At 66.2% G+C, this 57,213-nt stretch carries 47 protein-coding genes and 3 tRNA genes (1 of these 50 only partly in view); 30 read left to right on the forward strand and 20 right to left on the reverse strand.

The annotated features are described in order from the left end of the window. The 3 genes from A3CW_RS0130505 to phaR form a co-directional block, all read left to right on the forward strand. Positions 1-552: acetyl-CoA C-acyltransferase (locus tag A3CW_RS0130505; RefSeq protein ID WP_028206946.1), on the forward strand; the 552-nt coding region annotated here is incomplete at its 5' end. A gap of 97 nt (positions 553-649) precedes the next feature. Beyond that, complete coding sequence (locus A3CW_RS0130510; protein ID WP_028206947.1) at positions 650-1,390, forward strand: 3-ketoacyl-ACP reductase; 741 nt, start codon at positions 650-652, stop codon at positions 1,388-1,390. Between the two features lie 151 nt (positions 1,391-1,541). After that, a complete protein-coding gene (gene phaR, locus A3CW_RS48065) occupies positions 1,542-2,147 on the forward strand; it encodes a polyhydroxyalkanoate synthesis repressor PhaR (protein ID WP_035514475.1) in 606 nt (201 codons plus the stop codon). A 141-nt stretch (positions 2,148-2,288) separates the two neighbouring features. On the opposite strand, the gene A3CW_RS0130520 is transcribed toward phaR, so the two are convergent. Then, positions 2,289-2,588, reverse strand: a complete 300-nt coding sequence (locus A3CW_RS0130520) for a helix-turn-helix domain-containing protein (RefSeq protein WP_028206948.1) — start codon at positions 2,586-2,588, stop codon at positions 2,289-2,291. A gap of 318 nt (positions 2,589-2,906) precedes the next feature. Here A3CW_RS0130520 and rimO point away from each other — a divergent pair, with 318 nt between their 5' ends. The 5 genes from rimO (at position 2,907) to A3CW_RS0130545 (ending at position 8,397) form a co-directional block, all read left to right on the forward strand. Beyond that, complete coding sequence (rimO, locus tag A3CW_RS0130525; RefSeq protein WP_051481817.1) at positions 2,907-4,244, forward strand: 30S ribosomal protein S12 methylthiotransferase RimO; 1,338 nt, start codon at positions 2,907-2,909, stop codon at positions 4,242-4,244. Between the two features lie 5 nt (positions 4,245-4,249). Then, positions 4,250-5,200 (forward strand): sugar kinase, encoded by a 951-nt coding sequence (locus A3CW_RS0130530; protein ID WP_028206950.1) that lies wholly within the window; start codon positions 4,250-4,252, stop codon positions 5,198-5,200. A gap of 37 nt (positions 5,201-5,237) precedes the next feature. Continuing rightward, entirely contained in the window at positions 5,238-6,422 is a 1,185-nt protein-coding gene (gene bktB / locus A3CW_RS0130535; RefSeq protein WP_028206951.1) for a beta-ketothiolase BktB, read from the forward strand. A gap of 60 nt (positions 6,423-6,482) precedes the next feature. Next, positions 6,483-7,088 carry a hypothetical protein gene (locus tag A3CW_RS0130540; protein ID WP_051481818.1) on the forward strand — a complete coding sequence of 202 codons (606 nt, stop codon included), beginning with the start codon at positions 6,483-6,485 and terminating at the stop codon, positions 7,086-7,088. Between the two features lie 103 nt (positions 7,089-7,191). Next, positions 7,192-8,397, forward strand: a complete 1,206-nt coding sequence (locus A3CW_RS0130545; RefSeq protein ID WP_028206953.1) for a cystathionine beta-lyase — start codon at positions 7,192-7,194, stop codon at positions 8,395-8,397. Between the two features lie 85 nt (positions 8,398-8,482). Here A3CW_RS0130545 and serB read toward each other — a convergent pair whose 3' ends face one another. Next, on the reverse strand, positions 8,483-9,322 hold the full coding sequence (serB, locus tag A3CW_RS0130550; protein ID WP_028206954.1) for a phosphoserine phosphatase SerB: 840 nt from the start codon (positions 9,320-9,322) through the stop codon (positions 8,483-8,485). Positions 9,323-9,686: 364 nt separating this feature from the next. On the opposite strand from serB, the gene ligD reads away from it, so the two are divergent. Continuing rightward, positions 9,687-10,739 (forward strand): non-homologous end-joining DNA ligase, encoded by a 1,053-nt coding sequence (ligD, locus tag A3CW_RS48070; protein WP_051481819.1) that lies wholly within the window; start codon positions 9,687-9,689, stop codon positions 10,737-10,739. 303 nt (positions 10,740-11,042) lie between these two features. Continuing rightward, positions 11,043-11,612: a DUF6013 family protein gene (locus A3CW_RS0130560; RefSeq protein ID WP_028206955.1), complete on the forward strand. Its 570-nt coding sequence runs from the start codon at positions 11,043-11,045 to the stop codon at positions 11,610-11,612. A gap of 67 nt (positions 11,613-11,679) precedes the next feature. Here the strand turns inward: A3CW_RS0130560 and A3CW_RS0130565 are convergent, their stop codons facing one another. Beyond that, the gene (locus tag A3CW_RS0130565; RefSeq protein ID WP_028206956.1) at positions 11,680-12,492 is read right to left on the reverse strand and encodes an ABC transporter permease; all 813 of its coding nucleotides are present in this window, start codon (positions 12,490-12,492) and stop codon (positions 11,680-11,682) included. Continuing rightward, on the reverse strand, positions 12,489-13,235 hold the full coding sequence (locus A3CW_RS0130570) for an ABC transporter ATP-binding protein (protein WP_051481820.1): 747 nt from the start codon (positions 13,233-13,235) through the stop codon (positions 12,489-12,491). Before A3CW_RS0130570 ends, A3CW_RS0130565 begins: the two co-directional genes overlap by 4 nt. A 130-nt stretch (positions 13,236-13,365) precedes the next feature. Here A3CW_RS0130570 and A3CW_RS48075 point away from each other — a divergent pair, with 130 nt between their 5' ends. Continuing rightward, positions 13,366-15,912 carry an AsmA family protein gene (locus A3CW_RS48075; RefSeq protein WP_051481821.1) on the forward strand — a complete coding sequence of 849 codons (2,547 nt, stop codon included), beginning with the start codon at positions 13,366-13,368 and terminating at the stop codon, positions 15,910-15,912. Positions 15,913-15,994: 82 nt separating this feature from the next. Here A3CW_RS48075 and A3CW_RS0130580 read toward each other — a convergent pair whose 3' ends face one another. After that, positions 15,995-16,495, reverse strand: a complete 501-nt coding sequence (locus A3CW_RS0130580) for a hypothetical protein (RefSeq protein WP_028206958.1) — start codon at positions 16,493-16,495, stop codon at positions 15,995-15,997. A 514-nt stretch (positions 16,496-17,009) separates the two neighbouring features. Here A3CW_RS0130580 and A3CW_RS0130585 point away from each other — a divergent pair. The 3 genes from A3CW_RS0130585 to A3CW_RS0130595 all read left to right on the forward strand — a co-directional run bounded on the left by A3CW_RS0130585 (position 17,010) and on the right by A3CW_RS0130595 (position 21,319). Beyond that, a complete protein-coding gene (locus tag A3CW_RS0130585; RefSeq protein ID WP_028206959.1) occupies positions 17,010-18,662 on the forward strand; it encodes a sensor histidine kinase in 1,653 nt (550 codons plus the stop codon). Positions 18,663-18,737: 75 nt separating this feature from the next. After that, positions 18,738-19,238 (forward strand): response regulator, encoded by a 501-nt coding sequence (locus A3CW_RS0130590; RefSeq protein ID WP_028206960.1) that lies wholly within the window; start codon positions 18,738-18,740, stop codon positions 19,236-19,238. 83 nt (positions 19,239-19,321) lie between these two features. Then, the gene (locus tag A3CW_RS0130595; RefSeq protein ID WP_028206961.1) at positions 19,322-21,319 is read left to right on the forward strand and encodes a hybrid sensor histidine kinase/response regulator; all 1,998 of its coding nucleotides are present in this window, start codon (positions 19,322-19,324) and stop codon (positions 21,317-21,319) included. 77 nt (positions 21,320-21,396) lie between these two features. Here the strand turns inward: A3CW_RS0130595 and mscL are convergent, their stop codons facing one another. The 4 genes from mscL to mfd form a co-directional block, all read right to left on the reverse strand. Next, the gene (mscL, locus tag A3CW_RS0130600; protein WP_028206962.1) at positions 21,397-21,843 is read right to left on the reverse strand and encodes a large conductance mechanosensitive channel protein MscL; all 447 of its coding nucleotides are present in this window, start codon (positions 21,841-21,843) and stop codon (positions 21,397-21,399) included. Positions 21,844-22,020: 177 nt separating this feature from the next. Next, positions 22,021-23,031, reverse strand: a complete 1,011-nt coding sequence (locus tag A3CW_RS0130605) for a threonine/serine dehydratase (protein WP_028206963.1) — start codon at positions 23,029-23,031, stop codon at positions 22,021-22,023. A 21-nt stretch (positions 23,032-23,052) separates the two neighbouring features. After that, on the reverse strand, positions 23,053-24,276 hold the full coding sequence (argE, locus tag A3CW_RS0130610) for an acetylornithine deacetylase (protein ID WP_028206964.1): 1,224 nt from the start codon (positions 24,274-24,276) through the stop codon (positions 23,053-23,055). A 184-nt stretch (positions 24,277-24,460) separates the two neighbouring features. Beyond that, the gene (gene mfd / locus A3CW_RS0130615) at positions 24,461-27,934 is read right to left on the reverse strand and encodes a transcription-repair coupling factor (protein ID WP_028206965.1); all 3,474 of its coding nucleotides are present in this window, start codon (positions 27,932-27,934) and stop codon (positions 24,461-24,463) included. Positions 27,935-28,170: 236 nt separating this feature from the next. Here mfd and ispD point away from each other — a divergent pair, with 236 nt between their 5' ends. From ispD to A3CW_RS0130630, 3 genes are all read left to right on the forward strand, one after another. After that, a complete protein-coding gene (ispD, locus tag A3CW_RS0130620) occupies positions 28,171-28,890 on the forward strand; it encodes a 2-C-methyl-D-erythritol 4-phosphate cytidylyltransferase (RefSeq protein WP_028206966.1) in 720 nt (239 codons plus the stop codon). A gap of 34 nt (positions 28,891-28,924) precedes the next feature. Further along, positions 28,925-29,404 carry a 2-C-methyl-D-erythritol 2,4-cyclodiphosphate synthase gene (gene ispF / locus A3CW_RS0130625; protein ID WP_028206967.1) on the forward strand — a complete coding sequence of 160 codons (480 nt, stop codon included), beginning with the start codon at positions 28,925-28,927 and terminating at the stop codon, positions 29,402-29,404. 171 nt (positions 29,405-29,575) lie between these two features. Then, on the forward strand, positions 29,576-30,721 hold the full coding sequence (locus A3CW_RS0130630) for an acyltransferase family protein (protein ID WP_028206968.1): 1,146 nt from the start codon (positions 29,576-29,578) through the stop codon (positions 30,719-30,721). An 18-nt stretch (positions 30,722-30,739) separates the two neighbouring features. On the opposite strand, the gene A3CW_RS0130635 is transcribed toward A3CW_RS0130630, so the two are convergent. From A3CW_RS0130635 to ompR, 3 genes are all read right to left on the reverse strand, one after another. Continuing rightward, positions 30,740-31,288, reverse strand: coding sequence for a peroxiredoxin (locus A3CW_RS0130635; RefSeq protein WP_028206969.1), 549 nt, complete (start codon positions 31,286-31,288; stop codon positions 30,740-30,742). Positions 31,289-31,448: 160 nt separating this feature from the next. Continuing rightward, on the reverse strand, positions 31,449-32,798 hold the full coding sequence (locus tag A3CW_RS0130640; protein ID WP_028206970.1) for an ATP-binding protein: 1,350 nt from the start codon (positions 32,796-32,798) through the stop codon (positions 31,449-31,451). A 53-nt stretch (positions 32,799-32,851) separates the two neighbouring features. After that, complete coding sequence (gene ompR, locus A3CW_RS0130645; protein WP_027814652.1) at positions 32,852-33,586, reverse strand: osmolarity response regulator transcription factor OmpR; 735 nt, start codon at positions 33,584-33,586, stop codon at positions 32,852-32,854. Positions 33,587-33,837: 251 nt separating this feature from the next. On the opposite strand from ompR, the gene A3CW_RS0130650 reads away from it, so the two are divergent. The 3 genes from A3CW_RS0130650 (at position 33,838) to A3CW_RS0130660 (ending at position 37,216) form a co-directional block, all read left to right on the forward strand. Next, on the forward strand, positions 33,838-34,152 hold the full coding sequence (locus tag A3CW_RS0130650; RefSeq protein ID WP_028206971.1) for a hypothetical protein: 315 nt from the start codon (positions 33,838-33,840) through the stop codon (positions 34,150-34,152). Between the two features lie 260 nt (positions 34,153-34,412). Beyond that, positions 34,413-35,912: a DUF1800 domain-containing protein gene (locus A3CW_RS0130655; protein ID WP_028206972.1), complete on the forward strand. Its 1,500-nt coding sequence runs from the start codon at positions 34,413-34,415 to the stop codon at positions 35,910-35,912. A gap of 68 nt (positions 35,913-35,980) precedes the next feature. Further along, on the forward strand, positions 35,981-37,216 hold the full coding sequence (locus A3CW_RS0130660) for a DUF1501 domain-containing protein (protein ID WP_028206973.1): 1,236 nt from the start codon (positions 35,981-35,983) through the stop codon (positions 37,214-37,216). Positions 37,217-37,230: 14 nt separating this feature from the next. Here the strand turns inward: A3CW_RS0130660 and A3CW_RS0130665 are convergent, their stop codons facing one another. Continuing rightward, positions 37,231-38,073 (reverse strand): squalene/phytoene synthase family protein, encoded by an 843-nt coding sequence (locus A3CW_RS0130665; protein WP_028206974.1) that lies wholly within the window; start codon positions 38,071-38,073, stop codon positions 37,231-37,233. A gap of 435 nt (positions 38,074-38,508) precedes the next feature. On the opposite strand from A3CW_RS0130665, the gene A3CW_RS0130670 reads away from it, so the two are divergent. Continuing rightward, positions 38,509-38,595 (forward strand) — tRNA-Leu (locus A3CW_RS0130670). A gap of 132 nt (positions 38,596-38,727) precedes the next feature. Here the strand turns inward: A3CW_RS0130670 and A3CW_RS0130675 are convergent. Together A3CW_RS0130675 and A3CW_RS0130680 are read right to left on the reverse strand one after the other, a co-directional pair. Then, positions 38,728-39,174 carry a MarR family winged helix-turn-helix transcriptional regulator gene (locus tag A3CW_RS0130675; protein WP_028206975.1) on the reverse strand — a complete coding sequence of 149 codons (447 nt, stop codon included), beginning with the start codon at positions 39,172-39,174 and terminating at the stop codon, positions 38,728-38,730. A 248-nt stretch (positions 39,175-39,422) separates the two neighbouring features. Next, positions 39,423-40,580, reverse strand: a complete 1,158-nt coding sequence (locus A3CW_RS0130680) for a glycerate kinase (RefSeq protein WP_028206976.1) — start codon at positions 40,578-40,580, stop codon at positions 39,423-39,425. A gap of 427 nt (positions 40,581-41,007) precedes the next feature. Here A3CW_RS0130680 and tig point away from each other — a divergent pair, with 427 nt between their 5' ends. The 8 genes from tig (at position 41,008) to A3CW_RS0130720 (ending at position 50,203) form a co-directional block, all read left to right on the forward strand. Next, entirely contained in the window at positions 41,008-42,354 is a 1,347-nt protein-coding gene (gene tig, locus A3CW_RS0130685) for a trigger factor (RefSeq protein ID WP_028206977.1), read from the forward strand. 159 nt (positions 42,355-42,513) lie between these two features. Then, positions 42,514-43,167: an ATP-dependent Clp endopeptidase proteolytic subunit ClpP gene (gene clpP, locus A3CW_RS0130690; RefSeq protein ID WP_028206978.1), complete on the forward strand. Its 654-nt coding sequence runs from the start codon at positions 42,514-42,516 to the stop codon at positions 43,165-43,167. Between the two features lie 256 nt (positions 43,168-43,423). Next, a complete protein-coding gene (gene clpX, locus A3CW_RS0130695) occupies positions 43,424-44,695 on the forward strand; it encodes an ATP-dependent Clp protease ATP-binding subunit ClpX (protein ID WP_028206979.1) in 1,272 nt (423 codons plus the stop codon). A 191-nt stretch (positions 44,696-44,886) separates the two neighbouring features. Beyond that, positions 44,887-47,313 (forward strand): endopeptidase La, encoded by a 2,427-nt coding sequence (lon, locus tag A3CW_RS0130700; protein ID WP_028206980.1) that lies wholly within the window; start codon positions 44,887-44,889, stop codon positions 47,311-47,313. 322 nt (positions 47,314-47,635) lie between these two features. Next, the gene (locus tag A3CW_RS0130705; protein WP_027796408.1) at positions 47,636-47,908 is read left to right on the forward strand and encodes an HU family DNA-binding protein; all 273 of its coding nucleotides are present in this window, start codon (positions 47,636-47,638) and stop codon (positions 47,906-47,908) included. 59 nt (positions 47,909-47,967) lie between these two features. After that, positions 47,968-48,043 (forward strand) — tRNA-Val (locus A3CW_RS0130710). A 33-nt stretch (positions 48,044-48,076) separates the two neighbouring features. Beyond that, a tRNA-Asp gene (locus A3CW_RS0130715) sits at positions 48,077-48,153 on the forward strand. Positions 48,154-48,256: 103 nt separating this feature from the next. Next, the gene (locus A3CW_RS0130720; protein ID WP_028206981.1) at positions 48,257-50,203 is read left to right on the forward strand and encodes a SurA N-terminal domain-containing protein; all 1,947 of its coding nucleotides are present in this window, start codon (positions 48,257-48,259) and stop codon (positions 50,201-50,203) included. 93 nt (positions 50,204-50,296) lie between these two features. On the opposite strand, the gene A3CW_RS0130725 is transcribed toward A3CW_RS0130720, so the two are convergent. Together A3CW_RS0130725 and A3CW_RS0130735 are read right to left on the reverse strand one after the other, a co-directional pair. Further along, positions 50,297-50,644: a hypothetical protein gene (locus A3CW_RS0130725; protein WP_028206982.1), complete on the reverse strand. Its 348-nt coding sequence runs from the start codon at positions 50,642-50,644 to the stop codon at positions 50,297-50,299. Between the two features lie 205 nt (positions 50,645-50,849). Then, complete coding sequence (locus A3CW_RS0130735; RefSeq protein ID WP_245623784.1) at positions 50,850-51,485, reverse strand: arylesterase; 636 nt, start codon at positions 51,483-51,485, stop codon at positions 50,850-50,852. A gap of 144 nt (positions 51,486-51,629) precedes the next feature. Here A3CW_RS0130735 and A3CW_RS0130740 point away from each other — a divergent pair, with 144 nt between their 5' ends. Further along, entirely contained in the window at positions 51,630-52,370 is a 741-nt protein-coding gene (locus A3CW_RS0130740; RefSeq protein WP_051481822.1) for an ABC transporter ATP-binding protein, read from the forward strand. A 54-nt stretch (positions 52,371-52,424) separates the two neighbouring features. Here the strand turns inward: A3CW_RS0130740 and pgi are convergent, their stop codons facing one another. From pgi to A3CW_RS0130755, 3 genes are all read right to left on the reverse strand, one after another. Then, positions 52,425-54,044, reverse strand: a complete 1,620-nt coding sequence (gene pgi / locus A3CW_RS0130745; protein ID WP_028206985.1) for a glucose-6-phosphate isomerase — start codon at positions 54,042-54,044, stop codon at positions 52,425-52,427. Positions 54,045-54,298: 254 nt separating this feature from the next. Continuing rightward, positions 54,299-55,891 carry a bifunctional ADP-dependent NAD(P)H-hydrate dehydratase/NAD(P)H-hydrate epimerase gene (locus A3CW_RS0130750; protein ID WP_028206986.1) on the reverse strand — a complete coding sequence of 531 codons (1,593 nt, stop codon included), beginning with the start codon at positions 55,889-55,891 and terminating at the stop codon, positions 54,299-54,301. Positions 55,892-56,011: 120 nt separating this feature from the next. After that, positions 56,012-57,213: the 3' portion of an FAD-dependent oxidoreductase gene (locus A3CW_RS0130755; protein WP_028206987.1), read on the reverse strand. It continues 94 nt past the right edge of the window; the window shows 1,202 of its 1,296 coding nt (coding positions 95-1,296); the start codon falls outside the window, past its right edge — the gene reads right to left on this strand; it ends in the stop codon at positions 56,012-56,014.

Consider the following 57,213-nt stretch of genomic DNA (forward strand, 5'->3'; position numbering starts at 1 on the left):
CCGCTGCAGTTCGCGACCGACGAATTCGTGCGCCACGGCGTGACGGCGGAGTCGCTCGCGGGTCTGAAGCCCGCGTTCAACAAGGAAGGCACGGTGACGGCGGCGAACGCGTCGGGCCTCAACGACGGCGCNGCCGCGGTCGTGGTGATGTCGGCGAAGAAGGCCGANGCGCTGGGCCTNACGCCGCTCGCGCGCATCAAGGCGTACGCCAGCGGCGGCGTNGATCCGAAGGTGATGGGCATGGGTCCGGTGCCGGCTTCGAAGCGTGCGCTGGAGCGCGCGGGCTGGTCGGCGAACGACCTCGATCTCATGGAGATCAACGAGGCATTCGCGGCGCAGGCGCTGGCCGTGAACAAGCAGATGGGCTGGGACACGTCGAAGATCAACGTGAACGGCGGGGCGATTGCGATCGGACACCCGATCGGCGCGTCGGGCTGCCGGATTCTCGTGACGCTGCTGCACGAAATGCAGCGCCGCGATGCGAAGCGCGGTCTGGCCTCGCTGTGCATCGGCGGCGGCATGGGCGTGGCGCTCGCGCTCGAGCGCGCTTGATGTCACTGCCGGAGCGGACCGCTCCGGCGCTTGTGACCCGCGGGGCGACCAATAACCGCAAGCGGCGCAGCCGGAAAACGATAATGGAGTGTGGTTTATGTCAGAGCGTATTGCGTATGTAACAGGCGGGATGGGCGGCATCGGAACGGGCATTTGCCAGCGCCTCGCCAAGCAGGGTTTTACGGTGGTCGCCGGCTGTGGCCCGCATTCGCCGCGCCGCGTGAAGTGGCTGGAAGATCAGAAGGCGCTCGGTTTCGACTTCGTGGCCTCGGAAGGCAACGTGGGCGACTGGGATTCGACGCGCCAGGCGTTCGACAAGGTCAAGGCCGAGGTCGGTGAAATCGACGTGCTCGTGAACAACGCCGGCATTACGCGCGACGTCGTCTTCCGCAAGATGACGCGCGAAGACTGGACGGCCGTGATCGACACCAATCTCACGAGCCTCTTCAACGTCACGAAGCAGGTGATCGACGGCATGGTCGAGCGTGGCTGGGGCCGCATCATCAATATCTCGTCGGTGAACGGCCAGAAGGGCCAGTTCGGGCAGACCAACTATTCCACGGCCAAGGCCGGCATTCACGGCTTTACGATGGCGCTGGCCCAGGAAGTGGCGACCAAGGGCGTGACGGTCAATACCGTCTCGCCGGGCTATATCGGCACGGATATGGTGAAGTCCATCCGTCCCGACGTGCTGGAAAAGATCGTCGCGACGATTCCCGTGCGCCGTCTCGGCGCGCCCGAGGAAATCGCGTCGATCGTGGCGTGGCTCGCGTCCGACGAGTCAGGCTTTGCAACCGGTGCTGACTTCTCGCTGAATGGCGGGTTGCACATGGGCTGATCCTGAGCGCCGCGCGCCTGCAGGGGACGCGCGAAGCTGGGATCGAGGACGGCAGCGGGCCTGTTTGCTCACCGGGGCAGGCACGCTTGACGGGCTAGGCGAACGCGCGACGGCAGCGGCTGCCGCGCGTTGGCGCTAACAAGGGCGACACATGACGACTACAAAGAAAACCGCCGAACGTCTCATCAAGAAATATCCGAATCGTCGGCTGTACGACACGGAGACGAGCACGTACATCACGTTGACCGACGTGAAGCAACTCGTGCTGGAGCAGGAGGAGTTCAAGGTCATCGACGCGAAGACCAACGAGGATCTGACGCGCAGCATCCTGCTGCAGATCATTCTCGAAGAGGAAAGCGGCGGTCTGCCGATGTTCTCGTCGTCGATGCTGTCGCAGATCATCCGTTTCTATGGGCATGCGATGCAGGGCATGATGGGCACTTACCTGGAAAAGAACATCCAGGCGTTCATCGACATCCAGAACAAGCTCGCGGACCAGTCGAAGAGCCTCTACGAAGGCAACGCGATGAATCCCGAGGTCTGGTCGCAGTTCATGAACATGCAGGCGCCGATGATGCAGGGCATGATGACGAGCTACATTGAGCAGTCGAAGAACATGTTCGTGCAGATGCAGGAGCAGATGCAGAACCAGGCGAAGAACATGTTCAGCAGCTTCCCGTTCAAGCCCGTGCCGCCGGGCGGCGCAGCGGCGCCGGCGCAGGGCGCGCCCGAGGGCGGCGAGGAAGAGAAGAAGTAAGCGGCGCGGCGCACACGGCGGGTGGCGCGCGCTGGCAAGTCGCGGCGCGCTCTCGCATCTCCGGCGCGCCGTGGCGGCGCGTTGCCGCGCGAGCGCCACGCTTTGTGAGGCAGCGGGCGATGCCGCCGCCTTCATTTACCCTCAGGCGCTTTGCAGGTCGCGCAAGGCTTCAGGGTGCGCCACGGCCACCCGCAAAAGGGATTGTGCGGCGCCGGTCGGCTGGCGCCGGCCTTGCTCCCAGTCCTGCAGCGTGCGTGTGGAAACGCCAAGTAGTGCCGCGAACGCGCTCTGCGAAAGGCCGGCGCTCGCACGCGCGAGCGCGGCGGTGGTGGGCTTGCGGCCGGTGACGCGCAACGCGCCGCTCGAGGCGCCCCGGCGCACTTTCAACCCACGCACCGAGTCCAGTAGTTCAGCCTGAATCGGGTCCATTTTCTCGTTCATGTTTTCGCTCTCTCCGCACAACCGGTTCATGTTGCGTTTGACCGCGCGCCGGGCGCACGCGGCGAAAATTATCCGGATGCGCAGTTCGCAGGCGAGCGATAGCTGAACAAAGTTTGATTCTGTCCATATTCCATCCGACCCTGACGCCATGAGGCGCGCACTCACCATGCTGCGCCGCACGATACGCCAAACGGGTAAAATGGCAGATTGGCTTGACCCTCGCGCGGCGCTACCTCGCCCTGCGCCCCATATCCGGACGTACACGTGAAAAACCCTGTTGAATCAACGACCCCCCGCAATCCTGCTCCGCGCGTCGGGATGGTTTCCCTTGGCTGCCCGAAGGCGCTTGTCGACTCCGAGCAGATCATTACCCAGTTGCGTGCCGAGGGTTACGAAATCTCGGGGTCTTACGACGGTGCGGATCTCGTGGTCGTCAACACGTGCGGCTTCATCGACGAAGCGGTGCAGGAGAGTCTCGACGCCATCGGCGAAGCGCTTTCCGAGAACGGCAAGGTGATCGTCACCGGCTGTCTCGGCAAGAAGGCGAGCGCGAGCGGCTCGAACCTGATCGAGGAAGTGCATCCGAAGGTGCTCGCCGTGACGGGCCCGCACGCCGTGGGCGAGGTCATGCAAGCCGTGCACAGCCACCTGCCCAAGCCGCACGATCCATTCGTCGACCTCGTGCCGGCTGCGGGCATCAAGCTCACGCCGCGCCACTACGCGTACCTGAAGATCTCCGAAGGCTGCAATCACCGCTGCACGTTCTGCATCATTCCGTCGATGCGCGGCGACCTCGTGTCGCGCCCGGTCGCGGAGGTCATGCTCGAAGCGGAGAACCTCTTCAAGTCCGGCGTGAAGGAGTTGCTCGTCATTTCGCAGGACACGAGCGCTTACGGCGTGGACGTGAAGTACCGCACCGGCTTCTGGAACGGCAAGCCAATCAAGACGCGCATGACCGATCTCGTCGGCGCGCTGGGCGAGCTGGCCGCGCAATATGGCGCCTGGGTGCGGCTGCACTACGTCTACCCGTACCCGAGCGTGGACGAAGTCATTCCGATGATGGCCGAAGGACCGTTCAAGGGCCACGTGCTGCCGTATCTCGATGTGCCGTTCCAGCACGCGCATCCTGAAGTGCTCAAGCGCATGAAGCGTCCCGCGAACGCGGAGAAGGTCATGGAGCGCGTGAAGGCCTGGCGCGAAATGTGTCCCGATCTCACGATCCGCAGCACGTTCATTGCCGGCTTCCCCGGCGAGACCGAAGAGCAGTTCGAAACGCTGCTCGACTTCATCCGCGAGGCCGAACTCGACCGCGTGGGCTGCTTCGCCTATTCGCCGGTCGAAGGCGCAACGGCGAACGAACTGGACGGCGCGCTGCCCGACGAAGTGCGCGAGGAACGCCGCGCGCGCTTCATGGAAGTGGCGGAGCAGGTCTCGGCCAAACGTATCCAGCGCAAGGTGGGCAAGACCCTCAAGGTGTTGATCGACGAGATCAACGTCGATGGCGGCATTGGCCGCACCGCGGCGGATGCACCCGAGATCGACGGCGTGGTGTATGTCGCGCCGGCGACCAAGGCGTCGAAGCGTTACAAGGTCGGCGATTTCGTTTCGGTGAAGATCACTGGCGCGGATGGCCACGATCTCTGGGGCGAGGTCTGACCGGCATGACGAGCGTCGCCCGGCAAGTCCTCGCTTATGGCGAGGCCATGGTCGAGTTCAACCAGGCGTCGAAAGACCGTCCCGAGTACTTGCAGGGCTTTGGCGGCGACACGTCGAACTTCGCCATCGCGGCGGCTCGCCAGGGCGCACGCACGGGCTTCGTCTCGGCCGTCGGCGACGATCATTTCGGACGCCTCCTGACCGACCTGTGGACGCGCGAAGGCGTCGATACCTCGACGGTGCGGGTGGACGCCACGGCGCCCACGGGCGTCTACTTCGTCTCGCATGGCCCGGGCGGCCATGCCTTCGACTATCTGCGCAAGGGCTCGGCCGCGAGCCGTTACACGCCGCGCGATCTGCCGCTCGACATCATCGCGGCTGCGCGCGTGCTGCATCTTTCCGGCATCAGCGTGGCGATCAGCGACAGCGCCTGCGACGCGGCACTCGCCGCCATCGAGCATGCGCGCGCCAACGGCGTGCGCGTGAGCTTCGACACCAACCTGCGCCTAAAGCTGTGGCCGCTCGGGCGAGCCCGCGCCGTGATGAACGAAGTGCTGCGCCTGACCGATATCTGCCTGCCCAGCTGGGACGACGTGGCGGTGCTCACAGGACTCGACGACCGTGACGCGATCCTCGATTACCTGCTCGCGCGCGGTGCCCGCGTGGTCGCGTTGAAGCTGGGCAAGGACGGCGCCTATGTGGCGACGCCCGACGAGCGGCGCGTCGTGCCGGGCCACGTGGTCGCGGCGGTGGACGCCACGGGCGCGGGCGACTGCTTCGGCGGCGCATTCGTCGCGCGGCTCGCAGCCGGCGACGATCCGTTCGCGGCTGCGCGCTATGCGAACGCGGCCGCCGCGCTCTCGACGCTGGGTTTTGGCGCGGTTGCGCCGATCCCGTATCGCGAGGACGTCGAGCGCTTGCTTGCCGGGCAGCCCGCAAGCGAAGCGCATCAATAACAAGATTCATCCATTCAGGAAGACGAGGAGCAAGACCATGGAACGCGAAGTAGTGGTGGCAAGCGGTGTGCGCACGGCAATCGGCGACTTCGGCGGCGGCCTCAAGGACTTCTCGCCGACGGATCTCGGAGCACGCGTGGTGCGCGAAGTGCTCTCGCGCGCGAACGTGGAAGGCGACGCGGTGGGTCACGTGGTGTTCGGCAACGTCGTGCACACGGAGCCCAAGGACATGTATCTTGCGCGCGTGGCCGCCATCAACGGCGGCGTTGCCCAGCACGCGCCGGCATTGACCGTGAACCGCCTGTGCGGCTCGGGCCTGCAGGCGATCGTTTCTGCGGCGCAAACCATTCTGCTCGGCGACGCCGACATCGCGATCGGCGGCGGCGCGGAAAACATGAGCCGCGCGCCGTATTCGATGCCGGCCGCGCGTTTCGGCCAGCGCATGGGCGACACGCAACTCGTCGACATGATGATCGGTGCGCTGCACGACCCGTTCCAGACGATCCACATGGGCGTGACGGCGGAAAACGTCGCGAAGAAGTTCGGCATCACGCGCGAGGCGCAGGACGCGCTCGCGCTCGAATCCCATCGCCGCGCCGAGCGTGCGATCGCCGAAGGCCGCTTCAAGGATCAGATCCTACCCATCTCAATCAAGTCGAAGAAGGGCGAAGTGCTGTTCGATGCCGACGAGCACGTGCGCCACGGCGCCACGCTGGAGGACTTCTCCAAACTCAAGCCGGTGTTCGCGAAGGAAAACGGCACGGTCACGGCGGGCAACGCGTCGGGCATCAACGACGCCGCTGCCGCCGTACTGCTGATGAGCGCGGACGCTGCCCGCGCGCGCGGCGTGAAGCCGCTCGCGCGCCTCGTCTCGTACGCGCATGCGGGCGTCGATCCGGCGTACATGGGCATCGGCCCCGTGCCGGCCACGCAGAAGGCGCTCCAGCGCGCCGGTCTCAAGGTCAGCGACCTCGACGTGATAGAAGCCAACGAAGCCTTCGCGGCGCAGGCCTGCGCGGTGTCGCAGGAGCTCGGGTTCGACCCGGCCAGGGTCAATCCGAACGGCTCGGGCATCTCGCTCGGCCACCCGATCGGCGCGACCGGCGCGCTCATCACCGTGAAGGCGCTGTATGAACTGCAGCGTATCGGCGGCCGCTACGCGCTCGTGACGATGTGCATCGGCGGCGGCCAGGGCATTGCGGCCATCTTCGAACGGATTTGACGCCGACTCGTGACGCGCGGCTTTGCGCAAGGCCGCTGTGCAAGTGAAGGAAGGATGCAGATGGAAGTATTGACGCAAGCACAGCGGCCGCCGCGCGCGGCCGCCCGACGGGGCAGCGCCATCCGGGCGCGCGGCTGGATCGTGGCCGCGGCTGCGGCGGCCATGGTCCTCACGCTGCCGCTCGCGGCGCGCGCGCAGGACGCAAGCGCGCCGCCGCCGGTCAAATCCACGCTCAAGCCGAACCCCGAGTTCGCGAAGCTGCCGCAATACGTCGGCACGCTCGGCCAGCGCCAGATCGTCATGCGCCTTGGCGCCAAGGCCGGCGACGACGACCCGACCGGCGTGCATGGCGAATACCAGTTCACGGACACCGGCGAGGTGATCCTGATCGCCGGCGACCACGCGGATGCCACGCTCGAAGCCGAGGACTCGAACGACGGCACGCATATCACCGGCAACTGGGTGGGCACGTTCGCCGAGGACGGCTCGCTTTCGGGCGACCGCATGGACCCGGACGATTCCCATCCCGTGCCATTCGATCTGAAGCCGCTCGCCGCGGGGTCCGCGGCTCCGGCCGTGTCGACCGGTGCGGCGAGCGCGCCCGCGTCGACGCCGAACGGCGCGCATGCCGTGAACGGCGTGAGCAATCTCGTCATCGGGCAATAAGCGCCGCTGCGGGTGTTACTCTTCGGTATGCGGCGTTGCACGCGCCATTGCGCAAGCCGCGCGCCGCAACGTCATCGCGCCTCAACCGAATTCGCCTTCCGACATGACCAAATCCGACTCCCGCCGCGCATTGCAGACGCGCATCGTTCACCCGCAAGACGACCTCACGCCCGGCTTCGAGTCGTTTGCCGCCCCTGTCACGCGGGCGTCGACCGTGGTGTTTCCCGACCTCGCTTCGGTTCGCGCGCTCGACTGGCGCAACGACGCGCAATGGCGCTACGGCCTGCACGCCACGCCCACCTCGGCCATGCTGCAAAAGCGCATCGCCGAGATCGAAGGCGGCGAGCATGCGCTGCTGCAACCCTCGGGCCTCTCGGCCATCTCGAACGTCTACTTCGGACTGCTGAAGTCGGGCGACGATGTACTGATCCCCGATAACGTCTATTCGCCGAACCGCGACCATGGCGACTGGCTCGCGCGAGATTTCGGCCTCACGGTGCGCTATTACGAACCGATGATCGGTGCGGGCATCGCCGAGCTGATCCAGCCGAACACGAAGCTGATCTGGCTGGAAGCGCCCGGCTCGGTGACGATGGAAGTGCCCGACGTGCGCGCGATCACGACGGCGGCGCGCGCGCGCAACGTCGTGACGGCCATCGACAATACGTGGTCGGCGGGCCTCGCCTTCAAGCCGTTCGAGCACGGCATCGACATCTCGGTGCAGGCGCTCACCAAGTATCAGTCGGGCGGCAGCGACGTGCTGATGGGCGCGACCATCACGGCGGACCGCGATCTCTATCTCAAGCTCAAGGCCGCGCGCATGCGGCTTGGTATTGGCGTCTCGGTCGACGACTGCTCGCTCGTGCTGCGCGCACTGCCGAGCATGAAGGCGCGCTTCGAGGCGCACGATCGCACCGCGCTCGCACTCGCAGGCTGGCTCAAGACGCGTCCCGAAATCGCGGCGATGCTGCACCCGGCGTTCGAAGAATGCCCGGGCCACGAGTTCTACAAGCGCGACTTCACGGGCGCGGGCGGTCTCTTTTCCGTGGTGTTCGACGAGCGCTACAGTGCGGCGCAGATCGACACGTTCTGCGAGTCGCTCGAACTCTTCGCATTGGGCTGGAGCTGGGGCGGGGCGCATAGTCTCGCGATGCCGTACGACGTCGGTTCGATGCGCACGGCTGCGAGCTGGCCGCATCGCGGCACGCTGGTGCGTTTCTACATCGGTCTCGAAGAAGAAGCCGATCTGCGCGCCGATATCGAGCGCTCGCTCGCGAGGCTCGCGGAAAAAACAAGCACGCCTGAATAATCCGCACAAAGCCACAACGGCCGCTCGCGTCCACAAGGACACGAGCGGCCGTTGGCGTATCTGACCGCTGCGAACGAAACCCGAATCAGAAAAGACGCAGCAACCCGTCGAGCCCGACGAAGTTGAACGCGACGCTCGCGGCCTCCCGCACCACCGGCTTCGCGCGGAACGCCACCGACAAACCGGCCACGCCCATCATCTTGAGGTCGTTCGAGCCGTCGCCCATTGCGATTGCGCGGCGCGGATCGATGCCGATTTCGGCACAGGTTTCGGCGAGCGTACGCGCCTTCACGTCGGCGTTGACGATCTCGCCCGTCACGCGGCCCGTGAGCTTGCCGTCGACGATTTCGAGCGTGTTCGCGCGCGTGTAGTCGAGCCCGAGGCGCGCTTTCAGGCGCTCGGTGAAGAACGTGAAGCCGCCGGAAACCAGCAGCGTCTTCAGCCCGGCGGCCTTCGCGCCCGCGAGCATCTGTTCGGCACCCGGCGAGAGCTGCAGGCGTTCCTCGTACACACGCTCCAGCGCGCTCGCGTCGAGCCCCTCGAGCAGCGCCACGCGGCGCGTGAGGCTCTCGTTGAAGTCCTTGATCTCGCCGCGCATCGAGGCTTCGGTAATCGCCGCGACCTCGGCCTTCAGACCGCAGAAGTCGGCGATTTCGTCGATGCATTCGATCGTGATGAGCGTCGAGTCCATGTCCATCGCCAGGAGGCCGAAATCGGCCAGCGCGCGGCCGGCGTCGACGAACGCATAGTCGAGCTGATGCGTGCCGCAGTAGACCTCGAGGTCGGCGCGCTGGGCCGGCTCGGCGTTCTCGATGCGCAGCGCGTGGGCATCGATCGGCGCGACGCGGCTGCCGCGGGCGAGGCCGAGGAGCGGCTTGTGATGGACGGTGTCGAGCGGGGCGGGACTCTGGATGACGAGGTTCATGGCAGGACAGGCGAATCCGACGCACGGCGTCGTCGGATTGATCGGATGAAAAAGGGCGCAGTCGCGCGTGTGCGTGCAAGACCCCGCAGTGCTCCTGCAGTGCGCGGCAAAGCCCGTCATTGTAACGTCCCGCCGACCGCTGCGGTCGCACACGCCGCCCGTCGCGTTTGCGCGCCTCGCGGATACTTCCCCGTTTTTGGCGTGCGTTTGCGAACACCTTGCAGCGACGAAAGCGCCCATTCGAGGCACAATGAAAGCTCGTGCGGCGATCCAACGGGGGCGGCCGCCGCGCGCCGTCAACCGAACGTGTCGCGACTCGCGTCGCGCGACGCGTCATGTGCGCCAAGGCGCCAGGGGAACCGGTATGCAGGACGCCCGCAAGGCCCCAGCCACGACATCTGCCCGAACGCCGCGCGGCGAGCGGGCCCCGACATCGGACGCCGCCGCACCGGCCACGCCTGCCGCGTCCGTGCACCGCTTGCCTCGTAGCGCACGGCGCCGGCGTGATGACTCCGCCGACAGCGAAATCGACGGCATACGCATCACGAGCGCAAGGCGCGTCATCGACGCGGACAGCGGCACGCACAAGCTCGAGCTCGTGCGCTACTACGAGCGCGCCGCGCGCTGGATCCTGCCGCATCTGCGCGATCGCCCCGTGTCGCTCGTGCGCGCACCGCGCGGCCTGAGCGGCGAGATGTTCTTCCAGCGCCACCGCGCTCGCGCGCCGCTGCCCGAACTCACCGAACACGAAGGGCTCGACCCGGGCCATCCGCCGCTGCTCACGATCGATACGGCGAGAGCGCTGGTGAGCGCCGCGCAGATGGACGTCATCGAGCTGCACACGTGGAACGCCCATGTCCACGACATCGAGCGGCCCGATCGGGTCGTGTTCGACCTCGACCCCGATCCGGCGCTGGGCTGGGACCGCATGATCGAGGCGGCGCAGTCCACGCGCGCCTTGCTTGCGGAACTGAGGCTCGAATCGTTCTGCAAGACGAGCGGCGGCAAGGGGCTGCATATCGTCGTGCCGCTCACGCCGGAGGCGGGCTGGGATGACGCGAAGGCGTTCGCTCGTGCGGTTGCGCAGCATCTGGCCTCGGTTTGGCCCACGCAGATCACGGCCACGATGGGCCCCGAACACCGCAAGAAGAAGATCTTCGTCGACTACCTGCGCAATGCGCGCGGTGCGAGCACGGCGCTCGCGTATGGCGTGCGGGCGCGGCCGGGCATGGGCGTGTCCGTGCCGATCGGCTGGGACGAACTGGAGGCGACGACGGGCGGTGCGCAATGGACGCTTGCGACGATCGACGCGCGCCTCGCGCAGATCGAGCAAGCCGATCCCTGGGCGGCCTATGGGCGCGTGCGCCAGACGTTGACGGCGGAGCTGACGCTGGGTCTCGAAACCGCCGGCAAGTAGCGGCGCGAGGTGAGGGTTTGCGCGTGCCGTGTATGCACGACGAGTCGGCCACGCAGACGCCGCCCGGCGCCGACGGTGCGCTGCCGGACGACAAGCAAATTGCTGGCGATGACAAGCAGGATAAAACCTGGTCCGTGCGATGCATGTGCTCGGCGCAAGGCAGCGCGCAGCGCGCTAGACTGCTAGCAGACCATCCGCCGCACGGGAGCGGAGCGTCGTACCTGGCGTTTCGCGGCTCGCCGCGTTCGTTGCGTACGCCGCTTTTCGCTCGCGGGCGCGGCCGTTCCCGCCAGGAGGTGACGCATGCCTTGCCGCAGCTCCCGCCATACTCGCCGCCGCCCCGCGGCGCTCGTCCAGTTTGTCCTCGCCGCTGCCTGCGCGATCGCGCTGCCGGCATTCGCGGCCACGCCGATCACGGTCACCTCGAAGGCCGCGACCGACGGGCCGATCCGCTACACCGTGCGGGTCGCGTCGAAGGCGTTCGGCGACGCCCAGGAGACCCGCACCCTGCGCTCGGGCGACACCGACGACTTCACCTGGCGCACCACGCCGCCGGGCGGTGCGGTCGCGACGCCGCAAGGCTGCCCGGACTACGCCTCGTTGCCGCTCGACGCGAACGGCGCGATGGTCCGGCAGACCCAGGTGCGTCTGGCGCCTATCGTCGCGAGCAACGGCACGGCCACCGTGCAGGTGAGCTTCCGCGCCCAGGCGCCGCACGGCACGCAGACGGTGTCGAACAACGGCGCTTCGCTCACGTGCCCCGCCGTGGTCGCGCATAGCGAGGTCGCGCATCTCACGATGCCCACCAATGGCACCGCGAAGACGCTCAAGCTCAGCGACGGCACGCAAATCTCGATCTCGGCGCAGCGCTAGGACGCGGCTCGAGCGGGAGGGCCGGCGAGACGCCCCGGGCGCGCCGGCCGCGCACGCCGCCCAGGCTTTAAGCGCGTGTCTTGCGCTCGATGAGCCGCGCAACGAGAAAGCGATGCTGCGGCGAGAACAGGCGCCGGTACGCGAGCAGCACTGCGCCCACCGTGCCCAGCGCCGACGAAGCCGCGATCAGGAACATGATCACGATCTGATAGCGCACGGCCTGTAGCGGCGATTGCCCCGCGAGCACCTGGCCCGTCATCATGCCGGGCAGGCTCACCACGCCGACCACGGCCATCTGGTTGAGCGTCGGAATCATGCCGGCGCGCACGGCTTCGCGGGCGCTCGCCTGCGCGGCTTCCCAGCGCGTTGCGCCCAGCGCGAGCGCGCTCTCCACACGGTCGCGCCGCGCGGTCAGCTCCTGCATCATGCGCTCCACGCCGAGCGACACCCCCGTCAGCGTGTTGCCGAGAATCATGCCGAGGATCGGAATCGCATACTGCGGCTCGTACCACGGCCGGATGCGGATCACCACGAAGAGCCCGACTGCCGCCACGAGCCACGCGCTCACCCAGATCGACACGATGCTGTCCGCGCGCTGCCCGCCATAGGTGCGCGCGCCGCGCTGCGCCCCTGCAAAGCCGGCGATCAGCGTCATGAGTACCATGAGCGGCAGCACGACGTACCAGCGGTTGAACGCGAACACCCAGCCGAGCACGTAACCGATCGCGAGCAGCTGCACGACGGTGCGCACGGCGGCCCACGCCAGCTTGCGCTCGAGGTCGAGCTTGAGCAGCACGGAGACCGCGCCGTTGACGAACACGAGCAGCGCCGCAATGGCGACGTCGCCGATGCCGAGGTTCTGCAGCACGCCGGGGCTCATTGCGCGGCTCCCTGGGTGAACGCCGCGCGCGTGGCGGGTTCTTCGAGCACACCCGCGCGCATCGTCAGATGCCGCGCGCCCACGCGCTGTGCTTGGGCGGGATCGTGCGAGACCCAGACCGTGGCGCGCGCCGTGCGCGCCTCATCGAACCAGCCGGCCACGAGCGCTTCGACGGCGCGCGCCGATTCGGGGTCGAGAGACGCGGTCGGCTCGTCGAGCAGGAGCGCTTCGGGATCGAGCTGGAGCACGCGCACGAGCGCCACGATCTGCGCTTCGCCGCCCGAAAGCTCGGCGGTGTCGCGCGCGAGGAAGTCGCTGGAACGGCCGGTGGCGGCGAAAAGCGCGCTGGCGCGCGCTGGGTCGAATCGCACGTCGCGATATACCGCTAGCGTATAGGGGTAGCGCAGATTGTCCTCGACGCTGCCGTCGAGCAGCGCAGGCCGCTGCCGCAGGTACGCAATATGCCGCCGATAGTGGACAATGCGCCCGCGCGTCACCGCTTCGCCGTGCCAGCGCACGTCGCCGCCATCGAGCGGGTCGAGCAGCGCGAGCGCGCGCAGGAACACGCTCTTGCCGGAGCCGGACGGTCCCGTCAGCACGGCGCGCTCGCCCGCCTGCAGGGCGAAATCGGTGGGTTGCAGCAGCCACTGGCCGCGTTGCGCGTCGCGCCGGGCGACCTGGTGCGCCTCGACGAGCGGCACGCCAGTGGCGTGGGGTGGGGGAAGTGGGATGTGCTTGAGCATCGAAAGATTGCAAACAGGGCCGGCATACAGGTCGTGCGAGGCAGTCGTGCAGATGTAACCGGGCACGCTGACTGCTCTTGCGGTATTGCAACATAGCAGGCCATACAACAACGCATAACGTGGAGTACGCATGACGTCACCGCAGCCCAAGCCCTTCCGCCTCGGCCGCACGCTCGCCAGGATCATCGCATGGCTCGTCGCGGTTGTCGTCGTGTTGATTGCCGTGCTCGTCGTCTTCATCCTGGCGTTCGACTGGAACCACGCCAAACCCTACGTGAACGAGAAGGTCACCGAGGCCATCGGGCGGCCGTTCGCGATCGAAGGCGATCTCAAGGTGGGCTGGCAGCGGCCGCCCGGCGAAACGGGCTGGCGCGCGTGGGTGCCCTGGCCACGTTTTTCCGCTACGCAGATCGAGATCGCCAATCCCGACTGGACGAAGTCCCCGCACTTCGCCACGCTCGACGAGATCGACTTCGAGGTGGCCGTGCTGCCGCTGCTCGCGCACGACATCGTGATTCCGGCGATCAATCTCGTGAATCCGTCGATCGACGTCGAGCGTCTCATCGACGGGCGCAACAACTGGACCTTCAAGCTGCCCGCCTCGAGCGGACCGTCGACGTGGCGGCTCGATCTGCACGACATCACGTTCTCGAGCGGCAATATTGCCGTGAGCGACCAGCAGTCGAAAACCGACGTGAAGATCGAGGTGAGCCTGCTCGGGCACGGCATCCCGATCGGCAAGGTGATGGAGGAGCAGGAAGCGGCGTCGCGCCAGGGCTCCGCGCAGGTCATCGGGCGTGCGGGTGCGAACCGGCTGACGCAGCAGGTCAACAAGGAGCAGGCTTCGGAGGCGGCGGCCGCCAGCGCGGCTAGCGGTGCGGCTAGCGGCGCGGCGGCTTCGGGCGTGCCGGCTGCCGCGAGTGTTGCCGGCACAACCACGGGCACGTCGAGCGCAACAAGCGCGCCCGCAGCCGGCTCGCAGACACTCGCCGCGAGCGGCGCCAGCAGCGCCGTTGTCGGCTCGGGCGCGGCGCCCGCGCAGCCGCCCGTGAAACAGCCGTTCTACGCGATCGGCTGGACGATCAAGGGCGCCTATGGCAAGACGGCGCTCTCGGGCGACGGCAAGCTCGGCGGCGTGCTCGCCCTGCAGGACGAGAAGCGCCCGTTCCCGATCCAGGCCGACGTGCGCGTGGGCGACATGCACATCGCGCTGGTCGGCACGGTCACCGACCCCATGCATCTGGCCGCCGTCGATCTGCGCCTGTGGCTGCAGGGGGAAAGCCTGGCGCATCTCTACAACCTCACCGGTGTGACGTTGCCCGAAACGCCGCCGTATGCCACCGATGGCCGCTTCGTCGGCAATTTCAAACGCGGCGCGAGCGTGTTCCGCTATGAGAACTTCACGGGCCGCGTCGGCGGCAGCGATCTGAACGGTACGGTGGTCTACGAGCAACGCACGCCACGGCCGCTCCTGAGCGGCGAGCTGGTCTCGAACCTGCTGCAGTTCTCGGACCTTGCGCCGATCATCGGCGCCGACAGCCGTGCGAGCAAGGAAAAGCGCGGCGACACCGTGACCCAACCGGCCGATCGCGTGATTCCGGTCGAGCAGTTCCGCACCGACCGCTGGAACGCCATCGACGCCGACGTCAAGTTCACGGGGCGGCGCATCATCAAGCAGGGCAGCCTGCCGGTGCAGGACCTCTACACGCACGTCATGATGACGAACGGCGTGCTCGTGCTCGACCCGCTGCAGTTCGGCGTGGCAGGCGGCACGCTCGGCACGCGGCTGAGCCTGGACGGCAGCGGCGCGCCGCTCAAGGCGCGCGGCACGCTGGAGGCGCGCCACCTGAAGCTCAAGCAGCTATTCCCGAACTTCAAGACGATGCAGTCGGCGCTCGGCGAGATCAACGGCGACGCATCGCTCACGGCGACCGGCAACTCGCCGGCGGCGCTCGCTGCGACCTCGAACGGCGAGGTGAAGCTGCTCGTCACGCAGGGCACGATCAGTAGGCTGCTCATGGAGGCGGCGGGCCTGAACGTGGCGAACGTGGTCTACGAAAAGCTGTTCGGCTCGCGCGACGTGAAAATCAATTGCGCCGCGGCCGACTTCGTCGCCACCAACGGCGTGCTCGATCCGCGCGTGTTCGCGCTCGACACCGACGACGCCGTGATCGACATCGACGGCCCGATCGATCTGCGCGACGAGTCGATGAACATGAGGGTCCATCCGCATACCAAGGGCTTCCGCATTTTCACGCTGCGCTCGCCGCTCTACGTGAAGGGCACCTTCAAGAACCCGCATGTGGGCGTGGATGCGACGGCGCTTGCGCTGCGCGGCGGCGCCATGATCGGGCTCGGGCTGATCAACCCGTTCGCCGCGCTGATTCCGCTCATCGCGCCGAGCAACAACAAGCCGCTGCCGTGCGACACGCTGTTCGCGCAGATGCATCAGCATCCCGTGGCGCCGCCGCCGGGCCAGAAAATGCATGCGCTGCCAAAGGCCGACCTCGGAAGCGCAGGCACGGGCGCGAGCGCGGCTGCGGCGACTGACAAGGCCGGCAAGGGCGATAAGGGTGACAAGGGCGCGAAAGCGGGCCCGGCGACGCGCAGCGCGCCGTCGCCGGCCTCGGCGGGCAAGCCGACGCAAGGGCAGGAGCCGCTCTACAAGGGAAGCTGATACGGGAAGCGGACGCGAAAAACACTGCGCCGGGTCAATCGACCCGGCGCAGTGCCGTAGTGAACTTCGTTGGAAGCGCGACCTAGCGCAACGAACGCGGCGCCGTGTCGCCGGCGGCGTCCTGGCGGCGCGTCACGCGCCGGGTGGTCATGGTCGGACGCGCCGCGCCGAACTCGGGCAGGACCCGGCCGCGCGCGCGGCTCGCGAACACAAGGAAGCCGAAGCCGTCCGCCTCGTACCAGTAGCCGCCGTTCTCGAGGCCTTCGATCGGCTGTTCGAGCGCGTGAGCGATCGATTCGATGCAGCGCTTGCGCAACTCACTCGTGCCCGGATAGGGCGGCTGCGCACCGCGCACGCTACACAGGAGCACGTCGAGCCCCGGCAGGATATGCGCATAGAGCACGGGCTCGTCCTGCGCGCGCGCACGCGCGATCTTGGTATCAAGCTGGCCGAACGGTTTGAAGTGGCTCAGCACGGCGAGAAATGACTCATCGCCGTCTGCCTTGACGCGTTTGCGCTTTTTCGGGAAGGACATAAAAATTCGCCTGAAAAAGGTGGATTGCAGTACACGCAGCGTTCCCATGCGACCACTCCCGGACTGGTGCGCCGCACGTCGATCCTTTATAGCACACGGATTTGCTGTCTTCATGAGGATCGAGATGGGGACGGTCCGCTTAAACGGCGCGCGGACCGCCTGTAGCGATCCGGCCTGCGCGGCCCGGCTTGCTGCCCCTGTTTCAAAACCCTCATCGCGTTCGCAAACGCCATGCCGGATCGCACGTCGCGCTCATGTAGATATCCCGGCGCTCTCTCGCTTGTCTCCGTCTCAATAATAGACCTGTGTGTGCGCTCGGTGTGGCGAATTGCCGCAAAAAAGCGGGTTTTCCACGACGCGAGGTGTGTGGTGTCACATACATTGTCATCCTGAAAAATCGCGCAGATAATGTTGCGGTTCTGGTGCCCGCGGTTGCCCGAGGCGCCCCCAGCTGGCTGGTTTTGCCAGGGCGGACGCGGCGCGAGAGCTTGCAAAACGCATTGCAAAACGCATGGCGAAAAGCACGGCGCGCCGCCCAGACCCGCCACCGAACCAGACCGACATGAAACTCTTCGCCAAGGGGCTCTTGCTGATCGCGATTCCGAGCGTCGTCGAACTGGCGCTGCTCGGCGTCGTGTTCGACGCGCAGGGAAAGGCCGCGCTCGCGGCCAAACGCGCCGAGAACACGCAGCAAATCCTTTGGCAGGCCAACAGTCTCGTCGACCCGTTGCTGCGCGAAGCCGCGCGCGTGCGCACCGGCATCGTGCTCGAAGACCCTTCCTTCATCGATCGCCACGCCGTCTGGACCGAGTTCTCCGACCGCATCACGCTGCTTGCGCGCATGGTCGCCGACAATCCGCCCCAGCTCACGCGCGTCGAGCGCATGCGCGACGCCGCCTATGCATGGCGCAAGGAAGCGGGTGATATTGCCGATGCGCTGCGCACGGGACATAGCGCGCCGTTTGCGCGCGTGGCGGGCAACGGCATGCCGCCGGAGATCGAGACGGTGCGCGAGGTGCTGGGTGAGTTCATCGCCGAGGAGACGCGGCTCGACGAGGCCCGCGCGGCGATGCTGCGCGAGACGCGCGAGCGCCAGCAGGACGCGCTGATTTTCGCCGTGGTGGGCTCGATGCTGATCTGGGCGTTTACGGCCATGGCGTTTGCGCGCAACGTGGGCGTGCGACTCGCCGCGCTCGGCGCGAACGCCGAGCGTCTGGGCGATGGGGCGCCGCTCGCGCCGCCGCTCTCGGGCGACGATGAAATCGCGGCGCTCGATGCGGTGCTGCATCAGACGAGCGCGCGGCTGCGCGTGGCCGAGCGCGAACAGACCGCGCTGAAGGCGCAGCTCCAGGCGCGCGCCGCGGATCTCGCGAGCGCCAACGAGCATTTGCGCCAGGAGAGTCAGGACAACGAGATGTTCATCTACAGCGTGTCGCACGATTTGCGCTCGCCGCTCGTGAACCTGCAGGGTTTTTCGAAGGAACTGCAGGTATCGTGCGACGACTTGCGCACGCAGGTCGACGCGGCGGGGCTGCCCGAACACGAATATCGCGCGATGGCCGAAGTGCTCGACGGCGATGTCGACGAATCGCTGAAATTCCTGCGTCAGGCGGTGGCGCGCGCGGCGGCCATCATCGAGGCGCTGCTGCGCATCTCGCGCGCCGGACGCCTCGAATACCGCTGGCAGCGCGTCAACGTCGCGCGGCTCGTCGAGCGCGTGCTCGGTGGCCTCGACGAGGAACGCACGAAGGCCGCGCGCATCGAAGTGGGCGAGTTGCCGCCCGCGTGGGGCGATCCGGCCGCGCTCGAGCAGATCTTCGGCAACCTCATCGAGAACGCGCTGCACCATCTCGATCCCACGCGGCCGGGCCGGGTCGAGATCGGCGCGCTGGAGGCCGGCGCGCAATCCGCCGGCGAACCCGGTAAAAGCGCGGGAAAAGACCCCGGAAAATCAGCGGCCGGAGAGCCTGGCGAACGTACGCGGACTTATTTTGTGCGCGACAATGGCGTTGGGATCGCGCAGGCGTATCTGCCGAAGCTGTTCCGCGCCTTTCAGCGGCTGCACGGCGGCGAATCGCCCGGGCAGGGCACCGGCCTCGCGCTCGCCAAGCGGATTGCGGAGCGGCATGGCGGGCGCGTCTGGGTCGAATCGACCGAGGGCACGGGCTCGACGTTCTTCGTCGCGCTGCCGGACCAGCCGTTGCGTACCACATAGCGGGTATTCTGGCGCGCTGCGCGGCAAGCTTTCAATAAGCCTTAAAAAGTTCATGCAGGACGTAGGAGAGTCGAGATGACGAACGGGGAACAGGTCAGCATCGTTCTGATCGAAGACGACGACGGGCATGCCACGCTGGTCGAGCGTAACCTGCGCCGTTCGGGGATCTCGAACGGCTTTCTGCGCTTTCGCGACGGCCAGGAGGCGCTCGATTATTTTTTCGGCACGCCGGGCGATAACCCGGCTGCGGCCGCGCACTGGCCTTCGCGCGACTCGCTCGGTAATTTTGTCGTGCTGCTCGACCTGCGCATGCCGCGCGTGGACGGCTTCGAGGTGCTGCGGCGCCTGAAAGCGGAGCCCGCCACGGCGTCGGTGCCGGTGATCGTGCTCACGACCACCGACGACCCTCGCGAAATCGAACGCTGCTATGAGCTCGGCTGCAACGTGTACATCACGAAACCGGTCGAATATGACGCGTTCATCGAGGCCGTTCGCCGGCTCGGCTTCTTTCTCCAGGTCGTCAAGCTGCCGCCGGGACATCGCTTCGTCCAGGCGCGGCCGGCCGGCGCCCAATAACGCATCACGCATGCATCACGCATTGGCAATCGAATGGAAGAACGGCGGCAAACCGGACCCGTGCCCGAAGGGATGCTTCGCGCATGACTGAGGAACCCACGATGCTGGACGGCGCACGCGTACTTGTCGTCGACGACGACGAAGGCATCCTGCGCCTCGCCCGCAAATCGCTTCTGCGCGCCGGTGCGCGCGTGGACACCTGCACGGGTGTCGGGGAGGCGCGCGCGCTGCTCGCCGTGCAGACGCCCGATGTGCTCGTGCTCGACTATCAGCTTGACGGCGCGGAAACGGGCCTCGACTTCTTCCGTCGCCTGCGTGCCGACGACGTGCGCGTGCCGGCCATCCTCGTGACCGGCTTCACCGACGAATCCCGCGTGATCGCCGCGTTGCGCGCGGGCGTCTCGGACGTGGTGCCGAAATCGGGCGACTATCTCGACTACCTGCCTGAAGCCGTCGCGCGCGTGCTCTCGCAGGTGGCGCTGCAGCGCGCCTCCGACGAAGCGCTGCTCCTGCGCGACCGCGAAGAGCACTACCGCACGCTCTCCGAAGCCTTGCCGCACCTCGTGCTCACCTGCGGCGCGGACGGCAATTGCGACTTCGTCTCGAAGCAGTGGCTCGAGTACACGGGTCTCGACGCGGGCCAGTCGCACGGTCTCGCATGGCTCGACGCCGTGCATGCCGACGATCGCGAGGAGATTCGCCACACCTGGCTCAAGGCCGTGAACAGCGGTGCCGCCGACTATCGCCACGAGTTGCGGATTCGCCGCCACGATGGCGTCTACCGATGGTTCGATGTCCGAATCGTTCCGATGCGCGACCCGCGCGGCGGCGTGAACAAATGGTTCGGCAGTTGCACCGACATCGACGCACAGCGCGAAGCAACCCAGGAGCGCGAGCGCCTGCTCGCCTCGGAGCAGGCCGCGCGGCAGATCGCTGAAGAAGCCAATCGCGCGAAAGACCGCTTCCTCGCCATGCTCTCGCACGAGCTGCGCACGCCGCTCACGCCGGTGCTCGCGGGCACGCGTCTGCTGGAGCAGATCCCGGGCCTGCCCGATGCGGCGCGCGCGGGCGTGCTGATGATCCGCCGCAATATCGAGCTCGAGGCGCGTCTGATCGACGACCTGCTCGATCTCACGCGCGTGGCCAATGGCAAACTGAGTCTTGCGCTCGAGACGGTCGACGTGCACGACGTGATCGAGGCCGTGCTCGAGCTGTTCCACAGCGAAATCCAGATCAAGCAGCAGGATGTGCACGTCGATCTGCGCGCGCAGCAGCATTACGTGCGCGGCGACCGCGCGCGCCTGCAGCAGATGCTCTGGAATCTCGTGCGCAACGCCGCGAAGTTCACGCCCGACGGCGGCCACATTTACGTGCGCACGCGCGACGAGCGCATGCAGGTGGAAATCGAGGTCGAGGATACGGGCATCGGCATTGCACCCGAGCAGATCGGCAAGCTCTTTCATGCCTTCGAGCAGGGCAGCCACAATCTCACGCGCCAGTTCGGCGGGCTCGGATTAGGCCTTGCCGTGACGCGGGCGCTGACCGAGGCGCACGGCGGCAACGTGAGCGCGAAGAGCCCCGGCGCGCATTGTGGCGCGACCTTCACGATCGTGCTGCCGACCGCGGCGCGGGCTGAGGGGGCGGCAGCGACCGCCGAACTGCGCGGGCCGCACCGGGTGGGCGCGCTGAACATCCTGCTGATCGAGGATCACGAGGACACCGCCGAGGTCATGTCGCAGTTGATGCGCGCGGGCGGCCACGAGGTGGCGGTGGCGGGCAGCGTAACCGGCGCGCTCGCGCTCACGGCCAGCATGGCCTTCGACCTCGTGGTGAGCGACATCGGTCTGCCGGATGGCTCGGGCATCGACTTCATCCGGGCGTTTCGTGCGCAATCAACGGCGCCGGCCGTCGCGCTCACCGGCTTCGGCACCGACGACGACGTGCGCCGCAGCGTCGAAGCGGGCTTTACCGCGCACCTCACGAAACCCGTCAACTTCGAGCAGCTCGAACGGCTGATCGAAGAGGCCGCAGCCGCGCGCAGCGCGGCGGCCGAGCCCGATTCCGCCGCGCCTCGTCCCTGACGCTGCCTGGATCCGGGCACAAAAAAGCCCGCGCGGCCTTGCGGCGGCGTGGGCTTTTGTCTGGGCGCTCGTGCGGCTCAGCGCGGATTGTTCTGCAACGAATCGCGGATCTCGCGCAGCAGCAGCACGTCTTCGGGCGTGGGCGGCGGCTCGGCGGCCGCAGCCACTTGCGGCTGGCGCAGCTTGTTGATGAACTTCACCATCAAAAAGATGATGAACGCGAGAATGACGAAGTTGATCACCGCGGTAATGAACGAGCCATAGCCGAACACGGCCACGCCCGCGGTCTGCAGATCCTTGTACGACTCGGGGTTGCCCTTATAGCTGGCCGGAATGTGGCCGAGCCGCACGAACATGTTCGAGAAGTCGAGGCCGCCCGTGATCACGCCGATGACCGGCATGATGAGATCTTTCACAATCGAGTTGACAATGCTCGAGAACGCGCCGCCGATGATCACACCGACGGCGAGATCCATCACGTTGCCTTTGACGGCGAATTCCTTGAACTCCTGGACGATGCTCATGAGCGGGCTCTCCCTGAATGGCGCAGCACGGGGCTGGGGTCAATACGGCGTATTGGCGCAATCATAGCGAACGCATCCGTATCGCGGTAGCAATTTGACATTCCCTGACGTTTTGCCGTGGGCCGGCGACGAAGTCCCGGCGAACGCACGCGGCGTGCCTACCGCGCGTGCGCCGCGCTAGTGCGCAAGCGAGATCTGCTGGTGGAACGTCGCCGGGTCGGTGTTGGTGCCACACAGCAGCACGCCTACGCGTTTGCCTTGCAGCGTGTCGCGCAGCGGCCCGAGCAGCCCCGCCGTGGCGGTGGCGCAAGCGGGCTCGACGGCGAGCTTGAGCTGCTCGAAGAGCACGCGCATTGCGCTGCGCAAGGCGTCGTCGGTGACCGTGACGACGCGCTCGAGATGACGGCGGCACAGCGTATAGCTGTATTGCTCCGCATGCGGCGCCATGAGCGAGTCGGCGATCGAGTGCATGTGGGTCAGGCGCACCGTGTGGTTCGCGGCGAAGCTGCGGCTCATCACGTCCGAGCCCTCGGGCTCGACGCCATACACGCGCACTCGCGGATTGGCGAGGCGCAGCGCGGTGGCGACGCCCGCAGCGAGCCCGCCGCCGCCGATGGGCACGACGACCGCGTCGAGATCGGGCGCCTGGGTGGCCCATTCGTAGCCGAGCGTGGCCGTGCCGAGCACCGTGCGATAGCCATTGAAGGGATGCACGAAATAGCGCCCCTCGTCGGTCTCGATACGGCGCACGATCTCGAATGCCTCGCTGCTGTTGCCCGCTACGACAATTTCCGCGCCAAAGCGCTTGCACTGTGCGACGCGTGCCGCGCTCGCGGTGCGAAAGAGCACGACCTTCGCGCTGATGCCGAGGCGCATCGCCGCATACGCTACCGCAATCGCGTGATTGCCGCCCGAAACGCACGTGACGCCGACGCTGCGTTGCGCGGCGTCGAGGGCGAGCAGATGCGTGAACGCGCCGCGCACCTTGAAGCTGCCGCTCGACTGCAGCAGCTCGAACTTGAAGTTCACGAGCGTCGCTTCGAGCGTGGACAGATCGTGGCGATCGAACACCGGCGTGCGCAGTACCCACGGCGCGAGCGCGAAATGCTGCGAGGCGATCTCGTCGAGCGTAGGGATCGCCTCACCGTCGATCGTGTGGCTGGTGGGCAGCGGCGCGGCGGTGGACATGATGGTGCGCGTCCGGCGTGGTTACTGTGCCAGGGCTTCGACGGACATGCCGTGCACGAGCTTGCGCAGGAAACCTTCGCAGGCCGCGAGCTGTTCGAGCGAGACGTATTCGTTCGGCTTGTGCGCCTGCTGGATGTCGCCGGGGCCGCACACCACGCTCGGAATGCCCGCGCGTGCGAACAGGCCCGCCTCGGTGCCATAAGCCACCTTGCGGCGCGCCTGATCGGCGGTGAGCGCGCGCACGAGTTGCGTGATCGCGGCCTGCTCGGTGGCGTCGAGGCCGGGGGCTGCGGCGATCTTCGTGAACTCGATCGCGCCCACCGCGTGCTCGCGCTGCATCTTCGGCACGAGCGTTTCGCGCGCGTACTGCTCGACGCGCGCGAAGATCGTGTCGGGGTCGAGCGTCGGGAGATTGCGGAACTCGAACGCGAAGCGGCACTCGGCCGGTACCGTGTTGATGGCGTTGCCGCCTTCGATCGTGCTCGTCTGCGCGGTCGTGAACGGCACGTCGTAAAGCTCGTCGAACGGACCGTTCGCGCGGAACTCGTCGGCCATGTCACGGATGTAGCAGATGAGGCGCGCCGCGTACTCGATCGCGTTCAGGCCACGCGGCGTGAGCGACGAATGAGCGGCCTGACCGCGCACGCAGCACTGGTACGCGTTGATGCCCTTGTGCGCGACGATGGGGTGCATGCTCGTGGGCTCGCCCACGATGCAGCCTTCAGGCTTCACGCCGTGCTTCACGAGTTCCTCGATCATGAGCGGCGCGCCTACGCAGCCCACTTCCTCGTCGAACGAGAGCGCGAGGTGCAAGGGCTTGGCGAGTTTCGTCTGCTGGATCTCGGGCAGCAGCGTGAGTGCCGCGCCGATGAAACCCTTCATGTCGCAGGTGCCGCGGCCATATAGGAGCCCGTCGCGAATCTCCGGCTTGAACGGGTCGCTGTCCCATTTCTGGCCGTCCACGGGCACCACGTCGGTGTGGCCCGAGAGCACGATGCCGCCGTTCGTCTCGCCGTCGTGCGCGGGGATCGTGGCGAACAGGTTGGCCCATTTGCCGTCGCGGCCATAGGTGAGCGTCGACTCGATGCCGCGTGCGCGCAGATCGTCGCGCACGGTCTCGATCAGGCCGAGATTCGGATGGCGGCTGACCGTATCCATGGAAACCAGGCGGGTGACCCAGGGGAGCGAGGCGGGAAGGGCGGCGGAAGGCGTGGACGACTGCGCTGTTTCAGCGGCGAGGGACATGTTGGACTCCAGCTTGCTTGTATTCTTCATCTTACCCAAAAAGAATGGGGCAAGCCAAAGCTGCGGGCAGTGCGGCGTCCCACGCGGCAGGCGACCGCGCTGGGCATGGCGCACTGCAGCAAGACGTGAAAACGCCCGCGCTAAAGGCAATCCGCGCGGGCGTCCGATGATGCTGAAAAGGCGTTCAGCGCGATGCGCCGGCGCGATTGGGCGCGCCGAGCGCGCGCAACGTCTCCTTCACGGTCGCCACGCGCACCGCGAGATCGGGGCTGCGCGTTTCGATGCGCAACTTGTCCTGTCCGGCGAGCTTGATGTGCTTGTGCTTCTGCACCATCTCGATGATGCGCATGGCGTCCACGGGCGGATTCGGCACGAACTGCAGGCCAATGACCGCTTCGCCCGCATCGATCTTCGTGATGCCGAGCGGCTTGGCCGCCAGACGCAGACGGTGCGTTTCGATCAGCGCATGCGCCTGCGCCGGCATCTTGCCGAAGCGGTCGATCAGCTCTTCCTGAATGCCGTCGATCGAATCGTCGTGCTCGCAGTTCGCGAGCCGCTTGTAAAGCGACAGGCGTTCCTGCACGTCGCCGCAATAGTCGGCGGGCAGGATGGCGGGCGCATGCAGGTTGATCTCGGTGGTCGCCGCGAGCGGCGCATTGAGATCGGGCTCGCGGCCGTCCTTGAGCGCCTTCACGGCGTCGTTGAGCATGTCCGTATACAGCTGGAAGCCGATCTCCTGGATCTCGCCCGACTGCTTGTCGCCGAGCACCTCGCCCGTGCCGCGAATTTCCAGGTCGTGCATCGCCAGATAGAAGCCCGAGCCGAGTTCCTCCATCTGCTGAATGGCTTCGAGCCGGCGTTGCGCCTGCTTCGTGAGCCCTTGCGGATCGTGCACGAGCAAATACGCGTACGCCTGGTGGTGCGAGCGCCCGACGCGGCCGCGCAACTGGTGCAGCTGTGCGAGACCGAATTTGTCGGAACGGTGGATGAGGATCGTGTTCGCCGTCGGCACGTCGATGCCGGTCTCGATGATCGTCGTACAGAGCAGCACGTTCGCGCGTTGCGCCACGAAATCGCGCATCACGGTTTCGAGTTCGCGCTCGTGCATCTGGCCGTGCGCCACGGCGATACGTGCTTCCGGCACGAGCGCTTCGAGCATCGCGCGGCGGTTCTCGATGGTCTCTACCTCGTTGTGCAGGAAGTACACCTGGCCACCGCGCTTGAGTTCGCGCAGCATGGCCTCGCGAATCACGCTGTCTTCCTCGCGGCGCACGAACGTCTTGATGGCGAGGCGCTTTTGCGGCGCGGTCGCGATCACGGAGAAGTCGCGCAGGCCTTCGAGTGCCATGCCGAGCGTACGCGGAATCGGCGTGGCGGTGAGCGTGAGCACGTCGACTTCCGCGCGCAGCGCCTTGAGCGCCTCCTTCTGGCGCACGCCGAAGCGGTGCTCCTCGTCGATGATCACGAGCCCGAGGCGCTTGAACTGAACATCGGACGAAAGCAGCTTGTGCGTGCCGATCACGATATCGACGCTGCCGTCGTTGATCTGCTGGATCGCGGCGCTCACTTCCTTCGCGGTCTTGAAGCGCGATAGCTCGGCGATACGCACGGGCCAGTCGGCGAAGCGGTCCGTGAAGGTCTGCGTGTGCTGCTCGGCGAGCAGCGTGGTGGGCGAGAGAATCGCCACCTGCTTGCCGCCCATCACGGCGATGAACGCCGCGCGCAACGCCACTTCGGTCTTGCCGAAGCCGACGTCGCCGCACACGAGGCGGTCCATCGGCTTGCCGCTCGTCATGTCGCCGATCACGGCGGCGATCGCGGCGGCCTGGTCGGGCGTTTCCTCGAAGCCGAAACTCTCCGCGAACTTCACGTAGTCGCGCGGTTCGAGCGCGAACGCGTGGCCCTCGCGCGCGGCGCGGCGCGCGTAGAGATTCAGAAGCTCGGCGGCCGTGTCGCGGATCTGCTGCGCGGCCTTGCGGCGCGCCTTTTCCCACTGGCCCGAGCCGAGCGCGTGCAGCGGTGCGCTATCGGGATCGGCCCCGCTGTAGCGCGAAATCACGTGCAATTGCGACACCGGCACGTAGAGCTTGCTGCCGTTCGCGTATTCGAGGTGCAGGAACTCGGTGTCGCCTTCGCCGAGGTCCATCGTCACCAGACCGTGATAGCGGCCGATGCCGTGCTGCGCATGGACCACCGGATCGCCCACTTTCAGCTCGGAGAGGTCGCGCACCATCGAATCGACGTTGCTCGCCTGTTCCTGGCGGCGGCGCCCGGCGCGGCGTGCGAGCGGGCCGTAAAGCTCGGTCTCGGTGATGACCGCGAGTTCCTCGCCCGGCAGCGCGAAGCCCGTGGAGAGCGGCGCGACGCCCATCGCGAAACGCTCGTCGCCGGTGAGCCAGTCCTCGAAGCTGTCCGCGCCCGCGGGGCGCAGGTGGTTGTCGGCGAGCAGCTGCGCGATGGTTTCGCGCCGGCCCGCCGATTCCACCGCGAACAGCACGCGGTTCTTCGTCGTGTCGAGGTACGTGCGCAGCGAGGCGAGCGGGTCGTCGGCGTGGCGGTCGATCGCGAGGTTCGGCAGCGCCGTGGCCCAGCCGCCCGCGCTCGTGGCGGGCAGCACGAGGCGCGCGAACGGCTTCGCGAAGGCGAAGAAGTCCTCGTCGGTCAGGAAAAGGCGCTGCGGCTCGAGGATCGGCCGCTCGCGGTCGTGCGAGAGGAAGTTGTGGCGCTGCTTCGTGTCGTTCGTGAAGCGGCGGATCGACGTGTCGAGGTCGCCCGAGAACACCAGCTGCGCGTTTTGCGGCAGATAGTGGAAGAGCGTAGCCGTCTCTTCGAAAAAAAGCGGCAGGTAGTATTCGATGCCCGCCGAAGGCACGCCGTTGCCCATGTCCTTGTAGATCGTCGCGCGGCTCGGGTCGCCCTCGAACACTTCGCGCCAGCGGCTGCGAAACGCCGTGCGCGCGGCTTCGTCGAACGGGAACTCGCGGCCGGGCAGCAGGCGCACGTCCTTCACGGGATAGAGGCTGCGCTGGCTGTCCGGATCGAACGCGCGGATCGAGTCGACCTGGTCGTCGAACAGGTCGATGCGGTAGGGCAGCGGCGAGCCCATCGGAAACAGGTCGATGAGCGAGCCGCGCACGCAGTATTCGCCCGGGCGCACCACCTGGCTCACGTGCTCGTAACCCGCGAGCGTGAGCTGCGACTTGAGCTTCGCTTCGTCGAGGCGCTCGCCCTGCGAGAACGAGAAGGTGTAGGCCGCGAGGAACGAGGCGGGCGGCATGCGGTAGAGCGCCGTGGTGGCCGGCACGATGAGAATGTCGCAGCGGCCTTCGCCGAGATCGTGCAGCGTCGCGAGGCGCTCGGAAACGAGGTCCTGGTGCGGCGAGAACGTGTCGTACGGCAGCGTTTCCCAGTCGGGCAGCAGGCGCACGCGCGCCTCGGGCGCGAAAAACGGGATCTCCAGGGCGAGCCGCTGCGCGTCCACGGCGCTCGCGCAGATCACGGCTAGCAGCGGGGCGGCGCCGGCGCGCGCGGCCTCGCGGTAGCGGGCGATCAGGAGCGCGTCGGACGAGCCGTGCGTGCCATCGAACGCGTAGCGCTGGCCCGGCTTGACGACGGCAACGGGGGACGGAGATTGCGAGGAAGCGGCGATATCGGACATGGGCAACAGGGTGGCCGACGATTGTGTCGGCGCTTGTGTCGGTATGGTGGCCAGTTCAGTTCGGGCACGTGCAACGCCGGAATATGGGGGCCGGTTTGCGGTCTTCAAGTGAATCCGGCGCGTTTTTCCTTACGTTGCGCGGGCATTTTATGGCCGTTTTGCGGGCGTCCGGCGTGCGGGTAAGGGACCTATTATAAAATCCGTCCTTTACTTTGACTCATGCGGCTCGCGACACCGTGACTTCACGCCTCTTTGCCCTGATTCCGTGCGCCGGCACCGGCAGCCGTTCGGGCTCGGCCATGCCGAAACAATATCGAATCGTTGCCGGACGCGACCTCCTGCACTATACGCTTGCCGCTTTTGACGCCTGCAACGAATTCTCGCAGACGCTCGTGGTGATTTCTCCCGACGATAACCACTTCGACGCCCGGCGCTTCAGCGGCTTGCGCTTTGCCGTGCGCCGCTGCGGCGGCGCCTCGCGCCAGGCGTCGGTCTACAACGGCCTCGCCGCGCTCGCGGAATTCGGCGCAACCGACGACGACTGGGTGCTCGTGCACGACGCCGCGCGCCCCGGCATCACGCCCGCGCTGATCCGCACGCTCGTCGAGTCGCTCAAGGACGACCCCGTGGGGGGCATCATGGCGCTGCCGGTGGCCGACACGCTCAAGCGCGTCGCGCCGAAGGATCCCGCGGCGCCCGGCGCGCATATCGCGCGCACCGAGTCGCGCGACGGCCTCTGGCAGGCCCAGACCCCGCAGATGTTCCGCATCGGCATGCTGCGCACGGCCATCGAGCGCGCGCAGCAAGACGGTCACGACCTCACCGACGAAGCGAGCGCGATCGAATGGCTCGGCCACGCGCCGCGACTCGTGCAGGGCAGTCTGCGCAACTTCAAGGTGACGTACCCCGAAGATTTCGCGCTCGCCGAAGCGATCCTCAGCCGGCCCGCAGAGTAAGCGCGCCGCAATCCCTTTACCCGGAATCCCAAACATGGACATCAGAATCGGACAAGGCTACGACGTGCACGCGCTGGTGCCCGGCCGCCCGCTCGTGCTCGGCGGCGTGACGATCCCCTACGATCGCGGCCTGCTCGGCCACTCGGACGCCGACGTGCTGCTGCACGCCATCACCGACGCGCTGTTCGGCGCTGCCGCGCTCGGCGACATCGGTCGCCATTTCCCCGACACCGACAAGCAGTTCTATGGCGCGAACAGCCGCGTGCTGCTGCGCGAATGCCTGCGCCGCGTGCAGGAGGCGGGCTTTACACTGATGAACGTCGATACCACGGTGATCGCGCAGGCGCCCAAGCTCGCGCCGCACATCGAATCGATGCGCCAGACGATCGCCGAAGACCTGAACCTGCCGGTCGAGCGCGTCAACGTGAAGGCGAAGACGAATGAAAAGCTCGGCTATCTCGGCCGCAGCGAGGGGATCGAAGCGCAGGCGGCGGTACTGCTGCTGCGCGCGTGAGCGGTTATTCAAACGTCATTTTGCAGGGTTGAACGGCGGGAGCAGGGCGCGTGCCTGCTCCGCACCTGACGGCGATGATTGCAGCTGCAATCATCGCCGTTGCTTTTCTTGCCGATTAATTTCCGTTTTTTTCGTCCCATACTGAACCGGTAACCGGAAGTGGGGAGGACGATGGCGGGAGTTGAAAGACGCGTGAAAGGCCTCGATGGCCTGCGGGCGCTGGCAGTGGTGCTCGTGTTCCTCTCGCACAAGGCCCACGTCGACGCGATCGATGCGGGCAAGATCGGCGTCTGGCTGTTCTTTCTGATCAGCGGCTATCTGATCATCGGTGAGTTGCATCGCAATCGGGTCCGCATCGAGCAGCACGGCGCGCGCACGGCCGCGCTGCTGTACGTCTTTTTCATGAAGCGCACGCTGCGCATTTTTCCCGTGTATTACCTGCTGCTCGTGGCGCTCACCATCGCGCATGCGAGCTTCTATCAGCGCGATGTCGATCTCGGGCTCGCCTGGCATTTCGTATTCCTCTCCAATTACTGGATCGGCGTGGTGCACGACGGTTGGCCCGGCACCGTATCGCATTTCTGGAGCCTCGCGGTCGAGCAGCAGTTCTATCTCGTCGCGCCATTCGCGCTGCTGTTCGTGCGCGCGTCGCGCCATCTCATGCTCTGCGCGGTGGTCATCGCGGCGGCCGCGTGCGCGCATCTCGCGCTGTACGAGGAAGGGGCGATCGCGCCGCTCATCTACGCGTTCTCGCCGTGGAACTTCGCCATGCTGGCGCTCGGCGGCGCACTGGCGATTGGCGGCGCGCGCGTGCCGTTGCGCCCGGGCGCATTGAGCGCGCTGTGGTTCGTTGGCGCGTGTGCGGCGATCGCCAGCTTCGCGCTGGCGCGCGCCGATTGTGCTGACTGCGCCGAAGGCGTGACGAGCGCGACGATGCTGCCGGGCTGCTTCGACATCGGGCTCGCGCTCTCGCTCGGCGCGTTGTTCCTGTGGCTCGTGCGTCGTCAGGACAGCGTACTGGTCGCGGCGCTGGAACTGCGGCCGCTGGCCTGGCTCGGCACGATCAGCTACGGCTTCTATCTGTTTCACAACCTCGTGCCGGCGCGTCTTGGCGTGGCGCCGGGGCTCTATGCGCGGTTTCACGTGCCCGAGGTGGCGCAGTCGGTCCTCGCGCTCGTGCTGCAGTTCGCACTGGCCGTGCTGCTCGCGCATCTGTCGTGGCAGCTGCTCGAAAAGCGCGTGCTCGAGTGGAAGCGGCCGCTCGAAACGGCGATACGCAACCGCCTGCCCACCCGCGCCGCCGCGAGCCAGACGTGAAGCACAACGGCGCGAGGCCTAGAGCGTTCCGCCGCCGACTTCGCGGCCGTCCGGACACAGCTCGCCGGTCTGCAACCCATCGAGCACGCGCAGCACTTCTTCGGCGCTGCGCCCGACGTTGAGGTTGTTCACCGTGACATGCTGGATCGTGTTGTCGGGATCGACGATGAACGTCGCGCGCAGCGCCACGCCCGCTTCCTTGTCGCGTATGCCGAGCTGATCGATGAGTTCGCCCTTCACGTCGCCGAACGAATAGTGATTGAGGCGATCGAGCGTCTTGTCCTCGCGTCGCCACGCGAGCTTCACATATTCGTTGTCGCAACTGCCGCCCATCACGACCGTTTCGCGGTCATCGAATTCCTTGATGAGCCCGGCGAACGCGACGATCTCGGTGGGGCAGACGAGCGTGAAATCCTTGGGGTAGAAATAGATGACCTTCCACTTGTTGGCGAAGGTCTGCTCGGTGATCTCGGTGAACGCCGACTCGCCGTTTTCTTCGGGATGGTTGAAGCCGGGCTTCGCGGCCGTGACGGTAAAAGCTTCGAGTTTGTCGCCGACGGTTTTCATGGCGGAGGTCCTCAGACGAGAGACGGGCCGGGCGGCCCGCTTTGCCGCCGCGTGCGCGGTGCGCAACGCGGCGTGCCCATGAAAACGATTGTCGCAGGTGCGGGCGGCGCGTGGTGCGACGGTGCGCCGCCGCCGGGTCTCGCTCAGGAGCGAAAGAGGCTCAGGCGCCCTTGGCGAGCGGGAACTCGATCGTCACTTCGAGCCCCGGGCCTGGCAGCCGGTTGCGCAGACGCAGCGCGCCGCGATAGCGGCCCACGAGGCGCTGCACGATGGCCATGCCGAGTCCCGTGCCGTTCGCCTGCGTACGAGCCGTATCGACGCGGTAAAACGGCCGCGTGACGAGCGGGAGCTGATCCTCGGGAATGCCCGGGCCTTCGTCGACCACGGAAAGTTCGACGCGCGAATGCGAGACGCGCGTTTCGAGCATGATGTGCGGAATGCCGTCGGTTTCGCTCGCGCCGTACTTGCGGGCGTTCTCGATCAGGTTGCCCACGACGCGGCGCATGTCGGTGTCGTCGGCTTCGATCATGGCCGAAGGCGCGAGCCGCGTGATGAGACGCACGCCATCTTCGCTCGCCATGCGCCCGGCCATCTCGCCGGCGATGACCGAGAGGTCGACGCGCTCGGGCATGCGCTGGGCGGGCCGTGCGTAATCGAGGAAGCGGCCGATGATCATGTCCATCTGCTCGATGTCGTCGATCATCGCGTCCTTGGTGGCCTGGTCGGACGGACTCATCTCCGTCTCGAGCCGCAGGCGCGCGAGCGGCGTGCGCAGATCGTGCGAGATGCCCGCGAGCATCAGCGCGCGGTCAGCCTCCAGCTGCTCGAGGTCCCGCACCATCTGGTTGAACGAGCGATTCGTTTCGGCCGCGACGCCCATGCCGCTCTCAGGCAACGGCGCGGGCGGCTGGCCCGAGCCCAGCATGCGCGCCGACATGGCGAGACGCGCGAATGGCCGGTTCACGAGACTCGTGATGAAGGCCGCCCCGAAGAGCGATAGCGCAAGCGCAGAGACACCCCATCCGACCCACTGCAGGCCGGTGACGTTGTCGAGCTGGTCGCGGTCGAGCGCGACCCAGTAGTCGTCTTCGTCGATCTTGAAGCTGATCCACACGCCCGGAATGTCGTTCACGGACTGCGCGATCACGGTGTCGTCGCCAAGACGCCCGCGGATGTCGTGCTCGATCAGGCGATTGAGCGACTCGTCGGGCTGAAGCTTGTATTTGTCGGTGGTTTCGCGCGGGTACACGCGCACGCCCTCGTTGCTCTCGAGATCCTGCAGCAACGCGCGGCGCAGATCGGGATCGGAGTAGAGGAGCGCCGTGCGCGTGAGCTTCACGATCGCGACGAGCTGGAGCGCCACGCGCTGCGCGCGCGGCTCCCGCTCGATCACGCGAAAGCTCTGGAACCACGCGGCGAGACTCACCGCGATGAGAAGCGCGATCAGCAGGAAGGTGCGCCAGAACAGATCGCCGAACGCGAGCGTGAGCAAACGCCGGTCAATCCGCATGGACCCTTCCCGTTTCAACAGAGGCAGTGCAGACAACGAGACACCATCCAGGATCACGCGGCGCCGTCGGGAATGAACACGTAGCCGAGGCCCCAAACCGTTTGAATGAAACGCGGGCTGCCCGGATCGGGTTCGATGAGCTTGCGCAGGCGCGAGATCTGCACGTCGAGGCTGCGGTCGAACACTTCGTATTCACGGCCGCGCGCCAACTCCATGAGCTTTTCGCGCGAGAGCGGCTGGCGCGGATGACGCGCGAACACCTTGAGCACCGAGAATTCGCCCGTGGTGAGCGGAATTTCCTGGCCGGCCTTGGTGAGCGTACGCGTGGCGAGGTTCAACGCGAATTCGCCGAACTCGAACACCTCGGTGGTTTCCGAGGGCGCGCCCGGCAGTTCGGACGGCGCCTGGCGGCGCAGCACCGCGTGAATGCGTGCGACGAGTTCGCGCGGGTTGAAGGGCTTGGGCAAATAGTCGTCGGCACCCATTTCGAGGCCGACGATGCGGTCCACGTCCTCGCCTTTGGCGGTGAGCATGATGATGGGCGTGCGGTCGTTGCTGCCGCGCAGACGCCGGCAGATCGACAGGCCGTCTTCGCCTGGCAGCATGAGGTCGAGCACGAGCAGGTCGAAACGCTCGCGCACCCACAGCTTGTTCATGGCGGGGGCGTTTTCGGCCACGTAGACATTGAAGCCCTGCTCGCCGAGGTAGCGGCGCAGCAGGTCCCGCAGTCGGGGATCGTCATCGACAACGAGAATTTTGGACGGGTTTTTGGTTTCCATGCCTGGCATCTTAGCGCGATTGGATACTGATGCGAGTTTGCACCAATTATCAGGTTACAGTCAGTTACAAAATTTACCCGTGCTGTGCCACGACCGCAAGCACCGACAGATAGACTTCTTTACGTAAAGCGGCAGTTCGGTAGATACTTCATTCGACTTTAAAATTCATGCCCGCGCCGAGCCGGGTTCGCACATGTATTCGAGGTAGCCGTTTGCCGCGTCAAGAAGGGAACAAAACGATGGGAGGGGTCAGGCCGACAATGCGCCACACCATGCTTGCACTGGCGCTAGCCGGTGGCGTGGCGGCTGCACTGGAGTCGGTGCCGGCCCGGGCCCAGCCCTCCGCAGACCGCTACGAGAACTCGCAGTCCCCCGCTCGCTCGCCGGGCGGCAAACCGTCGATGCGGCGCGTACGCAGCGATACGATCCCGCGCCCCGCATCGGACATCAACCAGCGTCCCGCAGTTCCCCCCGATCTCGATCAGCGTCGCCGCGACGGCCATATGACGCCCGACGAACGGCGCCTCTTGCGCCAGCATATCGAAGACGCCGTGCGCGAACTGTACAAGCGTTGATAGTGCGGCGCGCGTAAATGCCGCTCTGCTGCGATAACGCTGCGATAACGTTTACACGATTTTCTCCTGGCACCTCGCGCACGCCTTTCTCGCGGCTTTCATGATTTTATCGGCATCGAAGCTTGCATTGGTGCACTCGCGCTGCCGAAACGCGCTGAAAAATACCGTAGCAATTGCATCGTCAACATCCGTTTCGCCACAGCCGTTAAGCCGGTACGTTCAATAATTGCGCCGGCGGATTCGTCGTGCGCCCATTCATCATGAGCGACTCCAGACGGTCGAGGCCAAACGCGCAGTCCGCCGCCCACGCAGCGGCGCCCGACGACGGCGCGGATGCGCTGCTCGACGCCGACGATGCCCGCCATCTTCTCGTGCGCACGGGCTTCGCGCCGCGCGAGAGCGAAGTCGAACCTTATGTGGGGCTCACGCGAGAGCAGGCTGTCGCGCGGCTCGTCGGCAGCGCGCGCAGCGAGGAGCTCACGCCGCTGCCCGCATGGAGCGCCGAAGTGCCGCCGAGCCGGGCACAGCGCAGCGCGTGGACACCCGAAGAACGCCAGCAAGCGCAGCGCCAGCGCGGTGCGCGCTACGACGAATTGCGCGCATGGTGGCTGCGCGAGATGCTCGTCACGCCTTCGCCGCTGACTGAGCGCATGACGCTCTTCTGGCACAACCACTTCACCTCGGGTCAGGACAAAGTCGGCGAGCCGCAGTTGATGGCCGCGCAAAACGCGCTGTTGCGGCGCGATGCGCTGGGCAGTTTCGCGGGCATGCTGCACGCGGTCGCGAAGGACCCCGCGATGCTGCTTTACCTCGACGGCGCGAGCAATCGCAAGGGCCGGCCCAACGAGAATTTCGCGCGTGAAGTGATGGAACTGTTCACGCTGGGCGAAGGGCAGTACTCGCAGCGTGACGTTGCCGAAGCGGCACGCGCCTATACGGGTTGGAGTCTCGATCCCGACACCGTGGCGTTCGTCTGGCGCGCCGACTTGCACGACGACGGCGAAAAGACTGTGCTGGGACGCAGCGGTGCATTCGACGGCGACCAGGTGCTCGACATCCTGCTCGCGCAGCCGCAAACTGCCCGGTATGTGTCGGCGAGGCTTTGGCGCGAGTTCATCTCCGCGACGCCTGACGAAGAGCAGCTCGCAAGCGTCGCCGATCGGTTTCACTCAAGTGGCTATGAAGTCGGCGCTGCGCTTCGCGCGCTCTTGACCACGCCCGCGTTCTGGGATGAAAGCAATCGGGGCGTGCTCGTGAGTTCGCCGGTGGAGTTCATCGTCGGCACGATGCGGCGCTTCGATGTGGCCTATGGCGATACGCTGCCGTTCGCGCGCCGCTCGGCCGCGTTGGGCGAGAACCTGTTCTATCCGCCGAACGTGAAGGGGTGGCCAGGCGGGGCGTCGTGGATCAATAGCTCGACGCTGCTCGCGCGCAAGCAGTTCGTCGAGCAGCTGTTTCGTGCGACGGAAGCAGGGCGACCGCATGCTTCGGCCGCAGCGACGAAGATCACGGCAAGCATGCCGCAAAACGTGCAGAACGCGATGCGGCGTGACGCCTTGCAAGGCGGCATGCGCTTCGATCTGGACGGCTGGCTCTCGCGATTCGGTCTCACCGCCGATGCCACGCCCGGCCTTTCCGCGCAGTTGCAGATGCAGCACGCAGTCCTGCCGCTGGCGCCTGTCGATGCGATTGCAGTTGGCAGTAGCTCGAGTTCATATCTCCAGGCACTGCTGATGGATCCGGTGTATCAGTTGAAGTGAAGCATGGATATGAATAGCCGAATCCCGGGCGGCAATGTGCGCCGCCGCACTGACGAGCGAGGCAAGCCATGAAGCGACGCGACTTTCTTGCAGCCGGTGCGACGGCGGTCGCCGCGACGGCAGGTTCCGCGCTATGGCTGCCTCGCGCTGCGCGCGCGCAAGGCGCGGCGCCCATGCACCCGGGCACGCCGAGCGGCTACGAGAACCTGCTGATTCTCGTCGAGCTGAAGGGCGGCAACGACGGCCTCAACACCGTCGTGCCTTTTGCCGATCCGCTCTATTACAGCTACCGGCAAACGATCGGCGTGCCGCGCGCACAGGCGATACAACTGGACGAGCGCACGGCGCTCCATCCGGCGCTCGCGCCGCTCATGCCGATGTGGCGCGCGCACGAGCTCGCGATCGTGCAGGGCGTGAGCTACGCGCAGCCCAACCTGTCGCACTTTCGATCGATCGAGATCTGGGACACGGCTTCGCGCTCCAACGAATATCTGCGCGAGGGCTGGCTCACGCGCGCGTTCGCACGCGAGCCGGTGCCGCCCGGCTTCGCCGCCGATGCGCTCGTGCTCGGCAGCGCCGAGATGGGGCCGCTCTCGAACGGCGCGCGCGCCATCGCGCTTGTGAATCCGGCGCAGTTCGCGCGCGCTTCGCGCCTCGTCACGCCGGTCTCGCTCAAGGAACACAATCCCGCGCTCGCGCATATCCTCGACGTCGAGAACAACATCGTGCACGCCGCCGATGCGCTGCGGCCGCGCCCGGGCAATTACGCGCTGAAAACTGCATTTCCGGCCGGCGCATTCGGCACCTCGATCAAAACGGCCATGCAGGCGCTCGCCTCGAGCGACACACCGCAAGGCGCGCCGGTGGCGGGGCGCGGCGTCGCGGTGATTCGTCTGACGCTGAACGGCTTCGACACGCACCAGAACCAGCCGCAGCGCCACGCCGACTTGTTGCGCCAGTTCGCCTCGGGCATGGCGGCGATGCGCTCGGCGCTCGTGGAACTCGGACGTTGGGACCGCACGCTCATCGTGACGTATGCGGAATTCGGGCGGCGCGTGCGCGAGAATCAAAGCCGCGGCACCGATCACGGTACGGCTTCGGCGCACTTCGTCGCGGGCGGGCGGGTGGCGGGCGGGCTCTATGGTCAGGCGCCGCAACTCACGCGGCTCGACGGCAATGGCAATCTGCCGGTGGGCGTCGATTTCAGGCAGATCTATGCGACCGTGCTAGGCCCCTGGTGGGGCCTCGACGCGCAGGCCGTGCTGCAGCAGCGCTTCGAGCCGCTGCCGTTGCTGCGCGCGTAGCGCGGCCGCGAGCTTCAACTACGCCGCGCGGCGCGCCAGGCGATCCACAGCTTGCGCACCGGCGTGAGCACGATCTGCTGATGCAGCACGTGGTAGCCTTCGCGCTCGACTTCGTCGAGCAGCGCCAGTTCGAGCGCCGCGAGCGCACGCAAGGTGCGCTGGTCGCGCCGCGCCGAAGCGGGAATCGCGTCGAGCGCGGCCTGGACCGATTCGCGCGCGCGCGAGGTCTGGAACTGCATCAGCTCGGTGAACTCCGCGCTGTAGCGCCGGTTGATGAGATCGGCGGCGGTGACGTTGTAGCGCTGCAGTTCGTCGATGGGCACGTAGATGCGGCCATGGCGCGCGTCGTTGCCGATTTCCGGCACGAACTGCGCGAGCATCAGTGCGTTGCCGAGCGGTGCAGCCCAGCGTGCGGCGTCCTGGCGATCTTCGTCGGTGCGCGCACTCAGTTGCGCGATGAGCGAGGCGAACGTGCCGCCCACGCCCTGCATATAGCGGCGCAGATTCGGCAGATCGAGATAGCGTGCCTGCTCGAAGTCCATCTCGAAGCCGGCGAGCAGCGCTTGCAGATCGGGATAGACGGCGCTCGCATCGCCGAGATGCTCGGCGAGCGCCTGGGTGACCGGATGCGCCGGTTTGCCTGCGGCAAGCGCGGCCAGTTCCTTTTGCCACCAGGCGAGCTTCGTGCGGCCGACGGTGGGATCGCTCGTTTCTTTCGCGGTTTCCTCGAGTTCGCGGCGCAGCGCGAAGAGGGCGGTCAGGAGCGGCTGGCGCGCAGCGCGGGCCTGACGCAGCGCATAGTAAGTGCTCGAACCAGGGGGAGCCGCCTTTTGCAGGCAGTAGTCGTCGAAGTTCACGGCGTTCGGAGATGTGGGGCGAAGCGGCTCGCGCGGCGGCCAGAGCGCGCCGCGACGGTAGAGCCGCGATTCTAGCATCGGCGCGGCTTTCGGCCGGCCCGGCAGGGCGGGCCGGCGCGCGCGTCGATGCACGGGCCGATGCGCTGGCATGCCCCGTCGCGCACTGTTTTCGGGATGCAGACAAGCGCCAGTCAATCGGTTAGAATCTCGCGCTTGCGCTTTCTGACGCTTAGCTGGAAGCGCGCAGCCGGCCCATAATGAAGCATCGCTGCCGGCGGGCGCAGTCAGAAAGCAGGCTGGATTGCGGGCGAGGTGGACAACACCGCGTCCGGCGTCTCACGAGGACTCGATCAGTCGGCATGTCGCACAGGGTTGTACCGCACGCGTGGTTCGCAGCGGTCCTGCCGGGCGCAAGAAGACAAGCGCAAAGAATTCGCGTGAGTGGCGAAATTGGTAGACGCACCAGGTTTAGGTCCTGACGCCCGCAAGGGTGTGCCGGTTCGAGTCCGGCCTCACGCACCAAAGTAAAAAGGCCATGTACCTTCCGGTACGTGGCCTTTTTGTTTGTGCACGGCTTGCGCGAAGCACTCGCGATGGCGGCTTGACGCTGGCCGCCATCTGTTTGGCTTATTGCCTCTGCTCGTTCGGACTGCCTTACAGTTCGGTCTGCATGGCTTCGATCACCTTGTCGAGCGCGCGCGCGAGTGCGTCGCGTTCCTTGTCGTCGAGGCTCGCGAAGAGGTCGACATTCCACTTGCGCGCGATGGGCATGACCTTGCGATACAGCGCGCGTCCGTCGGTTGTGAGCGAAACGAGCACGAGGCGTCCGTCCTCCTCGCTCGTGTCGCGCTGCATGAGGCCGCGGCGCATCAGCGCCTCGGCTGCACGGCTTGCCTGGCTCTTGTCGAGATTCGCGTGACGCGCAAGCTCCATCACGGAAAACGGGCCGAACGCCCCCACAGCTGCAATGAGCCGAGCCTCCGGAAGTGTGATGCCGAGCTTCGCCTGGTAGCGTTCGCTTGCGCCACGTTCGGAGAGTTTGTTCAGGACATGCAGCCGATAGGTGAGGAATTGTTCGAGTCCGGCTTTGCTTGCCTTCATGGGAGTCCTGGTCTGGTCGCTTGGGAAGGGCGCGACACGTGTCGCGATTCCATAATTGTTGCCCCATCTCGCGCTCGGGTCAACGCATCCTAACCCTTGTCCAGCGCATCCGATGCGGTGCACGAATCTATTAATCGCTTACTGCGGAATGCGTGGCGTGCCGAGGTCATGAAACTGGCCGCGATCTGGCCACCCGGGGAAGGGCAACGAGGCCGGGGCGACGGGCCCCGGCCGGGTCTGCCCGGATCTTAGTTGGATGTACGCGCAGCGTATTTGAGGCGGGCGAGTTGCTCGGCTTCGTTGGCGAGCAGGCGTGCGGCGTCGCGAATCGCGGTTTCGAGCGTGATGGGGCCCGGCGCGGGCGAGAAGCAGCCGCTGAAGTGCTCCGCGAGGCGCGGCAGGGCGGCTGCGTCCACGGCGCCCGAGAGCAGCGTGGCCGGCACCCCGAGGGCCGCGGCGTGGCGGCAGGCGATGAACGGCGCCTTGCCGTGCAGCGTTTGTACGTCGGAGCGGCCTTCGCCGGTGATGAGCCAGTCCGCGCGATCGAGCGCTTCGTCCAGACCGATGGTGCGCGCAACGACTTCGGCGCCGGGCTCGAAGCTCGCGCCGAGCATGCGCAGCGCGAAACCCAGGCCGCCGGCCGCGCCGGAACCGGCTTCGTCGCGCACGCGACGGCCCAGCGCCGCTTCGAGCAGATCGGCGAACCGGCCGAGCGCCGCGTCGATCGGCGCGACCTGCTCCGGCGTCACGCCTTTTTGCGGCCCGAACACGGCGGTTGCGCCATGCTCGCCCGTAAGCGGATTGTCCACGTCGGACATGCCGACGAACGATGCTTCGCGAAGCCGCGCGTCGAGCCCGGAAACGTCCACCCGCGCCACTTGCGCGAGCGCTTGCGGCGTGGGCTCGAGGGGCTTGTCCGCTGCGTCGAAGAGTTGCAGGCCGAGCCCCGCGAGCAGGCCCGCGCCGGCGTCGTTGGTGCTGCTGCCGCCGAGCGCCACGTAAAAGCGCCGCACGCCTTCGTCGAGCAGCGCACGGATCGCTTCGCCCATGCCGCGCGTGCTGCGCGCGTCCACCGGCACGCCCATGCCCACTGGGTCCGTGATGCCGACGATCTCGGCAGTTTCGACGATCGCGCTGCCGTCGTGCAGCAGGCCCACTGCGGCGTCGCGCTTCGGGCCCGCTGCGCCTTCCACGGTGAGTACGCGGCGCTCGCCGCCCATCGACAGCATCGCGTCGAGCGTGCCTTCGCCGCCGTCGGCCATGGGGCGGATGCGGATGTCGGCGTCGGCGCGCACGCGGCGGATGCCCTCGGCGATCGCGGCAGCGACCCCGTCCGCGCTGAGCGAGCCTTTGAAAGAATCAGGAGCAATGACGATAACGGGAGCGTCAGGCGACGAATTCGGCATGGTGTCTCTGCTGGAAGAATTGTGTTGGGAGCGGCTGCGGCCGGCGGGGCGTCCGGCGCGAGCGTTAGCTTAACAGCCTCGCCGCGTGTGCTGGATAACGGCGCTGCGATAGCGCGCATCGGAGCACGTTTCGGGCTTGTGCCGGCTCAAAAGCAGGCCAAAACCGGGTCGAAAACAGGCTCATAGCACACTCAAACGGCAATTCCACTGGGACCGGGAAATAGTTTGCTAAAATACTTGGCTCTTTTGACGGAACCGCACCGCAAGTCGCCCGTTTCGGCGCTGTTGAGCGGCGCGTGAGGCGCCGGCGTTCAGCTCCAAAGCGGGTTGCTGGGCCGCATCGGAACCAAGCGGCCGCAAGCGGACCGCGGCACGCAAAGACCACAGATTACTGATTCGCTCGAACAATTTTAGGACGATTGAAGCCATGGCTAACGTTGTTGAAAACCTCGGCAAGCTGGAACGCCGCGTGACGATTTCCCTGCCGAAGGACGCCGTGCAGAAAGAAATCGATTCGCGCATCCGTAAACTCGCGAAGAACGTGCGCATGCCGGGTTTCCGCCCGGGCAAGGTGCCGCTCAAGATGGTCACGCAGCAGTATTCGGGCCAGGTCGAAGCCGAAGTCCTGAGCGACAAGGTCGGCAAGGAGTTCTTCGACATCAGCCGCGCCGAGAACCTGCGCGTTGCCGGCCAGCCGAGCTTCGCGCCGAAGTCGGAAGCCGCTGAAGGCGACTACGCGTTCGACGCGACCTTCGAGGTCTACCCGGAAGTGAAGCTCGGCGACGTCGCGACGGCCGAAATCGAGCGCACGACCACGACCATCACCGAAGCGGAAATCGACCGCACGCTCGACATCCTGCGCAAGCAGCGCGTGCACTTCCACGCTCGCGGCGAAGCCGGCGAGCACGGTGACGGCGGCGCCGACACCGCAGCAAAGGAAGGCGACCGCGTGACGGTCGACTTCGTCGGCAAGATCGACGACGTCGCGTTCCAGGGCGGCACCGCGGAAGGCTTCGCGTTCGTGCTGGGCGAAGGCCGCATGCTGCCGGAATTCGAAAAGGCGGCGATCGGCCTGAAGAAGGGTGAGTCGCGCGAATTCGACCTCGCGTTCCCCGAGGACTATCACGGCAAGGACGTCGCCGGCAAGACGGCGAAGTTCACGATCACGATGCAGCAGATCGAGTGGCCGCACCTGCCGGAAATCGACGCTGAATTCGCCAAGTCGCTCGGCATCGCCGACGGCGACCTCGTGAAGATGCGCGCCGAAATCAAGGACAACCTCGAACGCGAAGCGAAGCGCCGCACCCAGTCCATCGTCAAGAACCAGGTGATGGACGCGCTCCTCAAGATTTCCGAACTCGAGGTGCCGAACGCGCTCGTCGAGCAGGATCAGGAACGCCTCGTCGAAATGGCGCGCGCCGACCTCGCGCAGCGTGGCGTTCCCAACGCCAAGGACGCGCCGATCCCGGCCGAAATGTTCAAGGAACAAGCCGAGCGTCGCGTGAAGCTCGGCCTCGTGCTCGCCGAACTCGTGAAGGCCAACAGCCTCGAGGCGAAGCCGGAGCAGATCCGTGCTGAAGTCGACGAATTCGCGAAAAGCTATGAGGACCCGAAGGAGGTCGTGCGCTGGTATTATTCCAACCAGCAGCGTCTGGCCGAAATGGAAGCCTATGTCGTCGAATCGAACGTCGTCGACTTCGTGCTCGGCAAGGCCAAAGTGACGGACAAGCAAGTTAGCTTCGAAGAACTGGCAAGCGCGACGGCGCAGGCTTAAAACTGCCCGCTACGGCGTGCCGGCTGTCGGAGCGACCGACGGCCAGCACGCCGTTTTTGCATCCGCAGGTTTTAGCCATGCTGTCCGTGTGGTTGATTTAACCGGGGTCCGTCGCCATACGGGTATATAGAAGAACTTTTCCAGACAAGGATGCACCGCATGACCATTCGCGCTCAATCGCTGGATACGTTGACCTCCCACTCGTCGCGGGACTTCGACCCGCAGGCGCTCGGCCTCGTGCCGATCGTCGTCGAAACGAGTGGCCGCGGCGAACGTTCCTACGACATCTACTCGCGCCTGCTCAAGGAGCGCGTGGTGTTCCTGGTCGGCGAAGTGAACGACCAGACGGCGAACCTCGTGGTCGCCCAACTGCTGTTCCTCGAAAGCGAAAACCCGGACAAGGACATCAGCCTGTACATCAACAGCCCGGGCGGCTCGGTGTCGGCCGGCATGGCGATTTACGACACGATGCAGTTCATCAAGCCGGACGTTTCGACCCTTTGCATGGGCCTCGCGGCCAGCATGGGCGCGTTCCTGCTGGCGTCGGGCGCCAAGGGCAAGCGTTTCGCGCTGCCGAACTCGCGCGTGATGATTCACCAGCCGCTCGGCGGCGCGCGCGGCCAGGCGTCGGACATCGAAATCCAGGCTCGCGAAATCCTGTACCTGAAGGAGCGCCTGAACCAGTTGCTCGCGCACCATACGGGTCAGCCGGTCGAGCGCATTGCGCGCGACACGGATCGCGACAATTTCATGTCGGGTGACGACGCCCAGGCATACGGTCTCGTCGACCAGGTCCTGCACAAGCGTCCTTAAGCTGCGCGAGCGGTTTTGCGCGTCCGACCCTGCGAAGGGCGGCGCGCAAGCCGTGACAAAGGCAACGCAAAGGAACAGCTCGGCCCCCGTACAAAAGGGGATAGCCGACGCCGCGCAGACCTTGTGAAATAATCGGCAAACGCGCTTCGCGGCCTGCGGCCCCCAACGCCGTCACAGCAAGCGGTTCACGCACCCTCCGGCCTCGCCGGGGGAAACGGCGTATCATGTAACAGAGTGTCCGGAGGCTCATTTATCCATGGCGGACAAGAAAGGTTCTAACAGCGAGAAGCTGTTGTATTGCTCGTTCTGCGGCAAGAGCCAGCATGAGGTGAAAAAGCTCATCGCTGGTCCGTCGGTATTCATCTGCGATGAATGCATCGACTTGTGCAACGAGATCATTCGCGACGAAGCCGCCGGTGCGGGCGTCGACGCGGCGCTGTCGCGCTCGGACCTGCCGAGCCCGCAGGAGATCCGCGACATCCTCGACCAGTACGTGATCGGGCAGGAACGCGCGAAGAAGATTCTCGCAGTGGCGGTGTACAACCACTACAAGCGTCTGAAGCACCTCGACAAGAAAGACGACGTCGAACTCTCCAAGAGCAACATTCTCCTGATCGGGCCCACGGGCTCGGGCAAGACGCTGCTCGCGCAGACGCTCGCGCGCCTTCTGAACGTGCCGTTCGTGATCGCCGACGCCACCACGCTGACCGAAGCCGGTTACGTGGGCGAAGACGTCGAGAACATCATTCAGAAGCTGCTGCAGAACTGCAATTACGAGGTCGACAAGGCCCAGCGCGGCATCGTCTATATCGACGAAATCGACAAGATCAGCCGCAAGTCGGACAACCCGTCGATCACGCGCGACGTCTCCGGCGAGGGCGTGCAGCAGGCGCTGCTCAAGCTCGTCGAGGGCACGATGGCTTCGGTGCCGCCGCAGGGCGGCCGCAAGCATCCGAACCAGGATTTCATCCAGGTCGACACGACCAATATCCTGTTCATTTGCGGCGGCGCGTTCGACGGTCTGGAAAAGGTCATCACCGACCGTACGGAAAAGACCGGCATTGGCTTCGGCGCAAGCGTGAAGAGCAAGCAGGAGCGCGACACAGGCGAAGTGCTGCGCGAAACGGAACCGGAAGACCTGATCAAGTTCGGCCTGATTCCCGAACTGATCGGCCGTCTGCCCGTGGTCGCTACGCTCGGCAAGCTCGACGAAGTCGCGCTCATGAAGATTCTGGTCGAGCCGAAGAATGCACTCGTCAAGCAGTATCACAAGCTCTTCAACATGGAGCGCGTGGAGCTGGAAATTCGCCCAGCCGCGCTGCAGGCCGTCGCCCGCAAGGCGATCCGCCGCAAGACCGGAGCTCGTGGCCTGCGCTCGATCCTGGAACAGGCATTGCTCGACGTGATGTACGATCTGCCGGCCATGAAGGGCGTGAGCAAGGTCATCATCGACGACAACGTGATCGACGGCGACGGCAAACCGCTGCTGATCTACGAAGACGCGCCGAAGGTTGCAGGGTCGAACTGATGGTGGTGATCGGCTAAAGAGTTCCGGAAAAGGGCCGTTCATACAATGGGATGAACGGCTTTTTCGTTTAATCTTGTGGTCGATGGCGCACTATTTTGGAGTCACTGAACTTTTCCCACACGCGCGAGGCTTGCAATCGGTATCTCAGGCCTCAATTACCGAACAATTGATTCCACTCATGGGGAAATGAAATGTCAGGAACCCAACTCCTCCCGCCGGAACGCACCACGCTCCCGCTGCTGCCGCTGCGAGACGTCGTAGTCTTCCCGCATATGGTGATTCCCCTTTTCGTGGGCCGACCGAAATCGATCAAGGCCCTCGAAGCGGCTATGGAAGGCGGCAAGCACATCATGCTCGTCGCGCAGAAAACCGCCGCGAAGGATGAGCCGACCGAAAAAGACATGTATGAAGTAGGGTGTGTCGCCAACATCCTGCAAATGCTCAAGCTGCCCGACGGCACCGTGAAGGTGCTCGTGGAAGGCCTGCAGCGCGCGAAGACGCTTTCCATCGAAGAGCAGGAAACGCAGTTCTCGTGCGAAGTGATGCCGCTCGAACCGGACCACGCCGACAGCGCAGAAACCGAAGCGCTGCGCCGCGCGATCGTCTCGCAGTTCGACCAGTACGTGAAGCTCAACAAGAAGATCCCGCCGGAGATCCTGACGTCGCTGTCGGGCATCGACGAGGCCGGTCGTCTTGCTGACACCATCGCCGCGCATCTGCCGCTCAAGCTCGACCAGAAGCAGCACATCCTCGAGATGTTCCCGGTCGTGGAGCGTCTGGAGCATCTGCTCGCGCAACTCGAAGCCGAAATCGACATTCTCCAGGTGGAGAAGCGTATTCGCGGCCGCGTGAAGCGCCAAATGGAAAAGAGCCAGCGCGAGTACTACCTGAACGAGCAGGTCAAGGCCATCCAGAAGGAACTGGGCGAAGGCGAAGAGGGTGCGGATCTCGAAGAACTCGAGAAGCGCATCACGGCCGCGCGCATGCCGAAGGAAGCCAAGAAGAAGGCCGACGCCGAGCTCAAGAAGCTCAAGCTGATGTCGCCGATGTCGGCGGAAGCCACTGTCGTGCGCAACTACATCGACACGCTGATCGGCCTGCCGTGGCGCAAGAAGAGCAAGGTCAACAACGACCTCTCGAACGCCGAAGCCGTACTCGACGAAGACCACTTCGGTCTCGAGAAGGTGAAGGAACGCATTCTCGAGTACCTCGCGGTGCAACAGCGCGTGGACAAGGTCAAGGCGCCGATCCTGTGCCTCGTCGGGCCTCCGGGCGTCGGCAAGACCTCGCTCGGGCAGTCGATTGCGCGCGCAACGAACCGCAAGTTCGTGCGTATGGCGCTGGGCGGCGTGCGTGACGAAGCCGAAATCCGCGGCCACCGTCGTACGTACATCGGTTCGATGCCGGGCAAGATCCTGCAGAGCCTGGCCAAGGTCGGCGTGCGCAATCCGCTCTTCCTGCTCGACGAAGTCGACAAGATGGGCATGGATTTCCGCGGCGATCCGTCGTCGGCGCTGCTCGAAGTGCTCGATCCGGAACAGAACCATACGTTCGCCGATCACTACATCGAAGTCGATTTCGACCTCTCCGATGTGATGTTCGTCGCCACGTCGAACTCGCTGAACATTCCGCCGCCGCTGCTCGACCGGATGGAAGTCATCCGCCTCTCGGGTTACACGGAAGACGAGAAGGTCAGCATTGCTCAGCGCTATCTTCTTCCGAAGCAGAAGAAGAACAACGGCCTGAAGCCAGGCGAAATCGAAGTCGCCGAAGATGCGATCCGCGACATCATTCGCTACTACACGCGTGAAGCGGGTGTGCGTTCGCTCGAGCGCGAGATCTCGAAGATCTGCCGCAAGGTCGTGAAGATGCTGCTGCTGAAGAAGGCCGACAAGGCCGTCACGGTCGACGGCGGCAACCTCGACACCTTCCTCGGCGTGCGCAAGTACGACTTCGGTCTGGCCGCGAAGGAAAACCAGATCGGTCAGGTCACGGGCCTCGCGTGGACGGAAGTCGGCGGCGATCTGCTGACGATCGAAGCGGCGGTCATGCCCGGCAAGGGCAACGTGATCCGTACGGGTTCGCTCGGCGACGTCATGAAGGAATCGGTCGAAGCGGCACGCTCGGTGGTGCGTTCGCGTTCGCGTCGTCTGGGTATCAAGGACGAAGCGTTCGAGAAGCAGGACATCCACATCCACGTGCCGGAAGGCGCGACGCCGAAGGACGGTCCGTCCGCAGGCGGTGCGATGACGACGGCGCTCGTGTCGGTGCTCACGGGTATTCCGGTGCGTGCCGACGTGGCGATGACGGGCGAGATCACGCTGCGCGGCGAAGTGCTGCCGATCGGCGGCCTGAAGGAGAAGCTGCTCGCGGCGCATCGCGGTGGCATCAAGCTCGTGCTGATCCCGGAAGAGAACGTCAAGGATCTCACCGAGATTCCGGACAACGTGAAGAACTCGATCGAAATCGTGCCGGTCCGCTGGATCGACAAGGTGCTCGAACTCGCGCTCGAACGTGTGCCGCAGCCGCTGCCGGAAGAAGAAGTGAAGGCCGAGGACGCCAAGGCGCCCGTGGCCGAATCGAAGGATGCCGGCGCGACGGAAGTCGTCAAGCACTAAGCCTTCAGTACGCCTTCAACAAGCCGCGCGCATGCGCGGCGCGTTGGACCCCAAAAAGCCCGCGGCATGGTCCGCGGGCTTTTTATTTGCGTCACAATCCTTGACGTTGTGATGACAACCAGCGGTCTTTTCTGCCTTTTCCCACATGTTCGATACTCCTTCGAATAATCCCTCGAATCCCGCGCCGAATCAGGCTCAACCCCGCTTGACACGGCCCTTTCGGCCCCGTTAAATGAGCGGTCCCCGCGCTATGGCGGGGACGTCTATCCAATAAGTTGAACTTCTTTCTTACGATTGCCCAAACACATTCTCGGGGGCTGGAATGAATAAAACGGAACTGATTGACCATATCGCGCAACAAGCCGACATTTCGAAGGCGGCTGCGGGACGCGCACTCGACGCCGTGATCGGCGGCGTCAAAGGCACGCTCAAGAAGGGCGGCTCGGTTACGCTCGTCGGCTTCGGCACGTTCGCCGTCGGCAAGCGCACCGCGCGCACGGGCCGCAATCCGCGTACTGGCGACGCGATCAAGATCAAGGCGGCGAAGGTGCCCAAATTTAGGCCTGGTAAAGCGCTGAAGGATGCGCTAAACTAGCGGGCTCGCTACCTGATGGGTAGCGCAGCAGAAGTCGCAGTTCAGGAAAGCATGAAGCTGGGTGCTTAGCTCAGTTGGTAGAGCGGCGCCCTTACAAGGCGTAGGTCGGGAGTTCGAGCCTCTCAGCACCCACCACAGCTTCAGTTCCGGTACGTAGCGCACCCGCACGGAGCGGTAGTTCAGTTGGTTAGAATACCGGCCTGTCACGCCGGGGGTCGCGGGTTCGAGTCCCGTCCGCTCCGCCAAGGATATCTCGACAAGAAGGCGAACTCCGGTTCGCCTTTTTTGTTGGCCGCTGTTGTAATATCGGGCGTTCCATTTTCTGGCGCCCTCAACGTCTGGTCACGCATGCTCGACTTTTTCCGCAATCACAAACGCCTGATGATGTTCATGCTGCTCCTGGTCGTCCTGCCAGGGCTGGGCTTCGTCGGGATTCAAGGTTTCCGCGGCTTCTTCGATGAAAGCGCGAACGTCGCGAGCGTCAACGGGCACAAGATCACGCGTGTCGAATACGACAACGCGGCGCGCCAGCAGCTCGACCAGGCCCGCCAGGTCCTCGGCGCGCAATTCGACGCGAGCATGTTCGACACGCCCCAGCACCGCAAGGACATACTCGACGGTCTGATCCAGCAGCGCGTGCTCGTGGACGAAACGCAGCGCCTGCACCTCACCGCCTCGGACGATGCCGTGCGCCGCGCGCTGCTCTCCGACCCGGTGATATCGTCGCTCAAGAATCCTGACGGCTCGATCAATCTCGACCAGTACAAGCAACTGCTCGCCATGCAGGGCATGACGCCCGAGCAGTACGACGAGCGCGTGCGCTATAGCCTCGCCATGCAGCAACTGCCGGCGTCGATCATCAGCAGCGCGTTCACGCCGAAGGCGCTCGCGCAGCAGCTCACGGGCCTCTCGGAGCAGCAGCGCGACGTGCAGGGCCTTGCGTTCCACGCGAGCGACTATGCGCCCAAGGTCCAGCCGACCGACGCGCAACTGCAGGCGTACTACGACGCGAACAAGAACGCGTTCGCCACGCCGGCCACGGCGCAGATCCAGTATCTCGTGCTCTCGGCGGCGACGGTTGCCGCCGGCGTGCAGCCGAGCGACGCCGATCTCAAGAAGTACTACGACGACAACATCGCGCACTATCGCACGCAGGAAGAAGTGCGCGCGAGCCACATCCTGATCACGGTGCCGAAGGACGCGAGCGCCGACGTGCGCAACGCCGCGAAGCAGAAGGCCGAATCGATCCTCGCCGAAGTGAAGGCGCATCCGGATCAGTTCGCGCAGATCGCGCAGAAGGAGTCGCAGGACCCGGGTTCGGCCTCGAAGGGCGGCGACCTCGGCTACTTCGGCCCCGGCATGATCGCGGGCGGCCAGGCGTTCGACGCCGCGGTCTTCAAGCTCAAGAAGGACGAGATCAGCGACGTGATCCAGTCGGACTTCGGCTATCACATCGTCAAGGTCACGGACCTGAAGCCGGCGGTCACGAAGCCGTTCGACGATGTGAAGGCGCAGATCACGAACGACGTGAAGGCGCAGCAAGCCGCAAAATTGCTCGCCGACGCGAGCGATGGCTTCACGTCGGTGGTCTACGAGCAGGCGAAGAGCCTGCAGCCGGCCGCGGACAAGTACAAGCTGACGATCCAGACGGCCACGGTCACGCCGAAGCCGAATGCAGCGCTGCCGCCGGATAGCCCGCTGAACAACCAGAAGTTCCTCGACGCAGTTTTCGCGAGCGACTCGGTGAACCAGCACAACAACACCCAGGCGATCGACGTCGGCAACAGCACGCTGATCTCGGCTCACGTGACGAACTACCAGCCGGCCGCCGTGCCCGCATTCGCCGCGGTCAAGGATGCGGTGCGCCAGAAGGTGGTCGCGCAGCAGGCCGCCGACATGGCGCACAAGGACGGCGAGGCCAGGCTCGCGGAACTGCAGAAGTCGAAGTCGACCGATGGTTTCTCGTCGGCGCTCAAGGTGTCGCGCAACGACGCTCAAGGGTTGCCGCCCAGCGCGCTGTCCGCCGTCTTCAAGGCCGATTCGCAGAAGCTGCCCGCTTACGTGGGCGTGGACCTCGGCAACGACGGCTATGCGATCTACCGCGTGAACAGCGTGACCAACGGTCCGGCCGCAGAAGGCCCGCGTCTGGGCGCCGCGCAGCAGCAGCTGGCCCAGGTGGACGGCCAGTCGCAGGTGCAGGCGTACCTCGACGCGTTGCGCGAGCGCGCGAAGGTGAAGCTCTACGGTTCGCTCAGTTCGGCCAGCCAGTCGGGCGACGGCGACGGCGCCCAGTAAGCCCGACCCGCATCAGCCCGCCGGCGTCGAGAGCCGGCACAAAAAAAGCCCCGCGAAACGTCGCGGGGCTTTTGCGTTCTGGCGAGCGCGAAATCAGAGGCAGGCGCTGATGTCGCTGGTGGCGTCTCCACCGGCGCCGCCGCCGGAGCGGAAGCCGACCCACGTCTTCGCGCTGGCGCTCCATGCCGGGCGCACCGTCGCCGCTGCGCCGTTAGGCGGCTGCTGGCCAGGGACGTAGACGTCGACAGCCTGGCCGTTGGCGAGCACGGACTGCGAGACGACTTGCTGCTGCGACTTGTCGGCCCACTTTTGCGCGATGCATTGCGCAACCGTCGCAGGCGGTTGTTGGCTCGTGCCGACGGACTGCGCTCCGCTCGGCATTGGCTGATTGGCGCAGGCAGCCAGTGCTGCCGTAACGACAATGAGAGGTAAATATTTCACGCTTCTTCCTCCAGTCAGGGTCGGTCGGATTCAGGCAGCGAAGCCTCTCGGGCCCGCATGTCTGATGCAAAAGGTGGCCAATGGCGAGACGCAGTTGCCCGCCGCCACGCTGCCTGAGAGGCTCGAGCGGCTTGAACGCGCCAAGGGCTGCGCGCTGGGAAAGGGCGCCCGGTGAGGGTGCCCGCACGTTTGCCCAGCTGCCGCCTCAGCGTCGCACGCCGCTGCCGAGCAGCGGCTTGAGCGTTGGCCACACATTGTCGAGCAGCAAAGGCTGTGCCTGCTGGGTAGGATGGATCTGATCGGCCTGGAAGAGTTCGGGCTTGTCGGCGAGGCCGGCGAGCAGAAAGGGCACGAGCGGCACGTTCAGTTCTTTTGCAAGCCGCTCGTAGATGGCGTGGAAGTCACGCGTATAGTCGACCCCGTAGTTGGGCGGCACGTACATGCCGATGAGCACGGGTTTCGCGCCGCCCTTGCGGATCTGCGCGACGATGGCGCGCAGATTGCTGTCCGTCGTCGTGAGCGGCACGCCGCGCAGTGCGTCGTTTGCGCCCAGTTCGACGATCACGATCGCGGGCTTGATGCGCTGCATGACGAGCGGCAGGCGCGTGAGTCCGCCGCTGGTCGTGTCCCCGCTGATGCTCGCATTCGCAACGTTATAATCGATCCGCTCACTGGCGAGCCGCTGGCGCAGCAGGGCCACCCAGCCCGTATCGCGCGGCAGGCCGTATTCGGCGGAAAGGCTGTCGCCGAGTACGACGACGTTCGGTTTTGCCGTGGCAGCGGGGTTCGTCGCCGCGTTGGCCGTGGAAACGGGCGAGGCCGCGAGCGCGGTGCCGGTCATGCCACATAAGGCGCCGAGCAGGGCAACGGCGGTCAAGGTCGCGATAGCGGCAAACGCGCTGAAGCGGGACGAAGCGCGGGAAAGGGCGGCGCGCCGCGCGGCGCGCTTCTGGTTCACGGCTAACCTGTGCATCATCATGTGCGAATGAATAGCGATCCAGTCATCGAAGTACGGGGTTTGAGCAAGCGGGTCACCGACGCCACCGGCGAGCTGACGATCCTCGACGGCATCGACCTCACCGTGCAGGCGGGCGGGAGCGTGGCGATCGTCGGCGCGTCCGGCTCCGGCAAGTCGACGCTGCTCGGCCTGCTGGCCGGCCTCGACAGCGCGAGCGCCGGTTCGGTGCGCCTGCTAGGCCATGAGCTTACCGGCATGGCCGAAGATCAGCGCGCGGCGCTGCGCAACGGCTCGGTGGGCTTCGTGTTCCAGTCGTTCCAGTTGATGCCGCATCTCACCGCTTTGGAGAACGTCGCGCTGCCGCTCGAACTGCAGGGCGGCATGTCGACGCGTGATGCTTTCTCCCGCGCGCGCACGCTGCTCGAGCGCGTGGGTCTTGCCGAGCGCACGGGCCACTACCCGAAGCTGCTCTCGGGCGGCGAGCAGCAACGCGTGGCGCTCGCCCGCGCGTTCGTGACGAGCCCCGCCGTGCTGTTCGCCGACGAGCCCACCGGCAGTCTCGACGCCGCCACGGGCCACGCCGTCATCGACCTGATGTTCGAACTCAATCGCGCCAACGGCGCGACGCTCGTGCTCGTCACCCACGACGTCGATCTCGCGCAGCGCTGTGACGCCATCATCACGATCGAGGCTGGCCACCGCGTGCCCAACGCGCCGCATGGCGCGGCAGCCTCGCGCAACGCGAGCAATGTCGAAGCCGGGCGTTAGCGCCTGACCATCGAACGGCGTGCGCAGCGCATGCGCACGCCGCCTCTGCCCGATTTAGCGCTTGAGCGCCGCGCGGGCGCGCGCGATCAGCGCGGCCGTGGACGAATCGTGCCGCTTCACATCGGCGCTTGCCGCGTTCAGGTCGGCTTCGACCACCTTGCCGAGGATCTTGCCGAGTTCCACGCCCCACTGGTCGAACGGGTTGATGTCCCACACGGAAGCCTGCACGAGCACCTTGTGCTCATAGAGCGCGATGATCGCGCCGAGCGAGCGCGCGGTGAGCGCGTCGACGAGCAGCGTGGTGGTCGGCCGGTTGCCGGGGAACATGATGTGCGGCACGAGTTCGGGCTTGTCCGGGCCCGCGATCTTGCGCGCTTCTTCCTCGGTGCGGCCAAGCATCAGCGCCTCGCTCTGCGCAAAGCAGTTCGCGAGCAGCTTCGGTTGATGGTCGGCCAGCGGATGCTCGGGCGTGAGCACGGCGATGAAGTCGATCGGCACGATCGTCGTACCTTGGTGCAGCATCTGGAAGAACGCGTGCTGGCCGTTCGTGCCGGGCTCGCCCCAGGTGATCGCCGAGGTCGCGTAATCGACGAACTTGCCGTCGAGGCGCGCCGACTTGCCGTTGCTCTCCATTTCGAGTTGCTGGAGATACGAAGGCAGGAAGTGCAACGCTTCGGAGTAGGGCGCAACGAGATAGCTCTGCGAGCCGAAGAAGTTGCGATACCAGACACCGATCATGCCGAGCAGCACGGGCAGGTTCTTCTCCAGCGGCGCTTCGCGGAAGTGCTTGTCCATGTCGTGCGCGCCGGCGAGCAGTTCGTCGAACTGCTGCGGCCCGATGGCGATCATGATCGAGAGGCCCACGGCCGACCACAACGAGTAGCGGCCGCCGACCCAGTCCCACATCTCGAACACGTTTTCCCTGGCGATGCCGAACTTTACGACTTCGGCCGGATTGGCCGAGACGCCCACGAAGTGCTTCGCGAGTTCGCCTTCCGGGCAGCCGTGTTTCACGAACCAGTCGCGCATCGACAGCGCGTTGGTCATGGTTTCGAGCGTCGTGAACGTCTTCGAGACGATGATCGCCAGCGTCTCTTCCGGATCGATGTTTTCGATCGTCCGCCACAGGTCCGCGCCGTCGACGTTCGAGACGAAGTGCGAGGTGATCTCGGGTAGTTCGAGATGCTTGAGCGCGTGCACGACCATTTTCGGCCCGAGATCCGAGCCGCCGATGCCGATATTCACGACATGGCGGATGCGCTTGCCCGTGTAGCCGGTCCACGCGCCGCTGCGCACGGCGTCGGCGAACTTCGCCATCTTCGCGCGCTCGGCCGCGATCTGGGCGTGGAACGGGGCGTCGGCTTCGGTGGCGCGCAAGGCGGTGTGCAGCGCCGCGCGGCCTTCAGTCGGGTTGACGACTTCGCCCTTGAACATCGCATCGCGGCGCGCTTCCACGCCGGCCTCGCGAGCGAGCTGCACGAGCAGCTTGAGCGTGGCGTCGGTGATGCGGTTCTTCGAGAAGTCGGCGCCGAGACCGGCGCCTGCGAACGTGAAGCGTTCGGCGCGCGTCGGCGCCGGGTCGTTGGCGGGGGCGAACCAGTCGCGCAGCTTTTCGTCGCGGATCTGTTCGTAATGCGTCTGTAGCGCGGACCAGGCGGGGAGCGGATTCGTCATGTTCGTCTAGCGAGGGATCACGAATGGAGGGCGGCAGGTGCGGTTCGCCGGTCAGGCCGAACGCGCGCTTCGCGCGCCGCGGGGAAGCACGGGCCGCCTCCGGTGGAAGACGGCGTGCGGAGGATCAGTATAGCGGCCTCGCGCGACACTGCGCAGCGTTGTGATACCTGCGGCCGTGCAAGGCGCGGGAGGTGGGACGAGCGTGGGTGTGAAGCAAGCCGCGTGCCGCGCGAGCGGGCGTGCGGGATGCACCCTCAGGCTGCATAAGTCGGCGCGTAAAAGAGTCGGTTCATCAGCTGGCGCACGGCTGGCGCGAGTTCGCCCGCCGTGAGACCCGCGGGACCGTCGCCTTGAGCGCACAGTGTGTCGGCGGCGAGGCCGTGCAGGTAGACGCCCGCGAGCGCCGCCTCGTAGGGCGGCACGCGCTGGGCCAGCAGCGCGCCGATCATGCCGCCGAGCACGTCGCCGGTGCCGCCCGTGGCGAGGCCTGCGTTGCCGGTGGGGTTGACGGCGACGCGGCCGTCGGGCGCGGCGATCACGGTGCCGCTGCCCTTGAGCACGGCAACCGCCGCGTAGCGGTCGGCAAGTGCTCGCGCTGCGGCGAGGCGGTCGCGCTGTACCTGGGCGGTGTCGCAGCCGAGCAGGCGCGCCGCTTCGAGCGGATGCGGTGTGAGCACGCAAGGCGCCCCGCGCGCGGCGGCCGACTGCGCGACGTGCGCCGCGAGCGCCTCGTCGCGCGCGACGAGATTGAGCGCATCGGCATCGAGGAGCACGGGGGCGTGCAGGCGCAGGATGGCGTCAACGAGCTGGCGCGCCGACGCGCTGCCGCCCATGCCGCAGCCCGCGGCGACGGCGTCCATCGCGCCGAGCGCGAGTTTGGCCGCCGCGTGCAGCATGAGTTCGGGGTGCGGGGCGTCGTAGGGCGGCGCGTCGCTGCCGAGAAAGCCCACGTGAACCTTGCCCGCGCCGGTGAGCAGCGCCGCGCGCGCCGCGAGAATCGGCGCGCCGCACATACCCGTGTCGCCGCCCACGACGGCGAGCGTGCCGAACGTGCCCTTGTGGGTGGCGAAGTCGCGTGCGGGCAGCGCGGCGGCGAAGAGCGCGGGCGCGTTCAGGCGCCCGGCGCCCGGCGTGCCTTCGGTGTCGATGCCGATCGGCGCGACCGCGACCGCGCCTGCGTAGTCGCGCCCGACACCCGTGTACAGGCCGGGTTTGGCGGCGATGAAGGTCACGGTATGGGTCGCGCGCACCGCCGGGCCGCTGCCGACCACGTTGCCGGTGTCGCTGTCGAGGCCGCTCGGCACGTCGAGCGCGAGCACATGGCCATGGCTGCGCGCGCGTGCCGAGAGCATCTCGGCGAGTTCGGCGAACACGCCTTCGAGCCCGCGCGCGAGGCCGATGCCGAACATCCCGTCGACGAGCCAGCCGTAAGCGTCGAACGATGCGGGCGCCGACGCGGCGATGGGCACGCCCGCCGCGCGCGCCTCGGCGAGCGCCCAGCACGCGTCGTCGGGCTTGACCTCGACGGGCATGCAAACTTCCACTGCGACGCCCGCGCGATGCAGTTCGGTGGCGACGACGAGGGCGTCACCACCGTTGTTGCCAGGCCCGGCGGCGAACCAGACGGGCTTGTCGCTCGCCGACGAGGGCGCATGCGCGAGCTGCTCGCTCAGGAAGTGCGCGGCGGCGGCGCCTGCGCGCGCCATGAGCGCGTGAGCAGGCAGAGCCGACTGCGCTGCGACTTCGGCCTTGCGCAACTGTTCGACGGCAAGCAGCGGGACCGCACGATCGTGCGGGTAGACGAGCACCGGTTGCCCGGTGCCAGAGGAGTGTGGAGCGTGCGTCATGACGATGCGGTCCAGAGAGGCGACATCGCAACGATACCCGAGCAAGCGCTCAGACGGCACGCCCCAGGCGCGCGGTGGACGGGCGCGGCGGCGCGGCAACGCCGCACACGCGAGCGCCGCTCAATCGCGGCCCGGCTGGAGCGCCTTGATGGTATCGGCCGGCAGTTCAGGCGCGGTGTTCGAGATCTGCTGGGCGATGAGACGCGCCGAGCCGAGCGAAAGCGCCCAGCCTGCCGGCCCGTGGCCTGCGTTGACGTAGAGGCGCGGATGGCTCACGCTGCCGACCGCCGGCAGGCCGTCGGCGGAAAGCAGCTTCATGCCCTCCCACGCGAGCGCGGCCGAAATGCGCGCGGCGCCCGGCGCCCAGTCGCGCGACGCCTCGCCGAGCAGCGCGAGGGCGTCTTCGGTGAGCGCCTCGGGCAGCGCGTCGTCGACTTCCTGCGCGCGCAGCAGCACGGCGGCGCCCGATATGCGCAGCCGGTGATTCATGCGCGCGATGGCGATGCGCTTGCCGGCATCGACGATCGTGGTCTGCGGCACGCATTCCTCGTGCGCCACCGGCGAATTGAGCGTGTGCATGCGCAGCGGATAAAACGGCATCTTGAGGCCGAGCGGTGTCAGAAGCTGCGGCGTTTGTGCGCCCGCGGCGACCACGACGGCGTCGCCCGAGATCACCTCGACGTCGCGCGAGCGGCCCGCTTCGTGCGCAGGCGGCGCGAGTTCCACGGCCGCGCGCCGGTCTTCCAGGCGGATTGCGCTGACCTCGCGGCTCATCTCGAACTGCACGCCGCCCTGGGCGTCGAGCACCTGCTTGAGCAGCTTCACGAAGAGCGGGCAGTTGGCGACCCGGCCGGTCTCGAAGCGCACGCCGCCTGCAAACGGCGGATCGGCGGGGATGGCATGGTCGAAAGCCACGCATTCCGCGGGCGAAAGCGCGTGGTGCGGCGTCTCGAAGCGCCGCAGCAGCTCGAGGGCCGGTTGTGTGAGCGACCATTCGTCGTTGCCGCGCACGAGGTAGAGCAGGCCGTCGCGCTGCTCGTAATCGAGCTGGAAGCGCGCGTCGATGTCGGCGAGCGCCGCTTGCGCCGAGTCGATGAGCGGACGCAGCAGCGCATAGCGCTCGGCGAACGCCTCGGAGCCGTGCAGCGTGGCAAGGCGCTTGGCGAAACCGTGCGCCTGGCCGCGCCAGCCTGTCTTGCTGATCACGCCGCCGGACGACTGACGGCCATTGCGCAGGAAGGTGGGGCCGAACCAGACGTCGAGCGGCGTGGGCAGCGCAATGCCGCTATGCCCGTAGGTCGCGCCTTGCGCGACAGTGGCGT

The organism is Paraburkholderia nodosa DSM 21604 (assembly GCF_000519185.1).
GTDB lineage: Bacteria > Pseudomonadota > Gammaproteobacteria > Burkholderiales > Burkholderiaceae > Paraburkholderia > Paraburkholderia nodosa.

Bases quoted from the DNA above. Each gene is read 5' to 3' on its own strand.
- rimO (WP_051481817.1), top strand. From the start codon at position 2,907: ATGGTTTCCCTTGGCTGCCCGAAGGCGCTTGTCGACTCCGAGCAGATC.
- argE (WP_028206964.1), bottom strand. From the start codon at position 24,276: ATGTCCCTCGCCGCTGAAACAGCGCAGTCGTCCACGCCTTCCGCCGCC.
- bktB (WP_028206951.1), top strand. From the start codon at position 5,238: ATGGAACGCGAAGTAGTGGTGGCAAGCGGTGTGCGCACGGCAATCGGC.
- A3CW_RS0130540 (WP_051481818.1), top strand. From the start codon at position 6,483: ATGGAAGTATTGACGCAAGCACAGCGGCCGCCGCGCGCGGCCGCCCGA.
- phaR (WP_035514475.1), top strand. From the start codon at position 1,542: ATGACGACTACAAAGAAAACCGCCGAACGTCTCATCAAGAAATATCCG.
- A3CW_RS0130560 (WP_028206955.1), top strand. From the start codon at position 11,043: ATGCCTTGCCGCAGCTCCCGCCATACTCGCCGCCGCCCCGCGGCGCTC.
- A3CW_RS0130650 (WP_028206971.1), top strand. From the start codon at position 33,838: ATGCGCCACACCATGCTTGCACTGGCGCTAGCCGGTGGCGTGGCGGCT.
- A3CW_RS0130680 (WP_028206976.1), bottom strand. From the start codon at position 40,580: ATGCCGAATTCGTCGCCTGACGCTCCCGTTATCGTCATTGCTCCTGAT.
- A3CW_RS0130545 (WP_028206953.1), top strand. From the start codon at position 7,192: ATGACCAAATCCGACTCCCGCCGCGCATTGCAGACGCGCATCGTTCAC.
- A3CW_RS0130660 (WP_028206973.1), top strand. From the start codon at position 35,981: ATGAAGCGACGCGACTTTCTTGCAGCCGGTGCGACGGCGGTCGCCGCG.
- A3CW_RS0130585 (WP_028206959.1), top strand. From the start codon at position 17,010: ATGAAACTCTTCGCCAAGGGGCTCTTGCTGATCGCGATTCCGAGCGTC.
- A3CW_RS0130750 (WP_028206986.1), bottom strand. From the start codon at position 55,891: ATGACGCACGCTCCACACTCCTCTGGCACCGGGCAACCGGTGCTCGTC.
- A3CW_RS0130735 (WP_245623784.1), bottom strand. From the start codon at position 51,485: ATGACCGGCACCGCGCTCGCGGCCTCGCCCGTTTCCACGGCCAACGCG.
- clpP (WP_028206978.1), top strand. From the start codon at position 42,514: ATGACCATTCGCGCTCAATCGCTGGATACGTTGACCTCCCACTCGTCG.
- mscL (WP_028206962.1), bottom strand. From the start codon at position 21,843: ATGAGCATCGTCCAGGAGTTCAAGGAATTCGCCGTCAAAGGCAACGTG.
- ispF (WP_028206967.1), top strand. From the start codon at position 28,925: ATGGACATCAGAATCGGACAAGGCTACGACGTGCACGCGCTGGTGCCC.
- A3CW_RS0130630 (WP_028206968.1), top strand. From the start codon at position 29,576: ATGGCGGGAGTTGAAAGACGCGTGAAAGGCCTCGATGGCCTGCGGGCG.
- A3CW_RS0130740 (WP_051481822.1), top strand. From the start codon at position 51,630: ATGAATAGCGATCCAGTCATCGAAGTACGGGGTTTGAGCAAGCGGGTC.
- A3CW_RS0130675 (WP_028206975.1), bottom strand. From the start codon at position 39,174: ATGAAGGCAAGCAAAGCCGGACTCGAACAATTCCTCACCTATCGGCTG.
- ligD (WP_051481819.1), top strand. From the start codon at position 9,687: ATGCAGGACGCCCGCAAGGCCCCAGCCACGACATCTGCCCGAACGCCG.
- A3CW_RS0130580 (WP_028206958.1), bottom strand. From the start codon at position 16,495: ATGGGAACGCTGCGTGTACTGCAATCCACCTTTTTCAGGCGAATTTTT.
- tig (WP_028206977.1), top strand. From the start codon at position 41,008: ATGGCTAACGTTGTTGAAAACCTCGGCAAGCTGGAACGCCGCGTGACG.
- ompR (WP_027814652.1), bottom strand. From the start codon at position 33,586: ATGCCAGGCATGGAAACCAAAAACCCGTCCAAAATTCTCGTTGTCGAT.
- pgi (WP_028206985.1), bottom strand. From the start codon at position 54,044: ATGACGAATCCGCTCCCCGCCTGGTCCGCGCTACAGACGCATTACGAA.
- A3CW_RS0130640 (WP_028206970.1), bottom strand. From the start codon at position 32,798: ATGCGGATTGACCGGCGTTTGCTCACGCTCGCGTTCGGCGATCTGTTC.
- A3CW_RS48075 (WP_051481821.1), top strand. From the start codon at position 13,366: ATGACGTCACCGCAGCCCAAGCCCTTCCGCCTCGGCCGCACGCTCGCC.
- A3CW_RS0130520 (WP_028206948.1), bottom strand. From the start codon at position 2,588: ATGAACGAGAAAATGGACCCGATTCAGGCTGAACTACTGGACTCGGTG.
- serB (WP_028206954.1), bottom strand. From the start codon at position 9,322: ATGAACCTCGTCATCCAGAGTCCCGCCCCGCTCGACACCGTCCATCAC.
- clpX (WP_028206979.1), top strand. From the start codon at position 43,424: ATGGCGGACAAGAAAGGTTCTAACAGCGAGAAGCTGTTGTATTGCTCG.
- A3CW_RS0130530 (WP_028206950.1), top strand. From the start codon at position 4,250: ATGACGAGCGTCGCCCGGCAAGTCCTCGCTTATGGCGAGGCCATGGTC.
- A3CW_RS0130705 (WP_027796408.1), top strand. From the start codon at position 47,636: ATGAATAAAACGGAACTGATTGACCATATCGCGCAACAAGCCGACATT.
- A3CW_RS0130720 (WP_028206981.1), top strand. From the start codon at position 48,257: ATGCTCGACTTTTTCCGCAATCACAAACGCCTGATGATGTTCATGCTG.
- lon (WP_028206980.1), top strand. From the start codon at position 44,887: ATGTCAGGAACCCAACTCCTCCCGCCGGAACGCACCACGCTCCCGCTG.
- A3CW_RS0130595 (WP_028206961.1), top strand. From the start codon at position 19,322: ATGACTGAGGAACCCACGATGCTGGACGGCGCACGCGTACTTGTCGTC.
- A3CW_RS0130570 (WP_051481820.1), bottom strand. From the start codon at position 13,235: ATGCTCAAGCACATCCCACTTCCCCCACCCCACGCCACTGGCGTGCCG.
- A3CW_RS0130655 (WP_028206972.1), top strand. From the start codon at position 34,413: ATGAGCGACTCCAGACGGTCGAGGCCAAACGCGCAGTCCGCCGCCCAC.
- A3CW_RS0130605 (WP_028206963.1), bottom strand. From the start codon at position 23,031: ATGTCCACCGCCGCGCCGCTGCCCACCAGCCACACGATCGACGGTGAG.
- A3CW_RS0130590 (WP_028206960.1), top strand. From the start codon at position 18,738: ATGACGAACGGGGAACAGGTCAGCATCGTTCTGATCGAAGACGACGAC.
- mfd (WP_028206965.1), bottom strand. From the start codon at position 27,934: ATGTCCGATATCGCCGCTTCCTCGCAATCTCCGTCCCCCGTTGCCGTC.
- A3CW_RS0130510 (WP_028206947.1), top strand. From the start codon at position 650: ATGTCAGAGCGTATTGCGTATGTAACAGGCGGGATGGGCGGCATCGGA.
- A3CW_RS0130565 (WP_028206956.1), bottom strand. From the start codon at position 12,492: ATGAGCCCCGGCGTGCTGCAGAACCTCGGCATCGGCGACGTCGCCATT.
- A3CW_RS0130635 (WP_028206969.1), bottom strand. From the start codon at position 31,288: ATGAAAACCGTCGGCGACAAACTCGAAGCTTTTACCGTCACGGCCGCG.